This window comes from Levilactobacillus yiduensis, assembly GCF_024718525.1.
Taxonomy (GTDB): Bacteria; Bacillota; Bacilli; order Lactobacillales; family Lactobacillaceae; genus Levilactobacillus; species Levilactobacillus yiduensis.
Map to the genome: position 1 here is coordinate 125,704 of NZ_JAMXAZ010000003.1, position 57,671 is coordinate 183,374.

The window sequence follows — 57,671 nt, forward strand, 5'->3', positions numbered from 1 at the left end:
CAATGCCGCCAACCGTAGTTTCTTCTTCTTGTGGTTGATCCAAAATGACGCGGTCTCCTAATGGTTTTAACACTTGAATCCCTCCAATAAACTTACTTTTTAGCACTGTTAGCACTTGACTAACATAAGTGCTAATAACAATATCTAATATATGGTTTTTCGCGCTAAAAATCAAGGAATTTGGCAAACAATTTGCCGAGTGCTAACGGCCCAGTTCGCCTAGCCCTTGTGGCTCTAAGCGAAATCCTTCATTGTATGATTTTTCTAATAACGTTGGCGAAACCAGAATGCCTCCGTCAGCCAGCAATTCCGCCTGCTCTGGGGAACACCTCCAGCCTGAGAAACGGTCTTCCGGTTCGCTTGAAAGCCTGGCAAAGTTCACCAGTCTCTCAAGTCGTCCCACCCAGTAACCTGGTAAGAAACACCAGCTAACTGGGTCGACACAGCTGGCTCCATTGCTGGCTGACTCCGGCGGGTTAGGGCTTGTCAACGACTCCGATATCAATTAGAGACGACTATGGGCTTTCGTTACTAAGGGTTAACACCATTAGTAGTTAATCATCCGTGTCGCCGAGAGTCCACCAAATATGGGTTCAGCCGTGGGAGTTACCTAAACGGCATGACTTTTCATGCCGCTTAGGTAACTGGCGTCTTTGAGACGCGGTCTTTCGGCTCAAAGGCGAGGTGTCGAGACCGACCTTTGGCTCGACCCGTCCGCCCACCGCGTTCCGACCCATATTTGGTGGACGGTAGGCGGCCAGCCCGGACCGTGTGTCTGCAAATAACTAGTTTTATCTTGTTATTTTTCAGTTCTTCCGTAATCCCCCAATTAATTCAGGCCGTTGTCTATAATTGCACAATCACAAGGCTATTTTGTGAAGGGCTTTTTGCCGATAGATTGGCAATTTTTCCGGCGATGGCTTCACAAAGCGTAAACAAAAAGTCGTAATCCCCCAAAAGATTACGACCCCGTTCTATTCTTTGCTGTTGTAGTGTTCCAAGAAGTAGATCAACGTTTGTAATTCGTTGGTCAAGTCCACGTTTTGGACCCGGACATCCTTAGGAACGGTGACCCGTAATGGTGTGAAGTTCAAAATTCCCTTCACCCCGCCGGCAACGGCATCGTCCGTGACGGATTGGGCCACGTCAGATGGGACCGTTAAGATGGCCACTTGAATCTGTTGTTCTTCCAACTGTGTCCGCAACTCCGTCATTGGATAAATCGGCACGCCGCTTTGAATCGTGTTGGCAATGTCTGCGTTCACGTCAAAGGCCGCACTGATACGGACGTTGCCGTCTTGGTGGAAGTTGAAGTTCAACAGGGCATGGCCCAAATTCCCAACCCCGATCAAGGCCACGTTGGTCAGCCGATCTTGGTTCAGAATTTTCTTAAAGAACTTAATTAAACTTTCAACGTCGTAGCCGTACCCCCGCTTACCCAGGGCACCGAAGTATGAAAAGTCTCGGCGAATGGTGGCAGAGTCAACTTTAACTGCCTCAGATAATTCAGTCGAGGAAACACGCGTCTTATCCGCGTCCAACAGGATGTTTAAGTAGCGGTAGTAAATGGGGAGCCGCTTCGCTGTGGCGCGGGGAATCTTTTGTTCTGTCAAAAACGAGACCTCCTAATCAATCTTGCTGATCACTGCCAAACCGGCAATAACCATTTCTCTAGATGATAACCTGATTGTGAAATTTACTTTCTTACAAATTATAGCATAACCGCCTGCCTTGTGAAAGAAATTGCAAGTATTTTTCACAATTATTTAGGAATTTCGGTCTAATTGCAGAATATGCTAAAATAGACATACTGAGGTTTCGGCCAAACTGCCGCACAAACCCAAGACTTTCAGAACGGACAGTGACTTACCATTGCCCGCTGAAATATACCTTAAAAATAACTTTAACCCCATCAAGGAGGTCATACCGTGATTCTTTTACAAGTCCAACAGGTTACCCGGCGTTTCGGGGCGACCGTCTTATTTGAAAATGTCACCATGGACGTCCCCGAGCATGGCCGCGTGGCACTGGTTGGCCGCAACGGTGCTGGGAAATCCACTTTACTTAAAATGATTGCTGGCGAAACCACCCCGGACGTCGGCCAGATTACCACAAAACGGGGATTGACCATGGGCTACCAAGCCCAAAATGCCGGACTCGCCTCATCGAAGACCGTCTGGAACGAAATGCTTGACGTCTTTGCCGAGGTTCGCGCCACAGAAAAACGGATCCATGAGTTGGAACAGCAGATGAGCGACCCGGCCGTCATTGCCGATGCCGAACAGTTCCAACAGGTCAGCGCGACTTACGACCAGCTCCAACAAGACTTTAGCGACCACAACGGCTACGGCTACCAAGCCGAAATTCGGGGTGTGCTCCACGGATTTGAATTTGGCGAAGAATACTACGACAAGCCCATCAACGAGCTTTCCGGTGGGCAACGGACCCAACTGGCCTTAGCCAAGCTGTTGCTGGAAAAGCCCGACCTCTTGATTTTGGACGAACCGACCAACCACTTGGACGTCGAAACACTCACCTGGTTGGAAGGCTATCTGCAAGGTTACTCCGGCGCCATTTTAGTCGTTTCCCATGACCGGTACTTCCTGGATCACGTGGTCAACGACGTCTATGACATGGCACACGGCGGGCTGGACCATTATCCTGGCAACTATTCACACTACATCGATGCCAAGGCTGAGCGGCTCAAGCGGGAATGGAAGGAATACGACAAGCAGCAGACCGAGATCAGTAAGCTCGAAGACTTCGTGAATAAAAATATCGTGCGGGCCTCGACCACCAAACGGGCCCAGGCTCGGCGGAAACAATTGGAAAAGATGGACCGCATGGCCAAGCCTGAAGGCGATGAAAAGGTCGCCCGTTTCACCTTCAAACCCCACCGACAAAGCGGTAACGTGGTCTTGGACGTGGTCAACGGGGCGGTTGGCTATGACGATCAGATACTCTGCGCACCGGTCAACCTGGACATCAAAAAACACCAGGCTGTGGCCATCGTCGGCCCCAACGGCATTGGTAAGTCCACCCTATTGAAGACGATTCTCGGGCGGATTCCTGCTATTCAAGGCCAGATCATCTTCGGTACCGGCGTTGACACCGGCTACTACGATCAGGACCAAGCCACGCTGCACGAGAAGAAAACGGTGCTCCACGAACTGTGGGACGACCATCCGACAACTCCCGAGGGCGATATTCGCTCGATTCTGGGCAGCTTTCTCTTTACCGGTAGTGATGTCGACAAGACCGTCCACAGCCTCAGCGGGGGTGAACGGGCCCGCCTGTTGCTGACTAAATTAGCGCTACGCCATGACAACTTCTTAATGCTGGACGAACCAACCAACCACTTGGACATCGACAGCCGGGAAGTCTTGGAAAACGCGCTCAACGAGTTCGATGGCACGATTTTGTTCGTTTCCCATGACCGGTACTTCATCAACCAAGTGGCCACACAAGTCGTGGAGCTGGCGCCAACCGGGACGACCCGCTACCTGGGGAACTACGATTATTATGTAGAAAAGAAAGCCGAGCAAGACGCCTACGCCGCCAAGGAAGCCGCCGAAGCTGAAGCCGCTCACCCGACCGTTGACGCACCCAAGCAGACCCAGGTCGACTATCAACAGCAAAAGGAACAGGCCAAGGCCAAACGGAAACTGAGTCGTCAGGTCGATGCCCTAGAAAACAAGCTGGGCGAGTTGGAAACGCAGAAGACGACGGTCGAGACGGCCATGAGTTCTCCCGAGAACTTCAACGATGCCGAAAAGCTGGCCGACCTGCAGGAGCAGCTCACGTCAGTCACCGATGAACTGGCCGCGACCGAGGAGGACTGGACCGAAAAGAGCCTGGCCCTGGAAGATTTCGCGGATTAATCACCACACAAAGCGACGCAAAGACGCCCGCTCTAGCAGCACGATTCAGCTGTTAAAGTGAGCGCCTTTTTCATGCATATTTTTACTCGACTAAAGGGCCGTGTAGCCACCGTCGACGTTGATCGTGGCCCCGGTGACAAAGGATGCCTCATCGCTAGCGATAAAGGCAATGACGTTAGCAATTTCCGCCGGTTGGGCTAAACGACCAATTGGCATCTTGCTGACCATGGGCCCGGTCACTTCTGGTGGTAGCGTTTTCAAAAGCGGGGTTGCCACGTAGCCCGGAGCGACCGCATTGAAGCGGATCCCCTGCGCCGCATAGGTGACGGCTTGCGACTTGGTGTAGTTGGCTACGCCGGCCTTGGCTGCCGAGTAGGCTTGCGATTTAGCCGCGCCCACGACCCCCAGAATCGAGCTCATGTTGATGACGCTACCGCTCCCTTGCTTGACCATCTGGGCAACAGCAACCTTGTTGGTCAACATGACCCCCGTCAAATCAATGGCGATGACCTGATTCCAGTTGGCCACGTCGATGTCCGCGACGCCGGCCTTCTTCTCAGCAACGCCGGCGTTAGCGACCAGGATGTCCAAATGACCGTACTGGCTGACGACCTGCTCCACCATGCCCTGCAGCGACTGTTCGTCCGTCACATCCGTTTTGATGAAGGCCACGCTGGTGTCATCCGGTGCACTAACATCGGCCGAAATCGCCACGGCTCCCTCAGCGACGAATTTTTGCACGGTTGCCAGACCAATGCCTGACGAGCCACCTGTAACAACGGCAACCTTGTTCTCTAGTCTACCCATAAAGCTCACTCCTTTTGGGGTCAGTATACAGCAAAAGACCGGTGGCAAATAAGTCACTGCCGACCGGTCTAAAAATACTGTTTCGTTTGACTGCTTTTACTTCACGGGATCGGCAACCCAGTCGAATTCCAAACTGGGATCAGCGTTCAACGTGGCATCCGCAAAGACGCCGTGTTGGTAGGCCACGTAGGCGAAGGCACCGATCATGGCGGCGTTATCCCCGCACAGGTTCAGCGGTGCCTTGACCAAGTGGGTAACCGGATTACTTGCCAAATCACGTTCCAAACGTTCGCGCAGACCATGGTTAGCGGCCACCCCACCAGCCAAGATCAGTTGATGAACCGGGTAATCTGCCAGGGCCCGTTGCGTCTTTTCAGCTAAGACATCAACGACCGCTTGTTGGAAACTGGCAGCCAGGTCCTGCTTGTTTAGGGTCTCACCGATTTGGTCCGCGTGATGGGTCGTGTTGATGAAGGCACTCTTCAAGCCGCTAAAGCTAAAGTCGAAGTTATCGTCCTTCTCCATTGCCCGCGGGAAGTTAAACGTATCGTGTCCCTGGTGCGCCCATTCGTCGACGGTCTTACCGGCAGGATAGTTGACCCCCATGACCCGCCCGACCTTGTCGTAAGCTTCCCCAGCAGCATCGTCACGGGTCTCACCGATGATTTCAAATTCATTTTCGGCGGGCATGTACACCAGCTCCGTGTGGCCCCCAGATACCAGCAAGGCCATCGCTGGAAATTCAATGGGTTCCACGTAGCGGGCCGCATAGATGTGCCCGGCCATGTGGTTGACCGGAATCAGTGGCAGGTTGTGGGCAAAGGCCACCGTCTTGGCGGCCGTCACGCCGATCAACAAGGCGCCGACCAGACCAGGACCATAGGTAACCGCCACGGCGTCTAGGTCGTCGTAAGTCACCTGTGCCTCATCCAAGGCATCCTTGATGCACAGCGTGACCTCTTCGATGTGATGACGGCTGGCAACTTCGGGTACGACCCCACCAAACCGTTGGTGACTCTTGATCTGCGTGGCCACGATGTTGGACAAGATCTTATGGCCGTCTTCAATAACCGCCACACTCGTTTCGTCACAACTCGACTCAAACGCTAAGATTAAATTTCGCTTTTCCGTTGGACTCACTCCCTCTAAAATTCACGATAACTTGAAATTGTACATACCATTTGCCTCCGCCAGCCAGGGGTTCCGCCTGCTATGGGGAACGCCTCCAGCCTGAGGAACGGGCTTCCGGTTCGCTTCAAAGCCTCGCAAAATCCGCGAGTCTCTGAAGTCGTCCCACCCAGTAACCTGGCAAAAGACGCCAGCTAACTGGGTCGACACAGCTGGCTACACCCCTGGCTGTCTCCGGCGGGACTGATCAGTTCTGATCATTAATCAGCAAACCAGGATGCTGGTATCACTAGGAGACAACCGGTGAACTGACCACCAACTGCTGCTACCAACCACTACCGTAGCCGAGAGTTCGCTAGATATGAGTTCAGCCGTGGGAGTTTTCTAACCAGCAACGTTCCTTGCTGGTTAGAAAACTGGCAGCTTGGAGACGCGATTCACCGGCTCCAAGCTGAGGGTCGAGACCGCACTTTGGCTCGGCCCGTCCGCCCACAGCGTTCCGACTCATATCTAGCGAACGGTAGGCGGCCAGTACGACTCGTGTTGTCTATCTCTACCAGCTGCAGTTGGTGTCATTAAAAAAACGAGCGGCGAAGCGCCTACTCGTCATCCGCAGCTGATTCGTCAGCTAAATACAGCGTCATGTCCGCTGCGTCTTCGTGGTCACCGAAGTAGTAACCCCGCTTGATGCCCGTCTGTTCAAAGTCCAAGTCGCGGTAGAGCTTCTGGGCGTTTTGATTGGATACCCGGACCTCTAGACTAACTGACTTGTAATTCAACTTACGGGCCTTTTTGATCATGGTTTCTAACAGGAACCGGCCCAGACCACGGTTTTGATAGTCCGGCAACACCGCAATATTGGTGATGTGGGCGTCACGGGTCCGTTCGTCGAAGGTGCTGCCGATAAAAGCTAACAACTTGTCTTCCTTACGAATAACCAGGTACAGCCGGTCCTTTTCACGGCGCAGTTCGTTGGCAAAGGCCGTCGAATCCCACGGCGCCTTGCCGGCATAGACCGCCCGTTCGATCTCGATCATTTCCGGGATATCGGTAAAGAGCGCTTTGGCGACGAAGTACGTGACCTCCCGGATATCGACCCGGTGGTTCTTCACGTCCATGGCCTCCTCGCGCACCAGTTCTCGGCGGCTGCCAAAGATATTTTTATACCAGACTTTAAATTTTTTCAACATATGATTCGGTATCCTTCTTATTTGGGTTCTTAGCCTGCCATTCGGCCTCGGCTTGGGTCAGACGTAAATAATTTGGCACGAACCGGTCCACGTCAGCGACAGGGTCTAACTGTTGCCCCAGCAACCCGATTGTTGCGACTTGTGGCAGGTTCAGCCAGGAACTGATGCGTGGCGTGGCGGCCGAAACGGTCGTGTTGATCAGGTCCGTAAAGTGACTGGCATCCCCTAGGAACCAAACTGGTTCGGCGTACTCGGTGACGGCTTTTAGAAAATCCGTAATGTTGGTATGCGCATCCGCAATCACGGGCGTTGGCACGCCACCGGCAATCCGGTACAGTCCCGCAAAAACGTTTTGGTTGCGGGCATCAAACAACGGTGCCACCAGGGCGCCTTCGACAGGGACGTTGGCCGCTAACGTTTCAAGGCTCGATACCGCCACGAGATCAATGTCCAATGTGGCCGCAAGGGTCTTGGCCGTTGTCACGGCGATCCGAATTCCCGTGTATGAGCCGGGGCCGGCTGCCACGACAACGCGGTCTAAATCAGTGGGTTTGAGGTCGGCCATCGCGAGCAACCGTTCAATCTCGGGTAAGAGGTATTCCGCGTGCTTTTGGTGGACGGTGACCGTAATGGCCGCGAGAACCGTGTCGTCATCTAAGACGGCCACGCTCAACGGTCGATTCGATGTATCAATTGCTAAAATCTTCATATTTGCTTGCGTTCCCCTTCACTTTACGTCACCAGATTGGACTCGGCGTCAACTGATGACCGTACTGGCAGCTTCGGTCATCGTGGCCGTTTACTGCCTTTATCAGTTTACTATACTACCACAAAAGACTCGTGGCGACACCTGACCTGCTTAATCTGTTACAAAATCACTTAACGCGCCTGCCACTGAATGGTGGCCTTGGCTGCAATCACGTCGTCACGTTGGACTAAATGTTGTGAGGTCAACGTTTCAGCGGGTAATTGATACCCACTCGTCACTGGTTCGCCATAGGTTACTTCGTTTTCGAACCGAATCCGCACGTCGGCCGGTTGGTGCGTCCGCAAGAAGTCCGCGGGGAGCACGTCCAACATCCAGTCAAAGTAGTGGGCATTGTTCACGTGGCCGTTGCCATCGATATCAAAGTAGCGCACCGTGTACGGCTTAGCAGGTAAGTCCGTCGTCACGCGGTCCGGTCGGGGTAACCGCGGTAACCGCACCGACTGGGTGGACTGATACGGCGCCATGACCTCGGCCGGAATCGTCGCAATCTTGCGCGTCGCATAACTCATCGTGACCCAGATGCCTTCACCATAGGCCAATTGCTGGCCATCGGCGTCAAAGAGCCAGTATTCCCGGTACGCGAAGTATTTGTTATAGGACGTGGCCCGCGTCTTGAGTTGCACCTGGTCGCCCGTCTTGGGTAACGCCGTGAGTTGCAGGTGGTATTGGGTCACGACCCAACCGACCCCGTGAGACTGCACAAATTCAGTGGTCAACCCCAGCGCCGCATTCTGGTCCTCGGAGACCAGTACGAACAGGTTGATCAGCATCGCAAGAGTTAAATGGCCAGTATCATCCGCTTCGTAGTAGACGATCCGGTGTGGTTCAGAAAATTCATTGGCAGCCACCTGGGTCACTCCTTGTCTAAATGATGATACGTGTTGTAAATTGCTTGTTTCTTAACGCCGCGCAGGTTAGCGACTTCCTTGATGGCCGCGTTGGGTTTCTCACCCGCCGCAATCAACCGGTCGACCTGAACTTCAACGGGTTCGCTGAGGTCAACGGCCGTTGTCGCCGTCGTGGTGGGTGCGGGATTGCCGCCAACCAACACCACGAACTCGCCGCGCACGGTATCTGTTGCGGCCCATTCGGCCAACTCCGCCAACGTGCCACGCAAGAATTCCTCGTAGCGTTTTGTCAGTTCCCGGCACAATACTGCGGGTCGGTCATCACCGAACCCCGTGGCCAGGTTCTGTAAGGTCTTCTTCAGCCGGTGTGGCGCCTCGTAGAAGATCAAGGTCTCTGGTCGTTGCGCCAAGCCTTCGATTTCGGCCCGTTGATCTTTGGGCTTCCGGTCTAAGAAGCCATAAAAGTAAAATGGCTGGGGCGCTAACCCAGACGCAATCAACGCCGTCAATCCGGCATTGGCACCGGGTAACGGCACGACCGGAATGTGTGCAGCGATGCAGGCGTTGACCAACTCGTGGCCGGGATCCGAAATGGACGGCATCCCCGCATCACTGACCTGAGCAATGTCTAGTCCCTGTTGTAGCTTGGCCACTAACTGGGGGATTCGTTCCTGCGTGTTGTGCTCGTGAAAGCTAATTTGTTTGGTAGTAATTTCAAAATGGTTTAATAATTTCTGCGTGTTACGGGTGTCCTCGGCGGCAATCAAGTCGGCGTCCTGCAAGGTCTTCACCGCCCGAAAAGTCATGTCATCTAAGTTGCCGATGGGCGTGGGGACCAAATACAAGTGGCCCTGTGCCTCGGTCTTAAAACTGCGTGTTCGTTCCATTAAGTTGTGTCCTCCTACTGATCGCGATAAATAACTTCCAGGCAAAAGGCACACTCTTCATCTTGCTTGCGCCGGGTGCCGTAAAATTCCCGACACACGTGAAAGCCTTCTTCGTAGAGTTTCTCCAGAATCTGCCGGGACTTTGAGAGGCCTTGGGGGGTCTCCGGGTCTTCCGGCAACGTCTTTTGTAATTCCCGAACCAACTCGCGCAAGTGTTGATTCTCGATCTCAAGCTCGGCGTTTTGTTCAAACACCTGCGTCATCTGCGCTTGTAAGTCAGAGAATTGGGCAAGCATCTGCTGTAGCTGGCCCTCAAGACTTTTGAACTGATCATACACTTCTTCTTTATCCAAAGTTGCCACCCCTCCAATGCTGACTAGTCTTAGCGCATCTGCGCCAGAATCTGTAACGTTAAGGCTTCTAAGATTGCTTGAAAATTCAGGTTACCCGCCAATTGGCCGCGGGTCGCCAACGTTTCGGTCATGATGTTGACCAGCCGGTCGATCGACAACTGATGGGCAACGCGCTGACTGACCTGAGCTACCTGCGGATAGGCCAAATCAGCGGGATCCACCGTATTGGCCTGTTGGCGCAAGGCGTCGTGCCAGACCTGAACGACCATGTCTAAGACCACGCCTTGGCGGTCCCGATTGCTGCCCAGGGGCACGAGTTCAGTCTGCACCCGCACAAAGGCCCGCTCATCACGGTCGCAGCAAGCCGCGAACCATTGGCCCACCGCCGTCTGTGCATTTTGTAACCAGTCATCGGCCACCAACTCTTGTGCCGCACTGACACTTTCCGTCAGGGTGGTCAGCAAGTAGCGCTGACTGGGCACGATACCTGCCTGCGCCAGTGCCGTCGTCAACGCCTGGGGCGCGACCCGGATGAAATCAACAATCTGGGTCCGCGACAAAATCGTTGGTAAAATCAAATTTTTATTGGCCGTCAATAACAAAGCGACCGTGTTACCTACGGGTTCTTCAATGAATTTCAGTAAGCTGTTGGCCGCACCGGTCGTCATCCGGTCGACTTGATCAACGATGAAGATCTTTTGATTGCCCTCCACCGCGCTCTTGGTAAATTCCGCCTTGAGATAGCGGACCTGGTCGACCTTAATACGTTGCCCATCGGGAACGACGCTGACCACATCCGGGTGGTCGCCCGCCATGATGCGCCGGCACTCCGCGCACTGGCCACACGGCAAGCCGTCTGCAGTCACGTTTTGGCAAAATAAGCGCATGGCCACGGTCCGGGCAACTTCTTGCCGGCCGGTCCCATCCGCGCCGTTAAACAGGTACGCGTGAGCCAAATGATTCGATTGAATTAACTGCATGAAGTGGCTCACGAGTTGCGGCTGCAGCCGTTGGGCCGTGGCCACCACGGATTCTTCGCTCATCACTGCCTCCTAAAACCGGTGAAACTGCTCTACTGGCATGACAAACACCGTGGCACCGCCGACTTGGACCTCGACGGGATAAGCAGACGTACTGTCCAACTGCGCGTCCAGGTTAACCGGTGGCGTCATAAATTGTTGCCGCGTGTGGCTAGCTTCCTTGATCATGTTCAAGACCTCGTCGACCCGTTCGTCTTCGAGACCAATCATAAATGTCGTGTTCCCGGACTTTAAAAAGCCGCCGGTCGTCGACAACCGGGTCGCCCGAATGTCGTGGTCGATAAATTGATTACTCAAGCGATTGGCGTCTTTATCCTGAACAATGGCGATTAATAATTTCATACTGGGTTCCTCCCTTTATGCCGATGTTAAAAGTAAGCGTGTGCGGTCTGCTTGATCAACGCCAGCGATTGGGCGACCACGGTGGCCGGGTCCTGCGTGGCGTCGATCAACTTGATGCGGTCGGGATGAGCGGCCTGTAGCTTCAGGTAAGCCGCGCGGACCCGGTCGTGGAAGGCCGTTTGCTCGACATCGAGCCGGTCGACCTTTTGGGGATCACGATGCGCCTGAATGCGGCGCAACCCCACTTCAGCGGGGACATCGAAGTAAATCGTCAGCTCCGGCAGTAAGCCGTCCGTCGCAAATTCATTCATCTGGGCGACCGCGGCTTCCCCGATCTCTCGGCCGGCACCTTGATAGGCTACCGAGCTGTCCACGTAACGGTCACACAGCACTAATTTATCCGCTGCTAACGCGGGGAGAATCGTCTGGGCCAAGTGCTGCCGGCGCGCTGCCGCATACAGGAGCGCTTCCGTTCGGTAATCCATAGCCGTATTGGCCCGGTCTAAAATGATCGACCGGATACTTTCAGAAATCGGATTGCCACCGGGCTCTCTCGTGATCGTCAACCGGTCCCCTAAAGCGGGCGCAATTTCCGCGGTAATGGCCTGCAACGCGCTGGTTTTCCCGGCGCCGTCGGGTCCTTCAAAACTAATAAACGTTCCTGACAACATACTCGACCCCATTTTTGTTTGATAGTTATATTGTACTTGAATTCAGAATTGATGTCTATTGCATCGCTGGTTTCCCGCTAGTTTTGTCGCCACGGCTACCAGCCAAGCCACCACAAGCAAAAGGCGCACCAGAAAACACTCCTAGTCCGCCCCATCCTTGGTATTTAGCTAGTCTCGAAACACCGCCGCGGAAATGTGCTTGCCCTTGACCTGACGTCGCCGTGCTTCGCGGTACAAGAAAAGGTACGTTTGGCGCGCCAACGCCGTATTGGCCGTCATTTGATTATCGGCGTCCGCAATGGCTTCCTCCGTTTGCTTGGCGTGGTCCCAACGGTCTTTGGCATTGTCAATGGTCACCAACAATTGCTCGTCGTAAGCCGCTTTCAAGCGCGGGAGTTGTCGTTTCTTTCGTCCAAACATGCAAAGCCCCTCCTTACATTTCTGTCCGGCCTTCAACCGCCTTGAACAGGGTCATCTCATCCGCGTACTCAATGTCACTCCCCACGGACAGGCCGTGCGCCAGACGTGTTACCTTGATGCCCGCCGGCTTGATCAGTCGGGACAGGTACATCGCCGTGGCTTCCCCTTCTGGCGTCGCGTTGGTGGCGATGATGACTTCCTTGATGGCTGGATTACTCTGTAGCCGATTGATCAGACTGGTGATGTTCAGGTCTTCCGGCCCCTTGCCCTCAATGGGTGACATCACCCCATGCAAGACGTGGTACAGGCCGTGATACTCCTTCATCTTTTCCATGACCATAATGTCCTTGGCCTGTTCGACCACTAACACGTGCGTTTGGTCACGCGTCTTGTCGGCACAAATGGTGCACGGGTCGCTCTCCGTGATATTGCCACAGATCGAGCAAAAATGCAGGTCTTTCTTAGCTGAGACCAGCGCTTTAGAAAACGCCTTAACGTCATCTTCTTGCATATCAATCGTGAAGAAAGCCAGCCGCGTCGCTGACTTTTGGCCGATGCCTGGCAGCTTCATGTAGCTGTCGATCAGCTGCGCAATCGGTTCTGGATACTGCATGGTCCCAACGTCCTTTCTAAATTACATCCCCGGAATGTTCATGCCTTGCGTGTACTTTCCTAAGGATTGCTTCGTTGCCGCTTCAACTTGGTCCAGTGCGTCGTTAACGGCGGCCAAGACTAAGTCAGCCAACATGTCGGGGTCGTCAGGGTCAATGGCTTCTGGCTTGATCGTCAAGTCGGTCATCTTCCGTTCCCCAGTAAATGTTGCTTGGACCATGCTATCCGGTGAAACGCCCGTAAAGGTTTGGGCGTTCAAATTGGCTTGGTCCTCCGCCATCTTCTTTTGCATTTGCCGCATTTGTTTCATCATATTTCCCATATTACCCATGTTCCGCATTGTTCGTCATCCTTTCAAGGTTTTAATCGTTTTTAACATCCACAACATCTTTGCCAAATAGTTCTTCGGCCTTGGTAACGACCGGATTGGCTGCCGGTTTCACGGGTTGTTCCGCGCCCCCGGCGTTATTATTCTGCAGCTCATCCTTGTGGGCTGTCAAATAATTCTTCCGGATCACTGGCCAATCATCCTTCGGCACGAACACGACGGGTAACGCCGTGCCAATCATCCGATCTAAGCCGTTTTCCAGAGCATCCGTCAATTCATGGTCGGACGTTGCCCGTTGATACAAGAACGCATAATCAAAGGCCACAATCACCCCAGAATCAGCCGCGGCGACCGGTTGCGACACCTTCATGACCGCGCGTTGCGTGATCGACAGGCTATCCAACACATCTGGCCAGACCTCTTGTAGCTGATTAAGCTTCTCACGCGTGGCCGACCCCAGCACCGGATAAATCTTCGCCAGATTGACTTCCTTGGCAGGCGCCTGCTTCGTCATCCGCGGTTTGGCGGCTGGCTTGGCCGCAACCGGCGTTTGTTCCAGCTGCTTGACCGTGCTCTTCAGCTGATCGACCTCATGTTGTAAGGCCGTCAGTGCCGATGAGCTGGCCGCCGGTGCACTAGGCGTTGCCGCCGCGGCGGTTGGTGCCGCGCTTGCCGTGGCCTGGGGCGCCCCATTTTGCCGCCCAATTTCAGCCAACTTAATGGTCAGAATTTCCAGGTAAACGTCGGGGTGCGTGGTGAACCGCATCTGTTGTTGAATGGCGTTTAACTCGTTGATCATGGCGTACATCGTTTGGGCTGGCGTCTGCTTGGCCAATTGCTGAAAGTCCTCACTGACGCTACCCATTTCCGCTTCTTCAACCAGCTGTGGTGCCTGCTGGTATAACAGAAGGTCGCGGGCATAGCTGATCAGATCTTCGGTAAAGCGCTCGGCGTCCTTGCCGGCTTCGAGCACCGATTGTAGCGTTGCTAGCGCGGCCTTGGTATCGCCAGCCAATACCTGTTGAACGTAGGTGGCCAACAGCTTGTGGGTCACACTCCCGGTCACCAGCAACGCGTTGTCGAGGGTGATCTCGTTATCACCAAAGGATAACGCTTGATCCAGGATACTCAGCGCATCCCGCATGCCCCCTTCGGCCGCCTTGGCAATCACCTTCACGGCTTGGTCATCGTAGGTCACGCCCTTTTGATCCAAAATGTAGATCATCCGGTTGTAGCTGTCGTTGGCCACGATGCGTTTGAAATCAAATCGCTGGGTCCGTGAAATAATCGTGGCCGGAATCTTGTGGGGTTCCGTGGTGGCCAGGATAAAGATCACGTTAGCCGGTGGCTCTTCCAAGGTCTTCAGTAAGGCGTTGAACGCCCCCGTTGACAGCATGTGCACTTCGTCAATGATGTAGACCTTGTAGTCGGCTACCGTGGGCGCGTACTTGACCTTGTCCCGAATGTCCCGAATTTCTTCGACCCCGTTGTTCGACGCGGCATCAATTTCAATGACGTCGTTTAACGTGCCGGCCGTAATGGCTTTGCAGGTGTCACATTCGTTGCAGGGTTCACCGTCTTGTTGGTGATGACAGTTGATGGCCTTGGCAAAAATTTTAGCAGCCGAGGTCTTCCCGGTTCCCCGTGGCCCCGCAAACAGATAGGCGTGGCTGATCTGATTCGTCGTAATGGCGTTCTTCAAGGTCCGGGTAATGACTTCTTGCCCAATCATATCCTCAAATCGTTGGGGCCGCCAAACCCGGTAAAGTGCTTGATAAGCCATGCAATCCGTTCCTTTCATTCACAATTCTTTTCGGCGTAGCTACTGGACTGACAGCTACGCAATCGTCTGTTCTCTAACTAAATTCGCTGATTAACATTATAGCCTTTTTCAGTGGTCGCTGTCACGGATTGACTAGTAGATTTACGCAAAATTAATCCAGTTGACTAGCAACATTGGTTAGCCTGGCCGCCTTACGTTGCGCGAAAGCTAGGCTGGAACGCTGGGGAAGGACGCCCCGAGCCAAAAATCGGTCTCGGCGCTTGCTTTGAGCCAGTAGGTCGCTGTCTCAAAGTCACCAATTTGCCAGCAAAGACCGCTGACAAATTCCCCGGCTGAGCCTAGTTTCGCTCCACTCCGGCTGACACGTGACGGAAATCCATCAGCCAACTCATATCGTCCGTTCACTAGGATTTGTCAAACCCGTTGCCTGCGACTGCCAGGGGTTCCGCCTGCTCTGGGGGACACCTCCAGCCAAAGAGCGGGCTTCCGGTTCGCTTAAAAGCCTGGCAAAAATCGCCAATCTCTCAAGTCGCCCCACGCTGTAGGCTGAGAAAAACCCCCAGCCAACACCGTCGACACAGCTGGCTACACCCCTGGCAGCCTCCGGCAATGATAGTGTGCCCACAGTTGAGATTGCGTTAACCCAGCCGTGTCATGACTGAATTGTTCGTTTGATGCTTTCTTCTATAGTAAATGGTCAAAATCATGAATGACACACAGTGACTGATTAAATGCTGCCATAATCATTGTCGTATACCATCGTTCACCTACATATTAATCAGTTACATAGCACATCTGTAAATATATCATCAGCACGATGGAACCCTCTTTCAGACCAGGGGGCGGTCTACTGGCCGATTCCAATTAACAAGTACCTGTTCAGTGATTGTACGTTTGTCCAAATTCGATGCTAGAACCAGCTGGAACTGAAGGCTAAATCTATTGTCGATTAGAGTCACCCTGTAGCCGAGAGTTCGCCAAATATGGGTTCAGTCGTGGGAGTTCCCTTAGCAGCGGGTTGGGCTGGTTAGGGAACTGGCAACTTGGAGACGTGGGTTACCGGCTTCAAGTTGAGGGGCGAGACCGCTCTTCGGCTCGCCCCGGCGCCCACAACGTTCCGACCCATATTTGGCGAACGGCAGGCGGCCAGCTCGGATTGTGTCGCTGCAAACACCTAGCCTTACCACACGCTTAGTCGCATGCCATAAAAAAAGTTTGGGACAAAACGCCCAAACTCTTTGGTATCTCTGAGCTTATATTGCTGAAACCTGGGTCAAAAGGCAGCTGGTTCCGCTTAAAACTGATAAGCAAACAATCCAAGCCCAGGATTATTCGCTTATCAGTCTTAATGCTCGCCAGCTAATCGCCTTCTGTCCCACTCTCATAAAAAAACTCCCAGTCAATCGACTAGGAGTTGTTGATATCTCATAAACTTGAAGCACAAAGCGAAACAAACTTAGTGCTGCTTCCTTCCGGACCTGACACGATTCGTAAGCCCACCCTTGCTTCAAGGCCTTAACGGCAAGTACTAGTGTATCATGCTTTTTTCTGGTTGTCTAGCGTCTTCTCATTTTCGGCCTGGGCCGCTGCCCGACGCGCTTTTTTACGGGCCTTTTGCCGGACCCGAGCCGCCCGGAAGAACCGGACCATGCGCTCACCCGCGTCCTTGGCCAACAAGCCCTCGTGCACCGTGACCGTGTGATTCAACCGGCTGTCAGTGAGGGTTTCGTACAGGCTATCGACCGCACCGGCCTTGGGGTCGCGCGCGCCGTAGAAAACCTCAGGAATCCGTGAGTTGATGATGGCCCCACTACACATGAGGCACGGTTCGATCGTCACGTACAGCTGGCAATCTTCCAACCGCCAGCTTTTCAGGGTGCCACAGGCCTCTTCAATGGCCCGGACCTCCGCGTGCATCGTGGCGTCGTTGCCGTGTTCCCGCAGGTTGTGGCCCCGGCCCACGATTTGATTGTCGTGGACGATGACCGCACCGATTGGAACCTCGCCAATCAGGGCCGCCTGGTCTGCTTCGAAGAGGGCTTCTTCCATATAGTGGCGTTGCCGCCCCGTATAATGCTGATCTCGCATCCAGACCCCTTCCTTTCTGGTTCGTTAGGCAAGCGTACTCTCCAAAATATAATAGCCCTTATCCTTTTTAATGTTGGTACAGTTCCCAAACGTTGCTTGCATGGTCTTTTCCGCCGACGGTGCCCCTTGCTTCTTCTGCAAGACAACTGTCAACGTGCCGCCAGGAAGCAAATGATCTTTCGCCCCCGTCAACATGGCTGTGACAACTTGCTTACCAGCCCGTACCGGCGGATTCGTTACGATAGCCGCGTAACGCTCCGTGACGTTGGCATAGACGTCCGATGTCTTGATGTCGACATTGTCGATCTGGTTTGCCACCGCATTTTGCCGGGCTAGACTCAGTGCCAACTCGTTAACATCAACCATCGTGACCTGCCGTTCAGGCCATTTCTTAGCCAGTGCCAAGCCGATTGGCCCGTACCCGGTACCCAGGTCCAACCAAGGGCCAGCTGGGGTCTTGTCCGCATTAAATGCATTGAGCAATGCCCGGGAACCATAGTCCACCCTGTTTTTGGAAAAAACACCGTTGTCGGTGGTAAACAACAATTCGTTGCCTAAGAGGGTAAACGGCCAATGATGTTCCTCGTGTAAAACGTCTGGATTTTGTGTATAATAGTGATTAGTCAATTTCTCCGCCACCTTTATCTCTTATTTTACCGTAGATACCCACCGGTGGCCAATAAAAAAAGTTTATTCGCTGAGACACCATATTTGGTAGTTATTGTATGCTTCAACTACCAAATATGGTGTCTTTTTTGATTGTAATTTTCTCTGACTGGTGTAAACTGTACTCATTGATATTGAAATTGATGAGGAAGTGGCAACAATGAAAGTAACTGTTTATTCCAAGAACAATTGTATGCAGTGTAAGATGACAAAGCGTTTTCTGAGCGAACACAACGTGGAATTTGAAGAACGTAATATTAACCAGAATCCTGAATATGTGACATACCTCAAGGAGAAGGGTTTCCAAGCCGTTCCCGTTGTTGAAGCATCCGGTCACCCAGCCTTTTATGGTTTCCGGCCGGACCAATTAACGCAAATCGCGGGTTAGCCTCTTTTTGAGTTGGCCCAGAGTTGTTTTTGGCGATGTCGTGTTTTGCACGGTGGCGCCATTTTTATTTTGATACTTGCGCATTCTAACCTAGAAAGAGTTGACTAGTATGAGTTTGAAAGACCTAACCGATGTCACGTATTATGATTTGAACAATGAAATTAACATCCCCGTGAACGGTCAGATTCCGTTGAACAAGGACCAGGAAGCTTTACAGGCTTTCCTCAAGGAAAATGTGATTCCTAACACCAAAAAATTTGCGTCCTTACAGGAACGCTTTGACTTCTTGATTGCGCACAACTACGTCGAAAAGCATATCATCGACGCCTACCCGATGAGCTTCATCGAAGACCTCTACGACTACCTGCGCGCCCAAAATTTTCATTTTAAATCCTTCATGGCCGCGTACAAATTCTACGCCCAATACGCCTTGAAGACCGACGACAACGACTACTACCTAGAAAACTTCATTGACCGCGTGGCGATGAACGCGCTGGACTTTGCGGATGGCGACCAACAGTTGGCCCACGACCTGGCCGATGAGATCATTCATCAGCGTTACCAACCTGCAACACCTAGCTTCTTGAATGCCGGGCGTTCGCGGCGTGGTGAACTGGTCTCGTGTTTTCTGATCCAATCGACCGATGACATGAACACCATTGGCCGGACCATCAACTCCGCGCTGCAATTATCCCGTATCGGTGGTGGGGTCGGTATCAGCCTGTCTAACCTGCGGGGGGCCGGTGATCCCATCAAGCACATTGAGGGCGCTGCTTCTGGCGTCGTGCCCGTCATGAAATTACTGGAAGACAGCTTTTCGTACTCCAACCAATTAGGCCAACGGCAAGGCGCCGGTGTGGTCTACCTCAGCGTGTTCCATCCCGACATCGTGGCCTTTTTGAGTGCCAAGAAGGAAAACGCCGACGAAAAGATTCGGCTGAAGACGCTGTCGCTCGGGGTCACGGTTCCCGACAAGTTTTACGAGCTGTGTGCAGCCGACGCGGACATGTACTTATTTAGCCCCTACGACGTCGAACGCATCTACGGTAAGCCGTTCTCCTACGTGGACATCACCCAGGAATACGACAACATGGTCGCTAACCCGGATATTCGCAAGAAGAAGCTAAATGCCCGCGACCTGGAAACGGACATCGGCAAGCTCCAACAAGAATCCGGTTATCCGTACATCGTCAACATCGACACGGCCAACCGCGAGAACCCGATCGACGGGCGTATCGTGATGAGTAATTTGTGCTCTGAAATCATGCAGGTTCAAACGCCATCGACCGTCAACAACCAACAAGAATACATTCAAAAAGGCACCGACATCTCTTGTAACCTCGGCTCCACAAACATCGTGAACCTGATGGCAGCACCTGATTTCGGCCACTCCGTCGAAACCATGGTTCGCGCCCTGACCTTTGTCACGGACCACTCCGATATCGATGTGGTCCCTTCGATCCAAAAAGGAAACCGACTGGCTCACACGATTGGATTGGGCGCCATGGGTCTGCACAGTTACTTTGCCAAGAACCACATGATGTACGGCTCCAAGGACAGCATCGCCTTCACCAGTGTCTACTTCATGTTGCTGAACTACTGGACGCTCAAGGCTTCCAATCAAATCGCCAAGGAACGCCACGAAACCTTCCACAACTTTGAGAAGAGCACCTACGCATCCGGCACTTATTTCGACCGGTACACCGAGACCGACTGGCGGCCTAGCAGCGAAAAGGTTCAAGACCTCTTTGCCAACATTTGGCTACCGGCTCCCGAAGACTGGGTTGCCTTGAAAGCCGACGTCATGCGCGATGGCTTGTACCACCAAAACCGGATGGCCGTGGCACCCAACGGTTCGATCTCTTACATCAACGACACGACGGCCAGCTTACACCCGATCATCAACCGGATCGAAGAACGCCAAGAAAAGACGATTGGGAAGATCTACTACCCAGCACCTTACCTGGACAACGACACCATGCCTTACTACAAGTCCGCTTACGACACCGACATGCGCCGGGTCATCGACGTGTATGCCGCTGCGCAAAAGCACGTGGATCAAGGGATGAGCCTGACGCTGTTCATGCGCTCGACGATTCCCGCCGGCCTATACGAATGGAAGAACGGACGGACGGATAAGATGACGACCCGTGACCTCAGCATTTTGCGCAACTACGCTTATCGCAAGGGTATCAAGTCGTTGTATTACGTCCGGACCTTCACCGACGACAACAACGAAGTCGGCGCCAACCAGTGTGAAAGCTGTGTCATTTAGCATGTCCGTGTCAGGAAACGAAAAAGGAGTGGTTGTCATTGGCAAGAACTGAAAATTATAACGCAATTAATTGGAACCAAGTCTCAGATGAAATCGATAAGGCGACGTGGGAAAAGCTCACCGAGCAATTTTGGCTGGACACCCGAATCCCCGTCTCCAACGACTTGGATGACTGGCGGACGCTGGATACCGACCATCAATGGGTCGTGGGTCACGTCTTCGGCGGATTGACTTTGCTGGATACACTCCAGTCACAAGACGGCATGGCAGCGTTGCGGCGTGATGTACGGACGCCCCACGAAACGGCGGTGCTCAACAACATCCAATTCATGGAATCCGTTCACGCCAAGAGTTACTCCACGATTTTCTCCACGCTGAACACACCGGATGAGATCGACGAAATTTTCCAATGGAGCGACTCTGAGGAATTTCTGCAAAACAAGACCAAGCGCATCTACGACCTCTACCATGACGACGAGCATCCCCTGAAGAAGAAGATCTCCAGTGTCTTTCTGGAAACCTTCCTGTTCTACTCCGGCTTCTTCACACCGCTGTACTACCTGGGGCACAACAAGCTCAACAACGTGGCGGAAATCATCAAGCTGATCTTGCGTGACGAGTCTGTCCACGGCACCTACATCGGCTACAAGTTCCAGTTGGGCATGAAGGAACTCACCGACAACGAGCAACAACAGATGAAAGACTGGATGTATGACTTCTTGTATCAACTCTACGACAACGAAGAAAAGTACACCCACACGTTGTACGACCAAATTGGCTGGTCAGATAAGGTATTGACGTTTATCCGCTACAACGCCAACAAGGCTTTAATGAACCTGGGGCAAGATCCCCTCTTCCCCGATACGGCCGAAGACGTCGACCCCGTGGTCATGAACGGTATTTCCACCTCCACGGCGAACCATGACTTCTTCTCGCAGGTCGGTAACGGCTACCTGTTGGGGAACGTGGAAGCCATGAGCAGCGACGACTACAACATCGGTGAGCCCGCTGATCCGGACGACCCTAATAAATAACCGTCGTGGCGATCTTCGCACGATGACGACAAGTCAATGTGCAATCGAAAAGGATTTGGGTGTGTCTGCCCAAATCCTTTTTTGGCTTGATTATTAATTTATTTGTAATTAACTGGATAAGTCACTTATGATAATCCCCCAGTTTAATTTATACCGACCGTTTGCTTGAAATCGGCTGGCATCGGCGCATGATTCAACTTAACGCGAGCCGTCACCTCGCCGTGAGAAACTCGGCTGAAGTAAAAGCGGGCATGGGATAGCTGTAGAACCCCTGTTGGCTTTCCTGGCCAAACTTCTGCTGGTCCAATAGCTCGTGCTTGAGCTTATGGGCCACGTCCACCAGGTAGCCCTTCCCCGGTTCACGACTCGTGGCCAGCAACGTGTGATACACCTGTCGCAGGCCAATCTCATCGAGGATGCCAAATGGGCCCATGGACGCGCCGGTCGCCATCATCCAGGCACGGTCAATGGCCTGAGGGTCCGCAATGTCGTGCGCCCACAGCGTCAGCGCCGTCGTCACGAATGGCCAGAGCATGGCCGATAGGACGTAGCCCGGATGTTTTTTTTTGACCGTGATCGGCACCAGGCCAATCTGGCGAATGAAGTGGCAAACGTGCTGCACGACCGCGGCATCCGTCCCGGCATGCCCCATGACCTCGACCAGCTCATTTTCCCAGATGTGCGTCATGAAGTGGATGGCCAAAAATTGGGTCGGCCGTCCCGTGACCGTGGCGAATTGGCTGGGCACCATCGTCGCGGCGCTCGTCGCAAAAATCGCCCGTGTCGGTGCCACCTTAGCCAGGTCCGCGTAGAAGGCCGCTTTAACAGCAACCACCTCGGGGAGCGCTTCGATGATCAGGTCGGCGTCCTCCACGGCTGTCTCCAGGTCCGTTGCAAAGCTGATCCGTTCGTTGGTATCAAAGATAACCGCCGGCGTCGCATTCTTCTCCTGCGCATAGATCTGGTCGCAAGTGGCTAATCGCTGTTTCACCGCAGCGATGGCTGTCGCATTGACATCCTCTATCACGACTTCCAACCCACTGTAGGCAATCTGATAGGCGATTTGACTCCCAAGCGACCCGCCGCCGGCCACCACAATTTTTTTGAACTTCATGTGTGTCATCCTTTCTCCATGCTCTTCAGCATACTCAGTTAGCAATCACACCACCATGCCTACCACCCGGTTAAGCGAAATACCTAACTAAGGATCAGAACCAAATCGTCACGTTGTTATTTTGCGGTATACTAATTTTAAACAAAAAACTTTGGGGGTCTTGATATGCCAACGATTAAAAATGTCTGTGTCTTCTGTGGGTCCAACCACGGCTATGATCCACAATTTCTCGCGCAAACCAATGCACTAGGAAAATACTTAGCCGAAAACAATCATCCACTGGTCTACGGTGGTGGCAAGGAAGGCTTGATGGGAGCTGTTGCCAGCGCGACCATGGCTGCCGGTGGTAAAGTGATTGGGATCATTCCCACCTTTCTCAGCGAACTCGGCCTGGCCAAGACCGACATCACCACTTTGCTGGAGACCAGTACCATGGATGAACGCAAGGACGAAATGCTCCGCCAGTCCGACGCCTTTATCGTGCTCCCCGGGGGCTTTGGGACCTTCGAAGAGTTCACGACCATGCTCTCTTGGAGCCAAATTAATGTCCACCAGAAACCAATCGCACTCTTTAACATCGACCACTATTACGATCCCCTCGTGACGATGATGCAAAACAGCTGTGACGCGGGCTTTGCACCGCAGGAAAATATGAACCTGTTCATCGACGCCGCCACTATCGACGAGATCTTTAGCGGCTTCGCCAACTTCCACCACCAGCTGCCATTCAAGTACACCAATTAGATATCCGCTAGAATCCTTGTGCGCTAGGACTGGTTATTTGCAATCCTAGCGCACAAACTGACCGCCTGCCGTCCGCCAAATATGGGTCGGATTGCTGTGGGCGGACGGGTCGAGCCAAAGTGCGGTCTCGACGCCTCGCCTTTGAGCCGAAAGTTCACGTCTCAAAGACGCCAGTCACCTAACCAGCCCAGACCGCTGGCAAGGTAACTCCCACGGCTGAGCTCATATTTGGCGAACTCCCGGCTACAGGGATGGTCTACCAGCAATCAGTTGGACCGTAACAACAGCTGAAGACAATCAAGTCTGGCCCAATTGCAGTGTCACTGACAAGCACCAATCCGCCGGAGTCAGCCAGTAGTGTAGCCAGCTGTGTCGACCCAGTTAGCTGGCGTTTTTAGCCAGGTTACTGGGTGGGACGACTTGAGAGACTGGCGGGCTGTGCCAGGCTTTCAAGCGAGCCGGAAGACCGCTCCCCAGGCTGGAGGCGTTCCCCATAGCAGGCGGAACTGCTGGCTGACGGAGGCATTCTGGTTTCGCTAGCGTTCCGACCCATATTTGGCGGACGGTAGGCGGCCAGCTCGGACTAGGTAGCTGTAAATAACTAAGCAAATAGCGCATCGACCAACAATTGCTGTTAGCCGATGCGCTATTTCGCTAATCATGATTTTGCCAGCGTACCTCGTCCGTGACCCAGTGGCCGAACCACTTGGGTGCCACGTGCATCCCTACCGGCGACCATTGATTGATGACTGACATCAGCTGTAACATGCTGAAGATCAGTGATTGTCGGCGTCGGTACGCCAGATACTTGGGTTCCCAGCTGGTGACGTACTTTTCCTTATACGCCCGCAAGCCTTGGAAACTGTAAAAATTCGAGCCATACTGGTAGATCAGATGGGCTGCCCGCTCCTCAATGAAACTGAACTCGGAGACCCCGACGTTTGCCAAGGGTGCCATCCCCAGGTTAAAGCTCAGATAGCCCGTTTCGCGGCAAGTCTCGAACAGGTAAACGAACAGGCCGTCCATGATGCCAGACGGGGCGTCGCGACTGGCCCGCATCAGGTCGATGGACGTCATGCGGTGATCCCCCGTTGGCATCAGATTGGCAAAGGCCACCAGTTCACCAGCCGCATTCTTCATGACCGCCACCGGGGCCTCATTCAGGTAATCCCGGTCGAAGAAGCCCATGGAAAAGCCCTTTTCCGTTTCGTCATGAAGCCACGAATCCGAAATCTCCTTGAGCGCGTGAAATTGCGCGTCACTCAAGGGTGGCTGGAGCAGGTCGAACTGGTACCCCTCGCGTTTAAACTTATTGATCAACGCTCGCTCTCCGCGATGGGCCTTGCCGGCGAGGCTGAAGGTCGCTAGATCGACGTGACCTTCCTCCCCCACCTTGATGAAATCAAAGCCCATTTCGTGGAGCCGCAACGTCAGCGATTCACTGATCTCATAGAAAACGGGCCGCAAGCCAGCCTGGTTAGCGTCGTGCATGAAGGCTTGTAACGCCGGGGTCAGATAGTCTTGATTGCCGATGGGTTCGCCCATGACCAACAGTTTGTCGGCCTTTTGCCGGAACAACAAGAATAGCTGGTCGGCCCCGTCGGCTTGATAGAAGTACGCCCGTTTATCCCGTAAGAAGGCCAAATGACTGACCTCGTTGCCGCCAAACTGTGCGATAATGGCCCGCATTCTGGGGGCGTCATAAGGGGCGTGGAGCCATTTAGGCTGATGTGCGGACAAGTACCGGTAAATGCCGATCAAAATCAACAGCGCGGCCAACAGACTCCCCAGCCCGGTCAACCAGACCTGCGTCGATGGCAGAAGCCAGGCGTGCGGGAGAAATGGCCGGTGATGGCCCCCCTGAAAACTGGAAATTCCCAGAATGGTGTACAACACGAAGGTGCCCACGTAAATCAGACCATCCACCAACAACCCGCCCCACGAATAGTGAAAGCCGGTCCGGTAGAGTTCCGGCCGCGCAAACAGCAGGCAAGCCAAGACCAGGCCTAACAAGATGGCCAGACTGACGGGAAAGTTCTCCCGCCACAGCGTCACGCCAATCGCCACGACCAGAACCACCAGCGTCGGCCAGTACGCGCGTTTCACCCGTGCGCCCACTCCCCGTGCGAGGCCAATCAGAAGAAAGGCCATCACGATATTGGTGATTTGGCTCAGGAAGTAAAACATGTAGGGCACCAACCGCAAGTAGAACCGGTTGGACAAGACCACGTCCGGAATCGTGGCGAATAGCAGCATCATCACGCCGGAGAAGTACATAAAGATGGTCACGAATAAATGCGCCGCCCGCCGTAGCGTGGCCACCGGCAGGCCATTTAAGAAACCGTTCACCCGCCGACCAACGTCGTGAATGAAGAAGCCCACCCCCACGCCAAACGGCAAGAGGTAATAAAACAGCCGGTACAGCAGCAGCCAGCCCGTGGCGTCTGCCCGACTGACCCCCAAAAAGCCCAGCCCAATGATCATGAAGACGTCAAAGGACCCCAAGCCACCGGGAATCATCGAGACGACGCCGGCTACAGACGCCACCACAAACATTGGAAAGACCGCCGCTAACGGAATCGGTAACCGTAACGCCCACCCGATCAGGAGGAAAAACAGGGCACAACTCCCCCACTCCAAGCTAGAACCGAGAATCAGGATGCCTTCTCGCCGCCACGTGAGGTCGCGGAAAAATTCACTGTCGCTAATACGGGTGAAGATAAAGACGACCGGGAAGTATAACCCGCCGCCTAACAACCAAAACCAGTAGCCGCGGAAAGGCGCCCCGATATCGAAGCCAAACAAGAAGACCAGCGCCACCCAACAGGATAGGGATAACCCCGCCAGCAAAAACAGCGCAATCTTCGAAATGGCGTAAACCACCTGCTTTTTAGTAGCCGCTTTCGCGTAAAAATTGGCCCGGAGACTGGCTCCCAACAGGCCGCCCATTCCGGCCAGGTTGGTAAAGGTATTGGTCGTCCACCCACTACGAATGATGTATCCGCGCGAGAATTTACCCGGTAGGAATTGCACGATAGAAAAATCATAGATTAGCATCGGCAAGACGGCCACGAACCCGCAAGCCAGCAGTAAGATAAACGTCCCCGTATCCAGTGAGGCCAGTTCGGCTTGAAGCTGCTCGCCGCTGACCTCGTGGGCGATGCGCCCAATCATTTGAATCACAAAAATTAAAATTGAAAAGATAAAAATGCCTTTGATTAGCGTTAAGTGTTTCTGTATACGCCCCCATACTCTTTTCCCCATAATGATTGACCCCTCCCCGTAGTTCTTCATTATCGCAAGCTGCTTGGTAAAGAACAATCTTAACCCCGTTCAACGACGCGGTTAATTTGTCTACTTTACAGCTCTCTCACCTATCAGCATACCAAAAAGGCGTAAAGCCGCCTACAACTTTAGGTGGCCTTACGCGAATTTTAAAGCTTCGACTAATTTTTAACGGGGTAAATCATTACGACCTAGTCGGCCACACGCCGGTACGGGTGGTCCTTAGTGAGCTGCGCGTAATGCCGTAACTCATTGGCGGCCTCGGCTAAGCGCTGGGCGAAATGGTCGCTGTTGGCCGCATCCGGGACCAGATCGCCGGCCGCCGTAAAGTTGGGTTCAGCATTCCACAACAGGACTGGCGTCGGCAAGACCAGCATTTTAAGCATTTGCAAGATTCCCACAAAGGAGGCCGCCGCCAGCATCCCGCCGTCACTGTACTTGGAGTAGGTCACAATCTGGACGGGCTTGGCCGCCACTTCGGGGCCCACAAAGTCCAGCGCATTTTTTAGACTGCCGGGAATGGCGTGGTCATACTCGGGACTCAAGATGATGTAGCCATCTTGTTCCGCCAGCACGTCCAACCACCGTTTCTCCGGTGCGGCCAACTGCTGAATGGGTTCTGACAACGGTGTCTCCGCGTGGTCATACAACGGCAGCGGATAGTCTTGTAGGGCGATCCACGTGTACGTGACGCCGGTCGTCGGCAGGGCCCGTTGTAGATACTGGAAGAGCCGCTTCCCTAATGAATGTGTCCGCGTCGTGCCTAAAATTACACCAATTTTTACTGTCATGTTCATGGCCTCCTGTTTTGATTGACAAGGCTAACTATATCACGCAGGTTAACTGATTACAATAAAAACTAATTAATCATTTGATAACTAAAAGTAAGTAGATTGGCTTGTTGGTGGTCAATTGTCTGCCGCAATAGATTCGAACCCATCATCCCAAAAAATCTGCCAAGCGCCGAAAAACCACTTGATAGATTTGAAATGATACACAGCAACTAAAAATTATATAGACGTGGGCCCGTTCTTTTCGTTACGAGCGGCGCCACGTCCGCATCCATCCTACGAGGGCCGGTATCAAGGACACCACAATGATTCCCAGCACGACTGCAGAAAAGTGGGCCTTCACAAAAGCAATATTCCCGAAGAAATAGCCGCCCCCACAACAGAGTGTCACCCAAGCAACTGCCGCGCCCACATTGTACTTGAGGAACCGCCGATAGGCAAACTGCGAACCCGCAGCAACAAACGGGACGAAGGTACGGATGATTGGCAGGAACCGCCCCAAGAAGATAGCGATGGGCCCATGCTTCTTGAAGAAGGCCGTCGATTGTGCCAAGCGTTCCTGATTGATCAACCGACTAAACCAGGACCGTTTGCCAAGTAGGACACCTGCCCGTCGTCCCAAGTAAAAATTCAAAGAGTCTCCAGCGATGGCTGCCATCAGAAAAACAGGCACGAATACCCAGATGTGTAAACCGTACGCTGGGTTCGCAGCCAACGCCGCAGCCGCGAAAAGCAACGAGTCACCGGGGAGAAAGGGCAAAATCACTGCCCCGGTCTCCACAAAGATGATGGCAAATAAGATGAGATAGGTGGAACCGCCAAACGTATTGACGATGTTGACTAAATGACTATCAATGTGTAACACGAAATCGACTAGATATCCCATTTACGCGCCTCCTTTTCTGTTTTAAGATTTTTTCGCATGCTTCTTTTGTCGTGAATGTTGTCGCGTCCGCATCCCATCGACGAGACCAAAGCCAATCAGGCTCATCGCACTGACACCGAGGCCTAAGCGTCCACCTGGCACCCGGTAGGTTAGGGTCACTTGGTTATTCCCAGCTTGGATTGGGAGTCCCATTAACCCATTTAGCAATCGGTGAGGTTGGACCCGTTTGCCATTGACCGTGGCTTGCCACCCCGTATCGTAGGGAATGCTCAGGAACAACTCGGATTTTTGTTGCGAACCTTTAACTTGGCCCGTCAACTTCGTTTGAAAATGACTAGGAACCGTGTGGATGGTGAGCTTTTGTTGCCGCAGATCAGCCAATAACTGATTAAAAGCGGCCTGGCGCAGAACCATGACTTGCGTCTTGTACAGGGCCACAGGATAGGTCGCCGCAAAATGACAGGTGATGGTCTGCCCTTTCTTAAAGTCGCCCAAATTAATCAGTGTCGCCCGGCCATTGGCATTCATGCTGGGCTTAATTTTAGTGCCATTCACCACCATCGTCGTATACTTGGTACCGCCGCCGACAGACCACAGATAGGCTGGTCCAGTTGCCGTCGCACGTAACGTCATGATGTGATGATAGGCATAGGTCGTTGGCACCCCATGCACGCTGTTGACCCGTTTGACTGTATCCTTTAACAACTTAGTTTGCGCGAAGTAGGGCTGTGCTTGTGGCCGCAAAGCCTGCATGATACTCTCCTGATTTCGCAGCGCATTTGTTCCCAATTGCACTTGACTCAGCGCTGAAGCGACCGCAAAGCCCATACCGTTATAACTCTTAGCTGGCGTGGTAATCGCCCCGGAACTGGTCAGGTGAACAGAATCTTTTACGCCCAACAGTAGTTCACTCAGTGGTGTCAGTCCCAGTGCCCCAATCCGCCGAACGTTGTCACTGTACAACCCTAGCTTTTGCAAGGTCGTCCGCGTCTGCTCGTTCAACGTCGAATTGTAAGCCGTCACCCCGTGAAAGTTAAAGAGTAGACTATCATTGTAGTTGTTGTAGTGTTCCGCGTAGGCCCGATTGATTAACGTATTATCATTTTGAACGCGATAAAGTTGCCCATCAGGATCGTTAACCTGCGCCATCTGCTGATTCTCTTGCCGGTAGGCCGTCGCGTAAGCCGTTTGGTTGCCAAAGGGGGTGGACCGCATCGCTAAAATAAAATTGCCCCCCACTTCGGTTAGCACTAGCAACCCAACCAGCCATTTTCGCCAGTAACGTTGGGTCCCAAAAATAACGGCTCCGGTCAAAACCATGTAGATTGCCGCGATGCCAATGCTTGGCCAATGCGCTTGGCCGATACTGGCATAGTACTTTTCGAGTTTAACTGACCGTCCCTTCATGAGTCTCACCATGAATGGAATGAATTGCACCCCAACGACCATACTAACAACTTGAATCGTCGGGAGTCCCCATTGCCAATAACGGTTAATCCGCCGCGGCTCAGCTTGCCAAACCGCAAAGGCCAGCACGACCATGACAAAGCTCAAGAAAAATACGTTACGAAACGGAAATCCCGCTGGTGCCTGAAGCATATGCCAAATCGTATTAAACGTGCGAATCCACATCGCCAGGAATAGGAACCCTAAGAATATCCCCGCTGACCATTTCTGCCGCCGAGAAAAATGTGGATGCACAAAGTAGCTCAGTGTTAATAAGACGATTGCACTCGATACAAATACGGTTGGTGCATGGCCCAGGCGCTGCGTGTAGTTCGTCGCTCCCACCCCAAATTGCGCAAAAAATTCCAGCCCAAATTCTGGCAAAAAACGTAAATTCAGCGCGTTACTAGTCGTTTTAGCCGTCTGTAACATGCCCAAGGCCGTTGGCAACAAAACCACTGCCGCACTTAGCCCACTCAGTACGGAGGTGAGTGCAAACTGGCCTAATCGACCGCGCCATTCACTTGCCATCGCGTGATGCTCGTATGTCCAGTTAAACAATACGTAACTAAAATAGCCGACTGCAAACAAGCAGGTCATGTATCCCAAATAATAATTCGTCACAATGCTGGCCAACAACCAGCCGAAGAACATCCCCGGCCGATGGTCAATGACCAACCGATCGATGCCGGCCGCAACCAGTGGCAAAATAATTAAGGAATCTAACCACATGAAGTCAAAGTAGTTCAGTGCCACAAACCCACAGAAACTAAAGGCTAAGGCAAATACCACGGTTAATCGTTGGGTGGTCCGAAAATGCCGTTGGAGGTACCAAGTCATGGTTGCCGCAATCGTGGCAATCTTTGCCATGACAATGATGCTGGCCGCTACCGGTACCTGTGCCGCACTGAAGAAAATGACAATCAGGTTAAATGGACTGAGTAAATAATAGGCAACCGTGGGGACCACGACACTCCCCAGTGACTGCGAGAACGAATAGAGATGAAAGACCTGATATTTCAGCGCATGTTGCAGTGCCGTCAGCAAGGGAATGTACTGCGTTCCCATGTCACTGATCAACAGGTTATGATTGCCAAACGGACTCACCCGCCAATAACCAAAGACTCCTATGACGATGATTAAGGCAATCAGCCAGGCGAGCCCCACATTTTGCCAAAACTTTTTCTTTACCAACATTGCTTCCCCCTACTCTTGGGCCTGAATCTTTCGCCACCGCTGAACGACCCGTTCATAGACGCTTACGACTTGTAACCACCAGCCACTGGCCAGTAGGACGCTCCCCAAGACATCACTTGGAAAATGATTGCGTAACCCCAATCGAGCCAGCATGATGGCAATGACCCCCATGACAATGACGGCCGTCACACTCCAAAACACGGCATTGCCCTTTAAAAACTGATACAGTAACGTAATCACAATGCCAGCCACCAATGCCGTGCTAAAGACATGGCCGCTGGGAAAGCTGAAGCCACTATCGGCCACAACGGGCTGTAATGGTCGTACCCGCCCTACCAAATCCTTCAAAGCGAGTAGTAGGCCGTCCCCACCGATAATGCCTACCAAAGTCGCGACTGACCAGCCAACTTGACGAATTCGCCAGAGAAATAGGGCCAGAACCACGGCAAGGCCACCGGTAACCAAGGGACTGCCCAGCAATGTCAACCATTCCCAGACCCGGATGTGTTGTCCCAAACTACTGCCACTGAAAGCCGTCAGCCACTGATGATCCAGACTGATCAGGGGCTCAAATTGCATCTTAATCAAAATTGCTAAAATACCAAATAGGCCAAAGAATCCCAAAGCCAATTGCTGATTACGTTGTGTTAATGTCATGATAGCCTCCTACCGCTTGTCCTTGATCAAATATTGTGGCCGGTGTTTCGTCTCTAAGTAGATCCGCCCAATATACTTTCCTAAAATACCCAGGCACAGTAGCTGCAGGCCACCTAGCATGAGAACGATGGCGACCAATGACGGCCACCCGGCAGTTGCATTCCCAAATAACAGTGCACGAATCACAATCCAGATCATTCCCAGAATTGCGGTAACAAACGATAAACCGCCCAGCCAGGAGGCAATCGCCAGCGGAACTTCAGAAAAGTCCACGATGCCGTCTAACGAGTAATCTAGTAACTGACGCATCGACCAGTGCGTTTCACCAGCAACCCGATCCTGGTGGGAAAAGGTGAGGTACTTGGTCTTAAAGCCGACCCAACTAAAGAGTCCCTTGGAAAAGCGGTTTGACTCCGGCAAATCAACGATAGCCGTCACCACGGAGCGCCGCATTAACCGGTAATCACGTGCACCCGGAACAATCTTTACCTGTGAGATCCAGTTGATGACGTGGTAAAATGCCGCGGATAATTTGGAACGCAACCAGGGTTCGCCTTGACGGTCTGACCGCTTCGTTGCGACCACGTCATAGTCCGTTTCCATCAGCATCTGAATCATGGTGGGCAACAACTCTGGTGGGTCCTGCAGATCCGCATCCATCACTGCGACAAAATCTCCCTGTGCCGCCTTCAGTCCGGCTAGTAACGCCGCTTCCTTACCGAAATTACGGGAAAAATCAACGTAATGCACGCCGTCTGGATTAGCGGCGTGCAAATACTGCAGTTGCTGTAACGTTTCATCACTTGATCCGTCATTTACGAACCAATATTCCCATTGAAATTGTTCCCGATGGTGGTTAAAATCAGTTAAAATTTGTTCAACGCGTTTATAAAATAATGGCAAACTCTCTTGCTCGTTGTAACACGGGACAACGATGGAAATAACTTGCATGACACACCCTCCTCACCCACAAAAAAAGTACCTAACACACATGGATTTTTGACTATCTCCATGATAGTTAAGTACACGATTTGCTAAAACAGTTAGAAAAAGAGATTAATCTGAGAGTTTATCAGAATTCTCAGCTACTGGGAATTTCAAGATAAACTGGGACCCCCGGGGCAGATTGTCGCTCACACGAATCGTCGCGTGGTTTAATCCCACTAATTGGGCAACGATGGCCAACCCCAGACCCGTGCCGCCGATTTGCCGAGTGCGGGCCGAATCGACCCGATAAAACCGCTCAAAAACATGGGCCTTATCTCCATCAGCAATGCCCAAGCCCAAATCCTGAACTGCGAGTTGCACGTGCTGGGCCGTCTGGATCAGTGACAGGGTAATGGGTTGATCCGCGGCCGAATATTTACCGGCGTTATCGAGTAAAGCGACCAGTATCTGATGCATGCTTTCTGCGTTGCCGTAAATGATGGCCGTTGTCTCCCCAGTGACACGAATGGGTTGACTGAGGACGGTTTGTTCTTCTTCAACCGTTTCATTGATGGTCTCCGCTAAGTCAAAATAAGCCAACGTCAGGGTTCCCCTGTCCGCCCGAGAAAGTGTCAGCAAGCTATTGACCAATTTTTGCATTCGCTGCGATTCATCGTCAATAAATTGAACTGACCGCGGCACAATCTCGGGATGCTCTTGACCGCGTCGTTCAATCAGACGGACGTGACCCCGAATCGCCGCAATCGGTGTTCGCAGTTCATGTGCAGCGTTAGAAATGAATTCACGTTCCTGACTAGCGTGCTGATTGATGGTCGTCAAGAGTTCATTGATGCTGTTCGCCAGCTGGGTGACCTCACTGGGCTGATTAGGCACCGGCAAAGTTGCTTTGGTCGTGCGGACGTGTGATTGCTCTTGCGCCGCCACATTCAGGCTGGACAACGGCTGGGTGATTTGTCTGGCCGTAAACCGAATATAACCCCACCCGACACCTATCGTCACCAACATAATGAGTAGGACCACCAACACGACCGACAACAAGACTGTGGTGATTGGCCGCAGACTCAACCAGATCTGCGAGTGAATGCCTAAGCGAACACCCGCACGATAGTAGGTAAACCCATATCCGGGTGTATAAGCAACGGCCGAAAAGATTGGCATTTGATAATGTTTGGCCTTTAAAAACTTTTGCGTATTCGGTGAGTAAAAGGTCGCCGGGGCTTCACCAATCTTGCTGTTATAGACACGCACCATGGTATTTTTCGTATTGATCGAACTACTCTTCCGCCAGCGATTCCAATCTGGCTTATCATCGATGATTGAACGGTTAAGACTCGCCATCAGTTCTACTGACGATTGCTCACTCTGCTTGACCAATTGATAGCCGACCGTGAGAACCACGGCACCACCCATCACCAGGGTCAGCAGTACCAGCATCCACACGAAGCGGTGCTGAATCTCCTGGGCGGTCGACAAGGCACGTTTATTTTTCGCCATTCCGCTCACCCCTGATAGTCTGCCGACAACACGTACCCGACACCACGGACCGTGTGAATCAGCGGCTGGCTCTGTTCGTCCCTTAACTTATGCCGTAAATAACGGACGTAAACGTCGACCACGTTGGGTTGGCCTTCAAAATCCACGCCCCAAACTGCATCAAGTAGCTCGTCACGGGTCATGGTTTGACCAGCATTCTTCATCAAACATAGCAGGAGTTCATACTCTCGTTGTGTCAGCTGCACCAGCCGGTCATTGCGTCGTACCTGACGGGCACGCATATCCAACGTGACATCCGCCACGTGAAGCTGACTGTTGGCGCTGGCTCGATGATGTTGATGTCGTAGAATAACCCGAATCCGCGCCAACAACTCTTCGATTTCAAACGGTTTGGTAATGTAGTCATCCGCCCCGGTGTCCAAGCCGGCTACCTTGTCACCGACGTAATCGCGGGCAGTCATCATAATCACGGGTAAATCATCATGCTTCCGAATGCGCCGCAGGACCCCCAGCCCATCCAACTCAGGCAGCATCCAATCCAAAATGATCAAATCCAAATTGCCACGATTAGATTCATAGACGGCCAATGCCGTTTTGCCATCCATCGCATTCAAGACGGTATAATCCTCAAACTGTAATTCTGTTGTCAATGAGGCAAGCAACGCTTCGTCGTCTTCCACAATTAAAATTGTTCCGGCCATATTTTCACTCCGTTCATCTTACTTACCTTTCAGCTTAATCATTTTATTGGTGAAAAGCTATTGGGGAGACTTAATCACAAGTTAAAATTAAACAACTAAAGGTTGCAAGATTGAAATCAGCTAGCTTTATGGTGACACCAGGGTTTACAGGGACAAAATTAGTCTTTGAATGTCATGTGATCGGTGCTGGTCGCCTTACCGTTCGCCAAATTTGGACCGTGACGCTGTGGGAAGGACCGGTCGAAGCCAAAAGGCGGTCTTCAACCTCGCTTCGAGCCGAAAATCACGTCTCGAAGACGCCAGTTTCCAAGAAAATCACTTGAAAACTCCCACGGCTGAGTCCAAATTTAGCTCACTCTCGGCTACGTGACAAGTTACCCACTAGTGTGGATGAACGTTGCCAGTTCAGTGATTTTCCTGCAAATTTTGCAGGTAATCACTGATGTAATCGGAGGCAGTCAGAAGTGTAGGTTGCTGTGACAACGGTGTTAGCTGAGCGCTTTTCCTCAGCTTACTGCGTGGGACGCGTTTGGAGATTGACGGTATTTGTCAAGCTTCAAACCGAGTCGGCGGACCGCTCCATAGGCCGCCGGCGTTCCCCATAGCTACCGGAATCTCTGACAGCCGCAGATGGCGGTGTGGACTAATTTCATGTTCACAATCCTGGTCAGCTGAGTATTATCAGGTGTTTTTGTACTTGCAACCTTTAGTTAAACAACCGCTACGTTTAGCCGCCACGATCCAAATCAAGCCACAAAAAAACCGCCACCCGAAGGCAGCGGCTCATTTTTTGTAAGTGAAGGTGACTACTTAAGCGTAACCACACCACCAACGGCTTCAAGCTTTTCCTTGATGTCGTTAGCTTCGTCTTCAGAAACGCCTTCCTTGATGACAGATGGTACGTTGTCAACAAGACCCTTAGCGTCCTTCAAACCTAAACCAGTGATTTCACGGACAGCCTTGATGGCCTTAACCTTGGCGTCACCAGATTCAGTTAATTCAACGTCGAATGAATCCTTGGCAGCAGCGTCGCCACCAGCAGCACCGGCTGCAACAACTGGGGCAGCAGCGGATACGCCGAATTCGTCTTCGATACCCTTAACTAAGTCGTTAAGGTCAGTAATGGATGCTTCTTTAAGAGAAGCGATGATAGCATCTTTATCAAAAGCCATGTTATTTTCCTCCAATAATTGGGTTTTAGTTTTTAGTTCAAATCTGAAACAGTAACTTAGGCTGCGTCGCCTTCGTCACCCTTTTCAGCAATTGCCTTAACGGCGTAAGCCACGTTCCGTACTGGTGCTTGTAAGACATTAGCCAGCATAGAGAGCAGGTCTTCACGACTAGGCAAGGTAGCGTAAGTGTTGATTTCGTCGATAGACATGATCTTGTCTTCGATGTAACCACCCTTGATTTCAAGGGCATCAACATTGTCAGCAAAGTTCTTCAAGACCTTAGCAGGTGCGATTGGGTCCTCGTCAGAGAAAGCAACGGCAGTAGGACCAGCGAAGAGTTCGTTTAAGCCTTCGTAGCCAGCCTTTTCTGCAGCACGTACCAAAACCTTGTTCTTGATGACGTTCAGTTGAACGCCAGCATCACGCAATTGCTTCCGTAAGTCAGTAACTTGTTCAACAGTCAGGCCACGGTAGTCAACGACGATAGCACTGGTGGCGTTGTTGAACTTCTCAACAACCTCATCAACCTTTTTAGCTTTAATTGCAATAGCTTGTTCACTCAAATTGTTCACCTCCCGGAGTAGTTTGGTGGGATAAAAAAATCCCTATGCCACCAAGACATAAGGAGTCAAAAGTTTAAGTAAACTTCTGCCTCGGCAGGAAATTAAGACCATTAGGCCACCTGAGTCTTAGGTAGATCTATTAAATACAACTTCAATAGCATACAATACTTCGACATTGCTGTCAATGCATTGTTAGGGATTTTTTCATTTCGAATTAACTTAGGCTAATAAAGAAGCCAAGTCAACGTCGACACTAGGGCCGAACGTTGAAGAAATTGAAACGTGTTGTACGTAAGTCCCACGCACAGCGGCTGGGCGAATACGTACGATCGTTTCAGCAATGGTCTTCAAGTTGCCGGCAAGCTTGTCAGCATCAAAGGAAACCTTACCAAAAGGAACAGCGACGTTACCGTCACGGTCAGTCCGGTAGGTAACTTGACCATTCTTAGCATCGGAAACGGCCTTTTCGACGTTCATCGTAACCGTACCCGTCTTAGGGTTAGGCATTAAGCCCTTAGGACCTAAGACCCGACCTAAACGACCAACTTGGGCCATCATGTCTGGCGTTGCAATGGCAACGTCAAAGTCTAACCAGCCGTCTTGGATACGTTCAACTAAGTCTTGGTCGCCAACAACGTCAGCACCGGCAGCTTGTGCAGCCTTAGCTTGATCACCCTTAGCGAATACGATTACCGTGGTTTCCTTACCGGTACCATTTGGCAATACTAATGCGCCACGGAGTTGTTGGTCCGCTTGCTTCGTATCAACGTTAAGCTTGAAAGCAACTTCAACAGTTGCATCGAACTTAGCGAAATCCATCTTCTTAACTAAATCAACAGCGTCGCCCATAGTGTAGACCTTGTCAGCCTCGACCATTTTGGCAGCGTCTTGATACTTTTTACCTCGTTTGTGAGCCATTTTTGTGTATTCCTCCTTGCAAATGTGGTTGTAACGGATAAACCTCCCACTTGACACATTTCATTTTCGTGAAGTGTCCGACTATCCGAAAACTGAGCTTAACCTTCGACCGTGAAGCCCATGCTCCGGGCAGTACCTTCAATCATGCGCATAGCTGCTTCAACATCAGCTGCGTTTAGATCTTGCATTTTAGTTTCAGCGATTTGCTTAACTTGATCTTTGGTTACAGTAGCAACCTTCTTCGTGTTAGGTTCGCCGGAACCACTTTCAACACCAGCAGCCTTCTTCAACAGAGTTGCTGCTGGAGGGGTCTTGGTGATGAAATCAAAGGAACGATCTTCATAGACACTGATCACAACAGGAATGATCATACCAGCTTGGTCAGCGGTACGAGCGTTGAATTCCTTAGTGAAGCCCATGATGTTGATACCTGCTTGACCTAAAGCTGGTCCAACTGGGGGAGCTGGGGTTGCTTTACCCGCAGGAATTTGTAATTTAACGACATTAGCTACTTTTTTAGCCACGAGACAATACCTCCTTGAGTCCGTGTGTGGTAAGTGGGGCTGTTAGTTTGCCCCTCCCACTTTGTGCATATGCGTCACGCATACCTGAGAATCATACCACACTTTACTAACCGCAACAAGTTCTTTTCTGAAAACTATGCGAAAACTGTGGGGCCAGTCCTACTTCAGAATCGGGTCGACTTGGTCGAAGTTCAGTTCAGTACTGGTTTCACGACCGAACATATCGATGTTGACCTTCAACTTCATCTTTTCGTTGTCGACTTCGGTAATCTTACCAACCAAACCGCTGAAGGCACCGTCCACAATCGTCACGGAATCGCCAGGAGCGACGTCCAGATCGGCGTGCCGTGCAGAAATACCGACACGACGCAAGATCCGTTCAACTTCGTCAGGTAACAGTGGCGTTGGCTTACTCCCTTGCCCATGAGACCCTAAGAACCCAGTTACACCAGGCGTGTTCCGCACGATGTACCAAGCTTGGTCACTCATGACCATTTCCACTAAAACGTAGCCGGGGAAGGTCTTTTCCATGGTGACCTTGTCCTTACCGTTCTTAACTTCGTGTTCCTCTTCTTCCGGAACAACCACGCGGAAGATGTTGTCTTGCATCCCCATTGATTCGGCCCGGGATTCCAAGTTTGCCATAACCTTGTTCTCGTAACCCGCATAGGTGTGAAGAACGTACCATTGCTTTTCAGCTGACTCAACCATGTTTGGTGCACTCCTTTTAATATCATTGACTTTTCGAGCAAAATAAAAAAACTCCGTGTACACGAAGTTTCCTGTTACCAACTAATATAGCATATTTTACGTGATTTGACTACCGACAATTCCACTAGGAGAGGAACTTTAAGCCATATTGAACGACCCAGTCGACGACCGCAAAGAAGATTGCGAACAGAACCGAGATGCCAATCACAGTGCCGGTATCGTGCCGGGTCTGCTTAACGCCGGGCCAAGAAACTTGTTTCATTTCGGCTCCGACCGATTTGAAGAAACGGATTAAACGCATGGTGTTGCCTCCCTAAAATTAGTGTTTGTCATGAACGTCAAATTAACGGGTTTCACGGTGTAATGTGTGTTTACCACAGTATTTACAAAATTTCATAACCTCTAGTCGCTTCGTGCGGGTCGCACTCGCGGTGATGGTGTAATTCCGCGACCCGCAAACTGAACAAGCCAGGGCAATTTTCCGTTGAGCCATCTTGCCACCACCTTTTATTAAAACCTAGCGTCACTCATACTGTAGTAGCTTACCATCGTTTGCCCTCGCCGTCAATCATTCCGCGAGCAGTTCGTGCAACTTCGCCTGGCTGCGGTGCAGCGCCGCCTGAACTTGGGACACGGTCAAATTATGTTCCTGGCCGATGGTTCGAAGTGATTGCCCCGTTAACAAGCCATGGAAAACGTTGTGCTCAACGGCCGACAATCGGGGCAAGACCTGGTACACGGCTTCCTTGGCCTCTAATTGTTCCCGCAAGATCCACCGCTGGTCCGGTAGCGTGTCTGCAAAATATTCCGCCTCAGCCTCCAAGGACAGCGACTGGCGCAGTAACTGCCGCTTCAACGCCTGACTTTGCCGGATCAAGTCAAAGACCCGGTGGCGTAACCGCAGTCGGTAAAACGCCCCGAAGCTCCGCGACAAGCCGCTCTGATAGCGTTGGACCGTGCTACACAAGATGAGCAAGGCTTCCTGGTCCCAATCGGCCTGTTCAAAGCCGGGGATAAAATACTGCTTCTGGATGCGTTGGAGCACGGGATGGTACCGCTCAAACAAAATGAGGAGCGCGGGCGAATCAAGGTCTTGGCGGAGCAAATCAATCAGGTCATCATCGGACAAATCAAACACGGGTAACGCCTCCCTTAACGTAGTCTTTTCAGTCTACGGGAGGCCCGCGTCATGCCATAGCGAACGCTCGTTTAATGGGCAATTTATTTTTTCATAAGTAGCTCGCTAGATAGCGAAGACCAGTGCCTACGGCTGCCAAGGGTTCCTCACAGCAGGCAGAGCCCTGGCAGCCGCAGGCAACTGGATGACGCATGTTGCCCACGAAAAAAAGCCGCGACTATGCGCGACTTAGTGTTTCGCTTTCTTTTGCTTGGACCGTTTCGGTGTCTTCTCCGGTTGCGCCATCATCTGGTCACGCAACTTTTCCAGCTTGTAAAGCTGCTGATCGTTCCACGGTGACTTGCGTACGATGCCGCGGTCCGCAAACTCACGGGCCGTTTGCTTCACCTCGTTTTGGGCGCGCTCGATGTCCGTCAGGAGTTCTCCCGCCGGAATCCGCAACGCCCCTTCCGAGAAGATGGTCCACTGCTCGGCTTGGTCACTAGTAGCGACCGTCACCTGCGTGAAGCGCGTTTGCCGTTCCTTGGCGAGCTTTTCAATATAGCTATCCGCCGTCTCGTCACGATTGGTCCAGACGACCTCCAAGTCGAATTGCTTATAACTCTTGGAGATACCCGGCACGTACATCGCGTCGAAGACCACCGTGATCTTGGCATCCCGTAATTTTTTATAATTGGCCAACATGTTTAGCAACTCGTCACGGGCCTCGGGTAACCGGTCCGTTAGCTTGAGCCGGTTAAGTTTGGGCCAGTTGCCAATCATGTTATAGGCATCAACAATTAAAATGTCTTCTTTCATTGACTTGCTCCCTCGCTCATGCCGTGTGCTCAGTGCTGGACTGGGTGCCGGGAACTAAAGCCTTGATACATCAACAAGCCAGCGGCAACACTGGCATTGAGGCTTTGGACCTCACCGACCATTGGAATCGTCAGCATCTCGTCGACCGTTTCCTTTAGTAACCGGGAAATGCCCTTGCCTTCATTGCCGATGATCAGTGCGCTGGCGCCCTTGGCGTTCCAGTCACGGTAATCCGTTCCGGCCATGTCGGTCCCAAAGACCCACAGCCCCCGGTCCTTTAGTTCCTTGACGGTGTTCACCAAATTGGTGACCCGGGCCACTGGGACCCGTTCAATGGCCCCAGTGGAGGTCTTTGCCACCACGGAGGTCAAGCCGACTGCTCGCCGCTTGGGGATAATGATCCCGTGAACGCCACTGGCGTCGGCCGTCCGCAAGATGGACCCCAGGTTGTGGGGATCTTCGACGCCGTCTAGGATCAAGAAGAATGGCGCTTCGCCGGCCTTGTCGGCGTTAGCGAAGAGGTCATCGATGGTGGCGTAGGCAAAGGCCGCCACCCCCAGCGCCACGCCTTGGTGGTTTTGATGATCCGTCAACAGGTCTAATTTTTGCTTGGGGACCTCTGAGATGACCAAATGCCGTTTCTTCGCCAATTGCCGAATCTCGTCAATGGCTTCGGCCTTCAGCCCACTCTGCAAGAAGACCTTGTTGATGGTCTGTTGGCTGCGCAGTGCGGCGACGGCTGGGTGCCGGCCGATCACAAAGTCGCTGCTGGTTTCCGTGTTTGCTTGATTTTCTGTCATTATTCAGTCCGCCCCGCTTCTACTTGTTCAATGCACCACTGGCCGAGTTCATCCACCCGGTCCTGTTGTCCGCTCAATGCCAGGTAGCCCATCAAGGCTTCAAACCCGGTGGAAATGCGGTAGGTCACGACGTCCGTGTTCTTGGCGTGGGTGTAGCTCTTGGCGTTGCGCCCGCGTTTGAACATGGTCCATTCGTCTTCACTCAAGATCTTGTCCTGTTCCATCAGGTCGATTAGCGCCGCTTGGGCCTTGGCCGACACGTAATGGGTGGCTTTCTTCTGTAAATGGTTGGGCTTGGCCAGGCCAGCCGCAATCAGGTGCCGACGGATGATGACCTCATAGGCCGCATCCCCCATGTAGGCCAGCGCCACACCATTGAGTTGTTGATAATCTACTTCAGTTGTCATTAATTTCCCTTTCGCCAACGCGTCCCTTGGGGCGTGTCTTCCAAAATAATCCCTTGGTTCTTTAATTGTTCACGGATTTCATCACTGCGTTCAAAGTTCCGGGCCTTGCGCGCGGCTAACCGTTCGTCGATGAGGCCTTGAATCCGGTCATCATCTAACTTGGCGGCCGCCGTTAGCTTCACGCCAAAGACGCTCAGCAGCTCAGCCAGTGTCTGCCGCATGAACTTCAGCGTGCCAGCAAAGACCACTGGCCGTTCCGCGTAAACGTTGCCCAGCCGCGAGAGTTCAAAGACCTCGGCGACCCCATTTTGCACGTTAAAATCATCGTCCATGGCGTCAATGTAGTCCGCCACGATTTGCCGCGTTTCCTGTTCGATCTTAGGATCATTGCCGTCTTCGGCATCCTTGAGCCGGTAGCCCATGTTGTCGTAGGCCGTCTGTAGGCGTTCTAGGTTGCGTTCCGCCGTAGCCAAGTTCTGTTGCGTGTACTGAATCGGCCGCCGGTATTGCGTCGTGGCCATGAAGAAGCGCAGCGTCTGGGGGTCGACGGTCTTCAAGATATCGTGGACCGTGACAAAGTTCCCCAGCGACTTGCTCATCTTCTCATCATCTTCACCTACCGTGACGAAGCCATTGTGCAACCAGTAGTGGACAAACGTCTTGCCGGTCTTGGCTTCACTCTGTGCGATTTCGTTTTGGTGGTGCGGGAAGATCAGGTCTTCGCCACCGCCGTGGATATCAAAGGTATCGCCCAGGTAGTGCGTGGACATGACCGAGCACTCGATGTGCCAGCCCGGCCGGCCAGCGCCCCAAGGAGATGGCCAGGAGATTTCGCCCGGCTTGGCGCCCTTCCACAACGCGAAGTCAACGGGATCTTCCTTACGCGCCGTTTCCTCGTCATTGGTGTGTTGTGAGGCCCCCTCTTCCAGGTCGTCGAGGTTCAAGTGGGCCAGCTCACCGTAATGGGCAAACTTGTGGGCCCGGTAGTACACATCCCCATCGACTGGGTAGGCGTACCCCTTGTCGATCAGGTCCTGGACAAAGGTCACGATTTCAGGAATATGGTCCGTGGCCCGCGGGTTGACCGTAGCGGGCTCAATGTTTAAGGCCGCCGTGTCTTCCTTGAAAGCAGCAATGAACTTGTCGCCTAATTCTGGCACCGTGATGCCTTCCTTACGCGCTTCATTAATCATTTTATCATCAACGTCTGTGAAATTTGAAACGTACTTCACCTGGTAGCCGCGGTATTCAAAGTACCGGCGAATGGTGTCAAAAGCAATGGCACTCCGCGCGTTCCCAATATGAATGTAGTTGTAAACGGTCGGGCCACACACGTACATGTTGACCACTCCCGGAGTAATGGGTTCGAATGTTTCTTTTTGGCGAGTCATGGTATTAAAAACTCTGAGCATGCCGAAGCTCCTTTCGCATCATTAGTTAAATTCAGCCTAGGCCTATCACCCGGCCGCCGACTAAATGAGTTAGGTCCATTGTAGCATATTCCGGCGATAACAAAGAAGCCGAATGAAGCGCCAATTGGCCCTCATCCGGCTTCTTTACCAAATCGTTAGCCTTCTAACTGTGCTAAGGTCTGGTGAATGTGTTGTAAGGCGGTCTCCCGTCCCACTAATTCAATGGATTCTGGTAATTCTGGCCCGTGCATTTCGTGGGTCACCGCGATTCGAATCGGCATCCATAATTGCCGACCCTTGATGCCCGTCTTAGCTTGAACGGCCTTGATGACGTGGAAGATCTCCACAGAATCAAAGAGGTCGAGCTTTTCGATTTGCGCAGCGAATTCCTTCAAAACGACGGGTGCCGTTTCGTTATTGATTTCATCAAAGGCTTCACCACTGACTTGGTCGGGTTCTTCAAAGAAGACCGAGGCCATGTCATTGATCTGCGCCATGTAGCTCATTTGGCGCTTGTACAGGTTGATCAATTGCCGTGCCCATTCAATCTTTTGGTTGTCTGGGTTAGCAGGAATGTTGCCAGCCTTGATCAATTGCTTCAAGGCCAGGTCCATGATCGTACTGTCGTCAGCGTCCTTGACGTAACGGTTGTTCAACCATTCCAGCTTGTCACTGTCAAACGTGGCTGGTGAGGAACTCAACCGCGTTTCGTCGTACATCTTGATAAATTGCTTACGGTTGAAGATTTCGTCTTCGCCCACTGGTGACCAGCCCAACAACAGAATGAAGTTGAACATGGCTTCTGGCAGGTAACCCAATTCACGGTATTGTTCGATGAATTGTAAGACGGATTCGTCACGCTTGGATAACTTCTTCCCGGTATCCTTGCTGATGATCAAGCTCATGTGCCCAAACTTAGGGGCTTCCCAGCCGAATGCTTGGTAGATCATCAATTGCTTAGGCGTGTTGGCAACGTGGTCGTCACCCCGGAAGACGTGGCTAATGGCCATCTTGTGGTCATCCACGACAACGGCGAAGTTGTAGGTTGGCATGCCATCGCGCTTGGCAATGACAAAGTCCCCACCGATAGTATCGGAGTTGAAGGACACGTGGCCCTTGACCATGTCATCCCAGGCAAAGATTTCATCCTTAGGGACGCGGAAACGAATGACTGGCTTCAAGCCCTTGGCCTTGGCGTCAGCGATGGCCGCAGCCTTTTCGTCTTCCGTCATCCCAGCATATTCGTATTCATAGTGTGGCATTTCCTTACGCGCCTTTTGGGCTTCCCGGTCGGCTTGTAATTCTTCTTCCGTCCGGTAAGATTCGTAAGCTTTGCCTTCGTCCAACAGTTGTTGGATCAATGGGGTGTAAATGTCACGGCGTTCAGACTGACGGTAAGGACCGTAGTCGCCACCGACGTCAGGACCTTCGTCCCAATCCAAACCAAGCCACTTTAAGTTTTCTAATTGGCTCCGTTCACCGTCAGCAATGTTCCGTTTCGTATCTGTATCCTCGATCCGAATGATGAACTTACCCTTGTTGTGACGGGCAAATAAATAGTTAAAAATGGCTGTCCGGGCATTACCAATGTGTAAATGACCGGTTGGGCTCGGAGCGTACCGAACCCGAATTGAATTTTTCGCCAAAACGTTTGCGCCTCTTTCTAAAAGTTTTATTCATAATCAATAGTCAATTATGACAGAATGTCTTAATTTTACAATGCTCAGCCGGAAAAAGAAAGGACTGGCACCCAATCCTTCTCAAAAATCTGAAATTGGTGGATTACTGGCGGCGACAAAGCCGTGGCTGGCCGTCTGTCGTTATCGGAGTTCGAGAGGCTCAGAGACCCAGTTGGCGATGGACTGCCTGGAACCTAAAACCTTTAACCAAAAGGGCGGTTGAAAGTGGACCCAACGCGTTAAGCCCGGGAGCAACAATGTTCCGCCCGTTAAAATTAGTGAAACCGGGAACCTGAGTCGGCCTGGGTCCCGCCTGCTCTGGGGAACATGGCCAGTCTGAAGAATGGTCTTCAGGTTTACTTGAAAGCCTGGCAAAGTTCGCCAGGCTCTCAAGTCGCCCCACATTGTAGGTTGAGAAAGAATCTCAGCCAACACCGCTGATCCAGATAGGGCCACCCCTGGCTACCTCCGATAAGTTGGCATCTATCAATAACACTGTGTTGACTGGAACTTAGTTGACAAGTCACCTGCTACCAAGGGCTAAGTCGATTGTGTTTGATAGGCACTCCAGTAGCCGGGAGTCCGCCAAATATGGGTTCAGCCGCTGAAAAAGAGTGTGACAACAGGCGGCTAACTGGCGAGCATTAACGGTGCTAGGCGGATAATCCTGCTTCTGGATTATTTGCCTAGCAGTGTTAAGCGGAACCAGTTGCCTGTTGGCGCACGTTTCGGCTGTGAGGCAATTTGAGACTCGACCCGTCCGCCCACAGCGACACGACCCATATTTGGCGGACGGTAGGCGGCCAGCCCCCTGAATCTAGGCCGACCAAACAAAAAGAGCCTAGGCACTCAGTCCCGGACTCTCCTGTGGTCTAGCGGGTCGACTTCGAATGCTTGCCAGTTGAGACGCTACCTTTAGAACTATTCTTTTCTTGATCTTCAATGTTCTTGGTCGAATGCAATGGCTTGGCGAAGATCATCCGCCCTGCATCCGTTTGAATGGCACTGGTGACGACCACATCCAATTGCTTGTTGATGAAGTAGCGACCGTCTTCGACCACGACCATGGTGCCGTCGTCGAGGTAAGCCACCCCTTGTTGCCGTTCCGTCCCGTTTTTCACGACCATCACGTGGAGATTTTCTCCCGGAATGACTCGCGGTTTCAAGGCGTTGGCCAAGGAATTGATGTTTAAGACCTGAACATTTTGGAACTGAATGACTTTGTTCAAGTTGTAATCATTGGTCACGATGACTCCGCCATTTTGCTTGGCCAAGGCAATCAACTTGCTATCAACCTCGGGGATGTCTTCGAAGTCGCCTTCGTACATCTCGATCGGCATGATGTGTTCATTTTGCAACTTGTTCAAAATATCCAATCCACGCCGGCCCCGGACCCGTTTGATGGAGTCACTGGAATCCGCGATGTACTGCAATTCATACAGGACAAAGTTGGGGACCAACAGCGTTCCTTCTAAGAACCCGGTCTTGGCCAAATCGTAAATCCGCCCATCGATTAAGATGTTCGTATCCAAAATCTTATAGTGGTGGAAATTTGGTTCGGTCTCCTTGTCCAAGACCTTTTTGTCAGCCTCTTCTTCGGCCTTCTTGCCCCGCGGCTGGAACAGCTTACGCCACTCCTCTAGCCGAATCTTACTCAGCCGAGCCCCGATTCGGAACCCAAAGTAACCGAAGAGCAACATCAAGATCCACGGAATCACGGTGCCGATGAAGAAGGATGGCACGTGAAAGAGGAATTGCGAAATCAATAAGGCTAATGCCAATCCCACAATCGTTAACAGACTCCCGAAGATGATGGTCATCGGGTTTTGCTTATTCAAGTAGGCTTCGACACGATTGATCAGCCGCAAGATCACGCCCGCGAAGAGTAATCCGAGAATGAGGAAAATAATGGCTCCAAGCAAAATATTCACGAAGACGTTGTTGATCAAGCGGTTGGTCACGCCAAGTAACAGCCAGGCCCGGGAGAAGTACGCGGCTCCCATGACCCCACCTAAGATGGCGAAGATAATTAAAACAACCGTTTTTTTACGCATATTTGTTCACCTCCCTTCAAGGTCCCTGACGCCTAAACGCCGAGGGCTAATTTTAATGTCTGCCGTAACGTGGAAACACCGACGACTTCAATGCCCTTCGGTGCGGTCCACCCTTGCAGATTATTTTTAGGAACAAAGATCCGTTTGAAACCCAGCTTCTTGGCTTCGGCGACCCGAGATTCGACCCGGTTGACCCGCCGAATTTCACCAGTCAGGCCAACTTCGCCCACGAAACAATCGGTCGGTGCCGTCGCCGTATCCCGGTAACTGGAGGCAATCGCCAGTGCAATCGCCAAGTCGATGGCAGGTTCGTCCAGCTTGACGCCACCGGCCGCCTTGAGAAAGGCATCTTGGTTTTGCAACATTAAATTGGCACGCTTTTCCAACACCGCCATCAGTAACGAGACCCGGTTGCGGTCCAACCCACTGGAGGTTCGTTGGGCGTTACCGAAGACCGACGGCGTAATCAAGGCCTGAACTTCGACCAAGATTGGCCGGGTTCCTTCCATTGACACCACGATGGCCGAACCAGTCGCGTCCTTGAGCCGTTCCTCCAGGAAAATCTCCGACGGATTGGCCACCTCATACAGGCCACCCTCGCGCATTTCAAAGATCCCTAACTCGTTGGTCGAGCCAAACCGGTTCTTGACCGCGCGTAAGATTCGGTAGGTGTGGTGCAAGTCGCCTTCAAAGTACAGCACGGTATCCACCATGTGTTCCAAGATTTTTGGCCCAGCGATGGCACCGCCCTTGGTCACGTGGCCGACGACAAAGATGGTGATGCCGTTGGTCTTGGCAATCTGCATCAATTCACCGGTCACGGCCCGAATCTGGGAGACGGACCCGATGGCCGACTCGATACCAGGCGCCTGCATGGTCTGAACGGAGTCAATGACCACGTAGTCCGGCTGCATTTGTTCGATATTGGCACGAATACTAGCCATGTCCGTTTCGGGATACAGGTACAGGTTGTCGCTGTTCACGACCAACCGGTCCGCACGCATCTTAATCTGCGAGGCACTTTCTTCCCCGGAAACGTAGAGCACCTTGCCGCCGGTCTCACTTAATTGCCCGGAGACCTGCAGAAGCAACGTGGATTTCCCAATCCCGGGATCCCCACCAATCAGAATCAAGGAACCGGCAACGATACCGCCACCCAAGACCCGGTTGAGTTCCTCCATTTTCGTCTTGGTCCGCGTTTCCGTGGAATGCTTAATGTCTTTCATTAATTGGGGGTGGGACTGTGCACTGCCAACTGCGGTCCGCGTGGATTGCGGCTTGGCCTTGGCAGCGGTGGGCGTCACGACCTCTTCGACCATGGTGTTCCACTCGCCGCAATTTGGACAACGTCCCAGATAACGCGGTGAACTGTAATCACAATTTTGACAAACATAAGTTGTTCTTGGTTTAGCCACGAAGATCCCCCTTTTTCTTAGTCTGAATACCTTTATTTTAGCATATCTAGCGGTCAATCCCCCACTAGTCTATCAAGCACAATTGTAAAGATTTAGTTACGGTCCGACGAGCCAAATCCACCGGTCCGCTGCTGTTGGGGTGCCTGCTCATCATCGGCCAGTAAATAAGGCATGAACAGCCCTTGCGCGATACGCTGACCTTTTTTAATAACCTGATCTTTTAGTCCCACGTTAATTAATTGGACAAAAATTTCACCCTCATTTTTTTCATTGTTGTAGTAATCCGCGTCGATCACCCCAATGCCGTTGGGCAAAATCAGACTGTGTTTGAGCGGACTGCTGGACCGGTTGGCCAAGACCAGCACTTCTCCTGGCTGCATGTAGGCCTTGATGCCCGTTGGTACCAGCCAAGGCTTCAGGTCGCTTTGCCCCGCCAGCAGTTCTTCTGCGGTCAGTTCATCCTGGTGTCGTAACCGCTTGAAGGCGTGCAACAGATCATGGTGCCAAATGGACGGCAACGTGAAGTCCGCTGCGCACTCAAAGTCATAGCCAGCGGCCTGTTTCGTGGTTCGATAAGGGAGTTTGATCCCCTGGTTGGCATACTTACTAACAATTTCAAATCCGCGTTGCATTACAAGCACTCCCTCGCTAATCTTTTATCCTGTTATTTATTCATCCGAACATCAATGGTACGGCCAAATCACTAGTCGGGTCAACGACTGGTCTAGGCACTAACCGTGAGTGTTTCATTTTACCATGAATCTGGCCTGACGCAATCCTTTTATTATCCCGACAGACGGGCATTTCCCGTGACGACCACTGCTGGCCCATTTTCGCCAAATATTTTCGACGAAAACCACCGCCATTTCCCGATTGGCCTAGGTCGCCCGCACCCTCGCTGTCACTAACTCCTCTAAGCATAAGCAACCTGCCCCCAGATTACCAGCAAAAGTATGTTCGACCACCACATTTTTTCTTCGCTAAAAGGAGTTGACAATGACCGACGGATAGACCAGAATTAGAAACGAGACTGGTCATGAAAGGAGTCTACCCATGACGATTACGGAACAGCCTGGCCAATTACAAGTGGTGCAAGACGAACAGCTGTTGGCAAGCCTGCATTATTTGTGCCTAAGTGACACCAGCTGGGTGCTGGAGCAAATCTTCGTCCGGCCCTCACAGTCTGCCACCACGTTAGCTAACCAGCTGATAAAACGTTTTACTGAACTGGCAACCGCTGCACAGGTCACGGTCACCTTGCTGGATCCGTACGCCAAACGGTACTTCAGCCAGCATCCCGCCGATCAGGCAATCCTGGCCGCAAACCAGTTGCACGTTACCGGTGACGCGGCGGTCAAACCAGTCGCCTTACACCTAGAACACACAGAAGAGGAGTAGTTAAGATGGATCAAAACGCATTGAAAGCTTTAGTGGGTCAAGAAGCCGTTAAGTACGTCCAAGATGGCATGATTTTAGGAATCGGGACCGGGTCGACCGTTCGCTACATGATCGACGCTCTCGGTGAACGCGTCAAGAATGAGGGCTTGAACATCGTTGGGGTCGCCACTTCCGACCGTTCCGCTAAGCAAGCCGCCGACCTGGGCATCACCATCAAACAATTGGACGAAGTCGACCACCTCGACTTGACCATTGATGGCGCTGATGAAATCGACGACAACTTCCAAGGCATCAAGGGTGGCGGGGCCGCTCACCTCTGGGAAAAGATCGTCGCCATCAACTCCACGAAAAATATGTGGATCGTGGACGAAAGCAAGATGGTCCACCACCTTGGCAAGTTCCCATTGCCACTGGAGGTCATCCCCTTCGGTTCCAGCCACGTCCTAGAAAAATTAGACAAAATGGGCTTCAACCCTAGCTTCCGGATGCAAGAAGACGGTAGCCACGTGCTGACCGACTCCAAGAACTACATCATCGACCTGCACCTGGGCCGCATCGACCATCCGCACGAACTCGCCAACACCTTGAATGGCATCGTCGGCGTCGTGGAACACGGTTTGTTCTTAGACACGGTCAACACGGTCATCGTTGGCCGTCAAGACGGTCCAGAAGTCTTGAACGCCCGCGACTAACCTAACCTTTAACCTGGCACCGCTGCTTTCTACTTAGAAAGTTGGCGGTGCTTTTTTGTGGCCGATTATATTTTCGGGTTCAATTATATTATTGGTATGAGCTGGCCGCCTTACCGTTCACTAGATATGAGTCGGAACGCTGAGGGCGCCGGTCCAAGCCAAAGAGCGGTCTTGGACCTCACCTTGGAGCCGATGACCCGCGTCTCCAAGGTGCCAGTTCCCTAAGCGCCGTAAACCGTGCCGCTAAGGGAACTCCCACAGCTGAACTCATATCTAGCGAACTCTCGGCTACGGTAGTGGTTGTCAAAATAACTGGCTGAGACCGGCTAACGACTGGTGAATGCCACCCTTTGATAAGGTTAGCCACTCATGATGCATCCAGTGAATTGGGGACGGCTACCATTAGCTCAGTTTGAACTGATAGATGATAGGTTCTGGTTATCTTGAGCTATCGGCAGAAGGAAAACTCGACTAGCTAGGCTACTTGTTACAGTCAGGACCGGTTCAACACGATGTCGCTGACAAGCTACAATCTTGCCGGAGGAGGTCAGGGGTGGAGCCAGCTGTGTCGACGGTGTTGGCTGAGGTTGTTTCTCAGCCTACAGCGTGGGGCGACTTGAGAGACTCGCGTTTTTTGCGAGGCTTTCAAGCGAACTGGAAGCCCGCTTTTTGGCTGGAAGTGTCTCCCATAGCAGGCGGAACCCTTGGCAGCCGCAGGCATCTGGTTTGTCCAGTCTTCAAAAGAACGCACGTCAACACCTATCTAGTGAACGGTAAGGCGGTCAGCATAGCTTAACCAGCAACTAACAAGCGGCAACCGTGAAACCATTCGCACAGTAGTGTATCATGCTTATATAAGTGGTTTTAAAATCTTAAACGAGCGAGGTAATTTCATGGAAACGACACAGTTAAGTAACGGCGTCACCATCCCCATGTTAGGATTCGGCACCTACTTAATCGACAGCAAGGATGTCCCAGCCGCCATCAAGACGGCGCTGGACGCGGGTTATCGGCATTTAGATTGCGCCCACATTTACGGCAATGAACCAGCTGTGGGTGCGGCTATCAAGGCTTCTGGCGTTGACCGGTCCGACCTGTTTATCACATCTAAGGTCTGGAACGCCGACCAAGGCTACGACAAGACGTTGGCTGCCTTTGACAAGACGCTGAGCGACTTACAACTGGACTACCTGGACCTTTACTTGATCCACTGGCCAAATGAAAAGAACTTCGACCTGACGTTAGACACCTGGCGCGCACTGGAAAACTTATACGAACAAAAGAAGGTCCGGGCCATCGGGGTCTCCAACTTCTCTGAAGACCAACTGGAAAAGGTCTTCGCCATGGCTACCGTTAAGCCAATGGTCAACCAGATTGAACGCCACCCTTATAAGGTACAGGCTGAACTGGGCAAATTTGACACGGACAACGGCATCGTCAATGAAGGCTACTCCCCAATTGGCCACGGCCATTTGATCCTCGAAGACCCAGTTATCACCAAGCTGGCCGACAAATACGGCAAGTCCCCCGCCCAAATCGTCTTGCGTTGGCAAGTTGACACCGGCTTTGTGGTCTTCCCGAAGTCATCCAAGCCAGCCCGGGTACGGGAAAACTTTGAAATTTCTGGTTTCAACCTGACCGCAGCAGAAATCGCTGAGATCAATGCGTTGGATCAAGATAAGCATTTGAACTACGACTAACCTAAAGAAAGAGATTGCAACCGGATCTAAACTGGCTAGCAATCTCTTTTGCTTAGGAAGAGGTGATGGCAATGAATCCGAAGTCAACACTAGCTGAGCAGCTGAACTTCCCAGAGATTTGGAATGACGCCCCACAAGACATCGCCCGCTTTAATCAGTGCATCGGACGCGCCGATGACGGGCGTAATTGTGGCAAGGAATCCTCAGCATAACCCCAATCGGTTTCCCGTAAAACTTCCCAACTTTTCGTTTCCTATACAAAAAATGAGAAAATTGGAGTACAATGAGAGAATAAGATAGGAGAGTGACGTCATTGAGTAAAGAAATCACGGCGGATCAAACCGCCCGTTATCAACAAACTTTAGCTGCTGACCCCACCGCAAAGGTTTTGGAGCGCGCCGTCAGCCACCAAGGTATCTTAGCAACCTCTGCCGATTACGCTTCCGAGACCGACATGACTCCCGTGTTCTCCATTGATTTGGACACTGGGAAAGTTGCTAACCAAAAGCAAAGTGGCCGTTGCTGGATGTTTGCCGCATTGAACACGATGCGTCATCACTTAGCCGACCTGTTTCACCTGAGCGATTTTGAATTATCTCAGAACTACACGAACTTCTGGGATAAATTTGAAAAAGCCAACTACTTCTATGAAAATGTCTTGGCAACCGCTGACCAACCCACGTCTAGCCGTAAGGTGGCCTTCTTAATGGCAACCCCCCAACAAGACGGTGGCCAATGGGACATGCTGTGTGCCATCATTCAAAAATACGGGATCGTGCCGAAGTCGGTCATGCCCGAAACCTACAACAGCTCCAAGTCCAACGAGTTAAACAGCACGCTGAACTTAAAGCTGCGCAAGGACGCCGTTACGTTGCGGAAATTAGTCGCTGACAAGGCTAGCGATGCTGATATCGCCGCTGCCAAGGACAAGATGCTCGGCGAAGTTTACCGCTTACTGAGCTTCTCCTTAGGCCAACCTGTCGATAAGTTTGACTTCGAATACCGCGACGATGACAAGAACTACCACATCGACAAGGGCTTGACGCCAAAGTCATTCTTCGACAAGTACGTTGACTGGGACTTGAACGATTACGTTTCCATCATCAACGCCCCAACCGATGACAAGCCATACAACCACACCTACACGGTTGAAATGCTGGGTAACGTGGTCAACGGCCGCCAAGTCAAGCACTTGAACGTTTCCATGAAGGACTTCAAGCAACTGGCTATCAAGCAGCTGCAAGCCGGTCAATCCGTTTGGTTCGGCTGTGATGTCGGCCAATCTTCCGAACGGCAAAAGGGGATCATGGACACCAAGTTCTACGACAAGGATGCCCTCTTCAACATTGATTTCTCCACGACTAAGGCAGAACGCCTGGACTACGGGGAAAGCATGATGACCCACGCCATGGTCTTGACTGGTGTCGACCTGGTCGACGGCCAACCAACCAAGTGGAAGGTTGAAAACTCATGGGGCGAAAAGGTCGGTACCAAGGGCTACTTCGTCATGAGCGACGCCTGGATGGACGAATACTGCTACCAAGTCGTTGTCAACAAGCAATTCTTGCCTGACGACTTGAAGCACGTCCAAGAAACTGAAGAACCAACGGTCTTGGCCCCTTGGGATCCAATGGGTGCTTTGGCTTAATTGATTTAAACGTAAACGAAAAGGTATCGGAATCCTTGTGAGGTTCCGGTACCTTTTTACTTACCCATTTTTATGGTGATGCCGGTGCAACCGTGCCTGTTGACGCTGATACCCATCCAAGATCAGCATCAAATCGATCAATAGAAACAGGCCACCCAGAAACAAATTGAAGGTCACATAGGCCATCTGCACAGCTGAAAACGCCAGAATGGGCGTCAGTTGCCACCACATGCTTTCCAGCACCGGATAGCGGTCGTGCCAGCGCTTTTGCACCAGCGGGACGACGATGACCGACAAGACCACCATCAGGGCCAGGCTAATCTGGTAGAGGTCCGTCAGACTGTGATTAATGCGAATGTCCAGCATAGATTCATCTCCCTACGAAATCGTCGACGCGGTGACCACCTGTTTAAACGTTGCCTTGGCAATATCTTCGGTCGACCAAGTGGGCCACATGGTCTTCTTGTAGAAATTATTCGACATGAAGATCACACCGGTCCGGCCATCGGTACTGACCAGGAAAGTGTCTTCATAGAAGTTGCCGACCCCATGACCGTAGTAGCCCTGGTCCGCGAAATGATACATGCCACCGGTATACTTCGGCGTCGCAACACCCGGTTCCAGTAGCGTCTTGGCGCTGGTTGCGTGGTTAAACCGCTTGCCTTGGACAATAGCCTGAACCGTCTTGAACACGTTGCTGGGACTCATGGCAACGTTCCCGGTCCCTAGCCGCGAGCTAACATCCTTGGCTGCTGGGACTTCGGGGTCCGAATATGTGCCCGGTGTCTGGCCTTTATAGCCCACGGATAGCGCTGAATTTTGCTGGCGCAACTGAACAAAGCTGGTCTCGTTTAAGTTCAGCGGTGTGACGATTTGCTGGTAAAATTGGTGATAGTACGACTGGTCAGTCACCTGATTTAAAATAGCCGCCAACATCACGTAGCAAATTGGTTGGTAGTTAAATTGATTCAGCTGTGTCGTATCAACTCGGACGTGTTGGGCGGCGTAGCGGTAAATCTGGCGCTCACCCAGGTCTTTGTCCGGCTTCATGTCACCCAGCAAGCCGCCTTCCATGTTCAACATTTGGCGAATCGTGACCCGGCGACTATTTTTGACCTGGGGATAGAACTGATGGAGCGTGTCCGTCATCTTGAGCTTGCCCTGCTCGATAGCCCGCATGACCAGTAACCCCGTCATCGATTTCTGCAGTGAATTGATCAGGTATTGCGTCTTGGGCGTGTTGCGCCGCTTCTTAGCCGCGTTGGCCCAGCCAAAGGATTTCTGGTAAATGACCTGGTCGTTTTTCACTACCAGTGCGGTGCCGGAAAATTTTTTCGCCGTCAATTGTTTCGTCAAATTGGCCGTAAAATCGGGATTGGCGCTCCCAGCGGTCCGGTCTAACGCCGTGGTTTGGCTGTGGCGTTGTTGCTGGCTGACCTGTGCATTGCGCTGAATCAGGCGGTTGGTCTGCTTGACCGTTGTCGGCGTCGCGGTCAGCTTGCGTTGCTGATCGACGTGGTACCACTGGACGGCGCCGTAACCAGCCAAGCCCAGTAGAACCACCAGTAACAGCCATCTGCCCCAATGGGGATGGGCGTGCGCGGCGTGCCGTTGTTTTCGTGTTTCCTGTCTCATTTTGTCAAAGCCCCTGTCTTTTCAAACTTACTCTTCTGATTATACGAGAGTCACGGCGAAATACCAACCGTCAGTCAACGTTCTTCGGTGCCATGGCCGCCGTTCCGCCTGCTATGGGGTAGCCGACTGCACATGACTATTCGTAATTCAATCTTGTCTTTCACTGTCATTGCCCCACGCAAAAAGCCACCAACCACTCGCCGTGACGAGTCGTTAGTGACTTTTATTATTGACAATCATCTCATACTATCAGTTGACGACAGGCTGAACAAATTGCTGTCGCAGCCTAGCGATTCACATAACGGCGACCGGTACAACAGCTTACCGCAACACCTTCGTCCGGTTGATTTGCTTAAACGTTTGAATGGCCAAGTCTTCCGTGGACCAATCCGGGTACATCGTCTTCTTCACGAAGTTGTTGGACAACAGGACGACACCGTTGCGGCCGTTCTTACTGATGACAAAGGTACTCTCGTAGTCGTCGCCCATGCCGTGGCCGTAGTAACCCAATTTATCGAGGTGATACATCCCCCCGGCATAGTGGATCTGGTCATTTTGCGTCTCGTGTAAGACTTGGGCGCCCGCCGGTGTAGACAGAAGCGAACCCTGGACGATGGCCCGCTCGGCCTGGTAGACGTCGCCCGTGCTCATCGTCGCGTTACCAGTCGCAATTTGGACCGCCATGCTGGCCGCCGATGGCTTGTGGGGCTCGCTGTAGTCGCCCGGCATGTTGCCCGCGTAGCCCGTGGTCATGCCTTTAGTGGTCGACCGTAACTGAGCAAAGCTGGTGTGGTTCAGATTCAACGGCGTGACGAATTGTTGATAGAACAGATCGTAATACGAATCATGCGTGACTTGATGCAAAATGCCCGCCAGCAACGTGAAGCAGATCTGCTGGTAATCGAATTCGCCAATTTTACTGGTGTCGATCTGTGCATTTTGACTGACGTACTGATAAACCTCATTTTCCGTCAAGGTGCGGCCGGGCTTCAGTTCACCAGTGATGCCGGCCTCCATGTTCAGCATCTGGCGAATCGTGACCCGCCCGCTATGCCGAATGTTGGGATAATACTGGCTTAGTCGGTCCGTCAGCTGTAGTTGGCCGGCTTGGACCGCCTTCATGACCAGCAGTCCCGTCATGGACTTTTGAACCGAGTTGATCAAATACTGCGATGTGACCTTGTTCTTACGCTGTTTCTTAGCGTTAGCCTTCCCGAATGCCCGCTGGTAAACGACCTGATCATTCTTCACGACCAGCGCCGTGCCGACAAATTTCTTGTCCTTCAGCTCACGGGTGAAGCGCTTGCTAAACTTCGGTGTGGCCTGCCCCCGGTTGGTCCGATCAAATGCCGTCTTCCCTGGGTCACGTTGCCGCTTACTAGCAGCGGCGTCCTTGGCAATCGTCGCGTGTGTTTGTTGGGCATGCTGATGATTGCTGGTCGCGACTTCTTGTTGGTCTCGTTGGTCGATCTCATGCATGCCCCAGATGACGCCACCAATCCCCAGAATGATGACGAACAGTACCGCCCAATGGCGTAGGTTTCGTGTATTCACTTTTCTCTCCCCCAATTAGCTAACTGGTTAACCCCTTACACTTTAAAACTGACTAGCCAGCTTCCCCAGCTGTGACCAGTCCTTCATTTCTGATTATACGAAAAAGCCGGCCAAAGACAATAAAAGTCTTCGTCGGCTGGGTGAACTTATTATTTACTTTAAAAACTCACAGGGTTTGCTTGCGCAAGACGTTTAGCCGGTCATCAAAGTCGTAGCGAATTGGTTCGCCATTCGCAACTTCCACCTGGCTAATATCCGCGTCCGCCACATGGTCCAGGTACTTGATTAACGCCCGTAACGTACTGCCGTGAGCCACGACCAGCTGATTGTGGCCATCCAACAAACGCGGGGCAATCTGGTCGGTCCAGTAGGGCATCAACCGGTGATAAGCCATTTCCAAACTCTCGCCTAATGGCTCAACGTGCGGGCCAAATTTATCGTAACGACGATCCTGACTGACGTGGTCCAACAGTGGTGGCACGGTCTTAAAGCTCCGCCGCCAAATCTTGATCTGCTTTTCCCCCACGCGGGCTTTGACCGCCGCTTTATTTTGCCCCCGCAGTGCACCGTAATGCCGCTCATTCAGGCGCCAGGACTTGTATTCTGGAATGTACAGTTGGTCGATGGCCTCTAAGACAATGTTCGACGTCACGATGGCGCGCTGGAGCATGGATGTGTGC

57 protein-coding genes, 1 other RNA gene and 1 other annotated feature (2 of these 59 only partly in view) are annotated in these 57,671 nt (G+C 52.1%); of the genes, 10 read left to right on the plus strand and 48 right to left on the minus strand.

The annotated features are described in order from the left end of the window. Together groES and NGM66_RS02970 are read right to left on the minus strand one after the other, a co-directional pair. On the minus strand, positions 1–73 hold the beginning of the coding sequence (gene groES, locus NGM66_RS02965) for a co-chaperone GroES (protein ID WP_208910532.1). Its footprint begins 212 nt before the window's first position; only the first 73 of its 285 coding nucleotides appear in the window; its start codon is at positions 71–73; its stop codon lies beyond the left edge, outside the window. A gap of 901 nt (positions 74–974) precedes the next feature. After that, positions 975–1,613 (minus strand): redox-sensing transcriptional repressor Rex, encoded by a 639-nt coding sequence (locus tag NGM66_RS02970; protein ID WP_125575649.1) that lies wholly within the window; start codon positions 1,611–1,613, stop codon positions 975–977. Positions 1,614–1,928: 315 nt separating this feature from the next. Here NGM66_RS02970 and NGM66_RS02975 point away from each other — a divergent pair, with 315 nt between their 5' ends. Next, complete coding sequence (locus tag NGM66_RS02975; RefSeq protein WP_258115372.1) at positions 1,929–3,881, plus strand: ABC-F family ATP-binding cassette domain-containing protein; 1,953 nt, start codon at positions 1,929–1,931, stop codon at positions 3,879–3,881. Positions 3,882–3,971: 90 nt separating this feature from the next. Here the strand turns inward: NGM66_RS02975 and NGM66_RS02980 are convergent, their stop codons facing one another. From NGM66_RS02980 to NGM66_RS03060, 17 genes are all read right to left on the minus strand, one after another. Next, positions 3,972–4,688: an SDR family NAD(P)-dependent oxidoreductase gene (locus tag NGM66_RS02980; protein ID WP_208910542.1), complete on the minus strand. Its 717-nt coding sequence runs from the start codon at positions 4,686–4,688 to the stop codon at positions 3,972–3,974. A gap of 96 nt (positions 4,689–4,784) precedes the next feature. Then, the gene (gene tsaD, locus NGM66_RS02985) at positions 4,785–5,828 is read right to left on the minus strand and encodes a tRNA (adenosine(37)-N6)-threonylcarbamoyltransferase complex transferase subunit TsaD (protein WP_208910546.1); all 1,044 of its coding nucleotides are present in this window, start codon (positions 5,826–5,828) and stop codon (positions 4,785–4,787) included. Between the two features lie 587 nt (positions 5,829–6,415). After that, a complete protein-coding gene (gene rimI / locus NGM66_RS02990) occupies positions 6,416–7,006 on the minus strand; it encodes a ribosomal protein S18-alanine N-acetyltransferase (protein ID WP_208910549.1) in 591 nt (196 codons plus the stop codon). Beyond that, positions 6,990–7,715, minus strand: a complete 726-nt coding sequence (gene tsaB, locus NGM66_RS02995; protein ID WP_258115373.1) for a tRNA (adenosine(37)-N6)-threonylcarbamoyltransferase complex dimerization subunit type 1 TsaB — start codon at positions 7,713–7,715, stop codon at positions 6,990–6,992. The genes rimI and tsaB overlap by 17 nt, the downstream gene beginning before the upstream one ends. A 170-nt stretch (positions 7,716–7,885) precedes the next feature. Next, positions 7,886–8,623 carry an acyl-[acyl-carrier-protein] thioesterase gene (locus tag NGM66_RS03000; RefSeq protein ID WP_208910554.1) on the minus strand — a complete coding sequence of 246 codons (738 nt, stop codon included), beginning with the start codon at positions 8,621–8,623 and terminating at the stop codon, positions 7,886–7,888. Between the two features lie 5 nt (positions 8,624–8,628). Beyond that, a complete protein-coding gene (rsmI, locus tag NGM66_RS03005; RefSeq protein ID WP_208910556.1) occupies positions 8,629–9,510 on the minus strand; it encodes a 16S rRNA (cytidine(1402)-2'-O)-methyltransferase in 882 nt (293 codons plus the stop codon). Between the two features lie 14 nt (positions 9,511–9,524). Next, positions 9,525–9,863: a DNA replication initiation control protein YabA gene (locus NGM66_RS03010; protein WP_208910557.1), complete on the minus strand. Its 339-nt coding sequence runs from the start codon at positions 9,861–9,863 to the stop codon at positions 9,525–9,527. A gap of 29 nt (positions 9,864–9,892) precedes the next feature. Beyond that, a complete protein-coding gene (gene holB, locus NGM66_RS03015; protein WP_208910558.1) occupies positions 9,893–10,906 on the minus strand; it encodes a DNA polymerase III subunit delta' in 1,014 nt (337 codons plus the stop codon). A gap of 9 nt (positions 10,907–10,915) precedes the next feature. After that, complete coding sequence (gene darA, locus NGM66_RS03020; RefSeq protein ID WP_208910559.1) at positions 10,916–11,245, minus strand: cyclic di-AMP receptor DarA; 330 nt, start codon at positions 11,243–11,245, stop codon at positions 10,916–10,918. Positions 11,246–11,271: 26 nt separating this feature from the next. Continuing rightward, positions 11,272–11,916, minus strand: a complete 645-nt coding sequence (tmk, locus tag NGM66_RS03025) for a dTMP kinase (RefSeq protein WP_125575632.1) — start codon at positions 11,914–11,916, stop codon at positions 11,272–11,274. A 168-nt stretch (positions 11,917–12,084) separates the two neighbouring features. After that, the gene (locus tag NGM66_RS03030; RefSeq protein ID WP_208910560.1) at positions 12,085–12,336 is read right to left on the minus strand and encodes a YaaL family protein; all 252 of its coding nucleotides are present in this window, start codon (positions 12,334–12,336) and stop codon (positions 12,085–12,087) included. A 13-nt stretch (positions 12,337–12,349) separates the two neighbouring features. After that, entirely contained in the window at positions 12,350–12,949 is a 600-nt protein-coding gene (gene recR, locus NGM66_RS03035) for a recombination mediator RecR (RefSeq protein WP_125575630.1), read from the minus strand. A 21-nt stretch (positions 12,950–12,970) separates the two neighbouring features. Further along, positions 12,971–13,288 carry a YbaB/EbfC family nucleoid-associated protein gene (locus NGM66_RS03040; protein ID WP_208910561.1) on the minus strand — a complete coding sequence of 106 codons (318 nt, stop codon included), beginning with the start codon at positions 13,286–13,288 and terminating at the stop codon, positions 12,971–12,973. Positions 13,289–13,310: 22 nt separating this feature from the next. Then, positions 13,311–15,059, minus strand: coding sequence for a DNA polymerase III subunit gamma/tau (gene dnaX / locus NGM66_RS03045; RefSeq protein ID WP_208910563.1), 1,749 nt, complete (start codon positions 15,057–15,059; stop codon positions 13,311–13,313). Positions 15,060–16,486: 1,427 nt separating this feature from the next. Next, positions 16,487–16,573: signal recognition particle sRNA small type (ffs, locus tag NGM66_RS03050), an RNA gene on the minus strand. A 22-nt stretch (positions 16,574–16,595) separates the two neighbouring features. Next, positions 16,596–17,147: a tRNA adenosine(34) deaminase TadA gene (gene tadA / locus NGM66_RS03055; protein WP_208910564.1), complete on the minus strand. Its 552-nt coding sequence runs from the start codon at positions 17,145–17,147 to the stop codon at positions 16,596–16,598. A 24-nt stretch (positions 17,148–17,171) separates the two neighbouring features. Continuing rightward, the gene (locus NGM66_RS03060; protein ID WP_208910565.1) at positions 17,172–17,774 is read right to left on the minus strand and encodes a class I SAM-dependent methyltransferase; all 603 of its coding nucleotides are present in this window, start codon (positions 17,772–17,774) and stop codon (positions 17,172–17,174) included. A 199-nt stretch (positions 17,775–17,973) separates the two neighbouring features. Between NGM66_RS03060 and nrdH the strand changes: the two genes are divergently transcribed. The 3 genes from nrdH to nrdF all read left to right on the plus strand — a co-directional run bounded on the left by nrdH (position 17,974) and on the right by nrdF (position 21,510). Then, positions 17,974–18,201, plus strand: coding sequence for a glutaredoxin-like protein NrdH (nrdH, locus tag NGM66_RS03065; protein WP_208910566.1), 228 nt, complete (start codon positions 17,974–17,976; stop codon positions 18,199–18,201). A 109-nt stretch (positions 18,202–18,310) separates the two neighbouring features. After that, the gene (gene nrdE / locus NGM66_RS03070) at positions 18,311–20,476 is read left to right on the plus strand and encodes a class 1b ribonucleoside-diphosphate reductase subunit alpha (RefSeq protein ID WP_208910567.1); all 2,166 of its coding nucleotides are present in this window, start codon (positions 18,311–18,313) and stop codon (positions 20,474–20,476) included. Between the two features lie 38 nt (positions 20,477–20,514). Further along, a complete protein-coding gene (gene nrdF / locus NGM66_RS03075; protein ID WP_208910570.1) occupies positions 20,515–21,510 on the plus strand; it encodes a class 1b ribonucleoside-diphosphate reductase subunit beta in 996 nt (331 codons plus the stop codon). Between the two features lie 211 nt (positions 21,511–21,721). Here the strand turns inward: nrdF and NGM66_RS03080 are convergent, their stop codons facing one another. After that, the gene (locus tag NGM66_RS03080; protein WP_208910572.1) at positions 21,722–22,624 is read right to left on the minus strand and encodes a 3-hydroxyacyl-CoA dehydrogenase; all 903 of its coding nucleotides are present in this window, start codon (positions 22,622–22,624) and stop codon (positions 21,722–21,724) included. 165 nt (positions 22,625–22,789) lie between these two features. On the opposite strand from NGM66_RS03080, the gene NGM66_RS03085 reads away from it, so the two are divergent. Beyond that, complete coding sequence (locus NGM66_RS03085; RefSeq protein ID WP_208910574.1) at positions 22,790–23,368, plus strand: LOG family protein; 579 nt, start codon at positions 22,790–22,792, stop codon at positions 23,366–23,368. Between the two features lie 654 nt (positions 23,369–24,022). Here the strand turns inward: NGM66_RS03085 and mprF are convergent. From mprF to NGM66_RS03205, 24 genes are all read right to left on the minus strand, one after another. Beyond that, a complete protein-coding gene (gene mprF, locus NGM66_RS03090) occupies positions 24,023–26,632 on the minus strand; it encodes a bifunctional lysylphosphatidylglycerol flippase/synthetase MprF (RefSeq protein WP_208910576.1) in 2,610 nt (869 codons plus the stop codon). 212 nt (positions 26,633–26,844) lie between these two features. After that, complete coding sequence (locus NGM66_RS03095) at positions 26,845–27,444, minus strand: NADPH-dependent FMN reductase (RefSeq protein ID WP_208910578.1); 600 nt, start codon at positions 27,442–27,444, stop codon at positions 26,845–26,847. A gap of 247 nt (positions 27,445–27,691) precedes the next feature. Further along, positions 27,692–28,330, minus strand: coding sequence for a VTT domain-containing protein (locus NGM66_RS03100; RefSeq protein ID WP_208910585.1), 639 nt, complete (start codon positions 28,328–28,330; stop codon positions 27,692–27,694). Between the two features lie 21 nt (positions 28,331–28,351). Continuing rightward, the gene (locus NGM66_RS03105; RefSeq protein WP_258115374.1) at positions 28,352–30,973 is read right to left on the minus strand and encodes a YfhO family protein; all 2,622 of its coding nucleotides are present in this window, start codon (positions 30,971–30,973) and stop codon (positions 28,352–28,354) included. Between the two features lie 9 nt (positions 30,974–30,982). After that, positions 30,983–31,630, minus strand: a complete 648-nt coding sequence (locus NGM66_RS03110) for a phosphatase PAP2 family protein (RefSeq protein WP_208910587.1) — start codon at positions 31,628–31,630, stop codon at positions 30,983–30,985. A 9-nt stretch (positions 31,631–31,639) separates the two neighbouring features. Next, a complete protein-coding gene (locus NGM66_RS03115; protein WP_208910590.1) occupies positions 31,640–32,581 on the minus strand; it encodes a glycosyltransferase family 2 protein in 942 nt (313 codons plus the stop codon). Positions 32,582–32,686: 105 nt separating this feature from the next. Beyond that, positions 32,687–34,072 carry a sensor histidine kinase gene (locus NGM66_RS03120; RefSeq protein WP_208910592.1) on the minus strand — a complete coding sequence of 462 codons (1,386 nt, stop codon included), beginning with the start codon at positions 34,070–34,072 and terminating at the stop codon, positions 32,687–32,689. Between the two features lie 5 nt (positions 34,073–34,077). Beyond that, a complete protein-coding gene (locus tag NGM66_RS03125; protein WP_208910594.1) occupies positions 34,078–34,773 on the minus strand; it encodes a response regulator transcription factor in 696 nt (231 codons plus the stop codon). Positions 34,774–35,579: 806 nt separating this feature from the next. Beyond that, entirely contained in the window at positions 35,580–35,945 is a 366-nt protein-coding gene (gene rplL / locus NGM66_RS03130) for a 50S ribosomal protein L7/L12 (RefSeq protein WP_258115375.1), read from the minus strand. 56 nt (positions 35,946–36,001) lie between these two features. Beyond that, the gene (gene rplJ / locus NGM66_RS03135) at positions 36,002–36,508 is read right to left on the minus strand and encodes a 50S ribosomal protein L10 (RefSeq protein ID WP_258115376.1); all 507 of its coding nucleotides are present in this window, start codon (positions 36,506–36,508) and stop codon (positions 36,002–36,004) included. A gap of 24 nt (positions 36,509–36,532) precedes the next feature. Continuing rightward, positions 36,533–36,657: a sequence feature (ribosomal protein L10 leader region), on the minus strand. Between the two features lie 70 nt (positions 36,658–36,727). Beyond that, positions 36,728–37,426 carry a 50S ribosomal protein L1 gene (rplA, locus tag NGM66_RS03140; protein ID WP_208910596.1) on the minus strand — a complete coding sequence of 233 codons (699 nt, stop codon included), beginning with the start codon at positions 37,424–37,426 and terminating at the stop codon, positions 36,728–36,730. A 98-nt stretch (positions 37,427–37,524) separates the two neighbouring features. Next, positions 37,525–37,950: a 50S ribosomal protein L11 gene (rplK, locus tag NGM66_RS03145; protein ID WP_020088139.1), complete on the minus strand. Its 426-nt coding sequence runs from the start codon at positions 37,948–37,950 to the stop codon at positions 37,525–37,527. A 159-nt stretch (positions 37,951–38,109) separates the two neighbouring features. Continuing rightward, complete coding sequence (gene nusG, locus NGM66_RS03150) at positions 38,110–38,661, minus strand: transcription termination/antitermination protein NusG (protein WP_125575615.1); 552 nt, start codon at positions 38,659–38,661, stop codon at positions 38,110–38,112. A gap of 124 nt (positions 38,662–38,785) precedes the next feature. Next, positions 38,786–38,962, minus strand: coding sequence for a preprotein translocase subunit SecE (secE, locus tag NGM66_RS03155; RefSeq protein ID WP_125575614.1), 177 nt, complete (start codon positions 38,960–38,962; stop codon positions 38,786–38,788). 42 nt (positions 38,963–39,004) lie between these two features. After that, complete coding sequence (gene rpmG / locus NGM66_RS03160; protein WP_082153174.1) at positions 39,005–39,154, minus strand: 50S ribosomal protein L33; 150 nt, start codon at positions 39,152–39,154, stop codon at positions 39,005–39,007. Positions 39,155–39,229: 75 nt separating this feature from the next. Further along, on the minus strand, positions 39,230–39,799 hold the full coding sequence (locus NGM66_RS03165; RefSeq protein ID WP_208910597.1) for a sigma-70 family RNA polymerase sigma factor: 570 nt from the start codon (positions 39,797–39,799) through the stop codon (positions 39,230–39,232). A gap of 228 nt (positions 39,800–40,027) precedes the next feature. Continuing rightward, a complete protein-coding gene (locus NGM66_RS03170) occupies positions 40,028–40,597 on the minus strand; it encodes an NYN domain-containing protein (protein WP_208910598.1) in 570 nt (189 codons plus the stop codon). A 29-nt stretch (positions 40,598–40,626) separates the two neighbouring features. Continuing rightward, positions 40,627–41,397, minus strand: a complete 771-nt coding sequence (gene rlmB / locus NGM66_RS03175) for a 23S rRNA (guanosine(2251)-2'-O)-methyltransferase RlmB (protein WP_208910599.1) — start codon at positions 41,395–41,397, stop codon at positions 40,627–40,629. Then, positions 41,397–41,804, minus strand: coding sequence for a Mini-ribonuclease 3 (locus tag NGM66_RS03180; protein WP_208910601.1), 408 nt, complete (start codon positions 41,802–41,804; stop codon positions 41,397–41,399). Before NGM66_RS03180 ends, rlmB begins: the two co-directional genes overlap by 1 nt. Next, the gene (cysS, locus tag NGM66_RS03185) at positions 41,804–43,216 is read right to left on the minus strand and encodes a cysteine--tRNA ligase (protein ID WP_208910603.1); all 1,413 of its coding nucleotides are present in this window, start codon (positions 43,214–43,216) and stop codon (positions 41,804–41,806) included. Before cysS ends, NGM66_RS03180 begins: the two co-directional genes overlap by 1 nt. A gap of 155 nt (positions 43,217–43,371) precedes the next feature. After that, positions 43,372–44,862 carry a glutamate--tRNA ligase gene (gltX, locus tag NGM66_RS03190; RefSeq protein WP_208910605.1) on the minus strand — a complete coding sequence of 497 codons (1,491 nt, stop codon included), beginning with the start codon at positions 44,860–44,862 and terminating at the stop codon, positions 43,372–43,374. A gap of 905 nt (positions 44,863–45,767) precedes the next feature. Further along, complete coding sequence (locus NGM66_RS03195) at positions 45,768–46,949, minus strand: PIN/TRAM domain-containing protein (RefSeq protein ID WP_208910606.1); 1,182 nt, start codon at positions 46,947–46,949, stop codon at positions 45,768–45,770. A 32-nt stretch (positions 46,950–46,981) separates the two neighbouring features. Next, positions 46,982–48,364, minus strand: coding sequence for a DNA repair protein RadA (gene radA / locus NGM66_RS03200; RefSeq protein ID WP_208910608.1), 1,383 nt, complete (start codon positions 48,362–48,364; stop codon positions 46,982–46,984). A 92-nt stretch (positions 48,365–48,456) separates the two neighbouring features. Continuing rightward, positions 48,457–48,996 (minus strand): dCTP deaminase/dUTPase family protein, encoded by a 540-nt coding sequence (locus NGM66_RS03205; protein WP_208910610.1) that lies wholly within the window; start codon positions 48,994–48,996, stop codon positions 48,457–48,459. Positions 48,997–49,417: 421 nt separating this feature from the next. On the opposite strand from NGM66_RS03205, the gene NGM66_RS03210 reads away from it, so the two are divergent. From NGM66_RS03210 to NGM66_RS03230, 5 genes are all read left to right on the plus strand, one after another. Then, entirely contained in the window at positions 49,418–49,762 is a 345-nt protein-coding gene (locus NGM66_RS03210; RefSeq protein WP_208910616.1) for an N-acetyltransferase, read from the plus strand. A gap of 5 nt (positions 49,763–49,767) precedes the next feature. Next, complete coding sequence (rpiA, locus tag NGM66_RS03215) at positions 49,768–50,454, plus strand: ribose-5-phosphate isomerase RpiA (protein WP_208910617.1); 687 nt, start codon at positions 49,768–49,770, stop codon at positions 50,452–50,454. 893 nt (positions 50,455–51,347) lie between these two features. Next, positions 51,348–52,154 carry an aldo/keto reductase gene (locus NGM66_RS03220; RefSeq protein ID WP_208910618.1) on the plus strand — a complete coding sequence of 269 codons (807 nt, stop codon included), beginning with the start codon at positions 51,348–51,350 and terminating at the stop codon, positions 52,152–52,154. A 71-nt stretch (positions 52,155–52,225) separates the two neighbouring features. Continuing rightward, positions 52,226–52,366: a hypothetical protein gene (locus NGM66_RS03225; protein WP_208910620.1), complete on the plus strand. Its 141-nt coding sequence runs from the start codon at positions 52,226–52,228 to the stop codon at positions 52,364–52,366. A gap of 101 nt (positions 52,367–52,467) precedes the next feature. Continuing rightward, positions 52,468–53,802 (plus strand): C1 family peptidase, encoded by a 1,335-nt coding sequence (locus NGM66_RS03230; RefSeq protein WP_208910623.1) that lies wholly within the window; start codon positions 52,468–52,470, stop codon positions 53,800–53,802. Between the two features lie 60 nt (positions 53,803–53,862). Here NGM66_RS03230 and NGM66_RS03235 read toward each other — a convergent pair whose 3' ends face one another. The 4 genes from NGM66_RS03235 to NGM66_RS03250 all read right to left on the minus strand — a co-directional run. Next, on the minus strand, positions 53,863–54,168 hold the full coding sequence (locus tag NGM66_RS03235; protein ID WP_208910625.1) for a hypothetical protein: 306 nt from the start codon (positions 54,166–54,168) through the stop codon (positions 53,863–53,865). Positions 54,169–54,180: 12 nt separating this feature from the next. After that, entirely contained in the window at positions 54,181–55,437 is a 1,257-nt protein-coding gene (locus NGM66_RS03240; RefSeq protein ID WP_208910627.1) for a serine hydrolase domain-containing protein, read from the minus strand. 321 nt (positions 55,438–55,758) lie between these two features. Then, the gene (locus tag NGM66_RS03245) at positions 55,759–56,991 is read right to left on the minus strand and encodes a serine hydrolase domain-containing protein (RefSeq protein ID WP_208910630.1); all 1,233 of its coding nucleotides are present in this window, start codon (positions 56,989–56,991) and stop codon (positions 55,759–55,761) included. 166 nt (positions 56,992–57,157) lie between these two features. Next, positions 57,158–57,671, minus strand: the 3' portion of a protein-coding gene (locus NGM66_RS03250; protein WP_258115377.1) for a 2,3-bisphosphoglycerate-dependent phosphoglycerate mutase. Its footprint extends 158 nt past the window's final position; 514 of the gene's 672 nt are visible here — the last part of the coding sequence; the start codon falls outside the window, past its right edge; the stop codon is at positions 57,158–57,160.

Excerpts from the sequence above, each read along its gene's own strand:
- NGM66_RS02980 (WP_208910542.1), bottom strand. The coding sequence starts at position 4,688 with ATGGGTAGACTAGAGAACAAGGTTGCCGTTGTTACAGGTGGCTCGTCA.
- rimI (WP_208910549.1), bottom strand. The coding sequence starts at position 7,006 with ATGTTGAAAAAATTTAAAGTCTGGTATAAAAATATCTTTGGCAGCCGC.
- tsaB (WP_258115373.1), bottom strand. The coding sequence starts at position 7,715 with ATGAAGATTTTAGCAATTGATACATCGAATCGACCGTTGAGCGTGGCC.
- rsmI (WP_208910556.1), bottom strand. The coding sequence starts at position 9,510 with ATGGAACGAACACGCAGTTTTAAGACCGAGGCACAGGGCCACTTGTAT.
- holB (WP_208910558.1), bottom strand. The coding sequence starts at position 10,906 with ATGAGCGAAGAATCCGTGGTGGCCACGGCCCAACGGCTGCAGCCGCAA.
- darA (WP_208910559.1), bottom strand. The coding sequence starts at position 11,245 with ATGAAATTATTAATCGCCATTGTTCAGGATAAAGACGCCAATCGCTTG.
- tmk (WP_125575632.1), bottom strand. The coding sequence starts at position 11,916 with ATGTTGTCAGGAACGTTTATTAGTTTTGAAGGACCCGACGGCGCCGGG.
- NGM66_RS03030 (WP_208910560.1), bottom strand. The coding sequence starts at position 12,336 with ATGTTTGGACGAAAGAAACGACAACTCCCGCGCTTGAAAGCGGCTTAC.
- recR (WP_125575630.1), bottom strand. The coding sequence starts at position 12,949 with ATGCAGTATCCAGAACCGATTGCGCAGCTGATCGACAGCTACATGAAG.
- NGM66_RS03040 (WP_208910561.1), bottom strand. The coding sequence starts at position 13,288 with ATGCGGAACATGGGTAATATGGGAAATATGATGAAACAAATGCGGCAA.
- dnaX (WP_208910563.1), bottom strand. The coding sequence starts at position 15,059 with ATGGCTTATCAAGCACTTTACCGGGTTTGGCGGCCCCAACGATTTGAG.
- tadA (WP_208910564.1), bottom strand. The coding sequence starts at position 17,147 with ATGCGAGATCAGCATTATACGGGGCGGCAACGCCACTATATGGAAGAA.
- nrdH (WP_208910566.1), top strand. The coding sequence starts at position 17,974 with ATGAAAGTAACTGTTTATTCCAAGAACAATTGTATGCAGTGTAAGATG.
- nrdE (WP_208910567.1), top strand. The coding sequence starts at position 18,311 with ATGAGTTTGAAAGACCTAACCGATGTCACGTATTATGATTTGAACAAT.
- NGM66_RS03080 (WP_208910572.1), bottom strand. The coding sequence starts at position 22,624 with ATGAAGTTCAAAAAAATTGTGGTGGCCGGCGGCGGGTCGCTTGGGAGT.
- NGM66_RS03085 (WP_208910574.1), top strand. The coding sequence starts at position 22,790 with ATGCCAACGATTAAAAATGTCTGTGTCTTCTGTGGGTCCAACCACGGC.
- mprF (WP_208910576.1), bottom strand. The coding sequence starts at position 26,632 with ATGGGGAAAAGAGTATGGGGGCGTATACAGAAACACTTAACGCTAATC.
- NGM66_RS03095 (WP_208910578.1), bottom strand. The coding sequence starts at position 27,444 with ATGACAGTAAAAATTGGTGTAATTTTAGGCACGACGCGGACACATTCA.
- NGM66_RS03100 (WP_208910585.1), bottom strand. The coding sequence starts at position 28,330 with ATGGGATATCTAGTCGATTTCGTGTTACACATTGATAGTCATTTAGTC.
- NGM66_RS03105 (WP_258115374.1), bottom strand. The coding sequence starts at position 30,973 with ATGTTGGTAAAGAAAAAGTTTTGGCAAAATGTGGGGCTCGCCTGGCTG.
- NGM66_RS03110 (WP_208910587.1), bottom strand. The coding sequence starts at position 31,630 with ATGACATTAACACAACGTAATCAGCAATTGGCTTTGGGATTCTTTGGC.
- NGM66_RS03115 (WP_208910590.1), bottom strand. The coding sequence starts at position 32,581 with ATGCAAGTTATTTCCATCGTTGTCCCGTGTTACAACGAGCAAGAGAGT.
- NGM66_RS03120 (WP_208910592.1), bottom strand. The coding sequence starts at position 34,072 with ATGGCGAAAAATAAACGTGCCTTGTCGACCGCCCAGGAGATTCAGCAC.
- NGM66_RS03125 (WP_208910594.1), bottom strand. The coding sequence starts at position 34,773 with ATGGCCGGAACAATTTTAATTGTGGAAGACGACGAAGCGTTGCTTGCC.
- rplL (WP_258115375.1), bottom strand. The coding sequence starts at position 35,945 with ATGGCTTTTGATAAAGATGCTATCATCGCTTCTCTTAAAGAAGCATCC.
- rplA (WP_208910596.1), bottom strand. The coding sequence starts at position 37,426 with ATGGCTCACAAACGAGGTAAAAAGTATCAAGACGCTGCCAAAATGGTC.
- nusG (WP_125575615.1), bottom strand. The coding sequence starts at position 38,661 with ATGGTTGAGTCAGCTGAAAAGCAATGGTACGTTCTTCACACCTATGCG.
- secE (WP_125575614.1), bottom strand. The coding sequence starts at position 38,962 with ATGCGTTTAATCCGTTTCTTCAAATCGGTCGGAGCCGAAATGAAACAA.
- rpmG (WP_082153174.1), bottom strand. The coding sequence starts at position 39,154 with ATGGCTCAACGGAAAATTGCCCTGGCTTGTTCAGTTTGCGGGTCGCGG.
- NGM66_RS03170 (WP_208910598.1), bottom strand. The coding sequence starts at position 40,597 with ATGAAAGAAGACATTTTAATTGTTGATGCCTATAACATGATTGGCAAC.
- rlmB (WP_208910599.1), bottom strand. The coding sequence starts at position 41,397 with ATGACAGAAAATCAAGCAAACACGGAAACCAGCAGCGACTTTGTGATC.
- NGM66_RS03180 (WP_208910601.1), bottom strand. The coding sequence starts at position 41,804 with ATGACAACTGAAGTAGATTATCAACAACTCAATGGTGTGGCGCTGGCC.
- cysS (WP_208910603.1), bottom strand. The coding sequence starts at position 43,216 with ATGCTCAGAGTTTTTAATACCATGACTCGCCAAAAAGAAACATTCGAA.
- NGM66_RS03195 (WP_208910606.1), bottom strand. The coding sequence starts at position 46,949 with ATGCGTAAAAAAACGGTTGTTTTAATTATCTTCGCCATCTTAGGTGGG.
- NGM66_RS03205 (WP_208910610.1), bottom strand. The coding sequence starts at position 48,996 with ATGCAACGCGGATTTGAAATTGTTAGTAAGTATGCCAACCAGGGGATC.
- NGM66_RS03210 (WP_208910616.1), top strand. The coding sequence starts at position 49,418 with ATGACGATTACGGAACAGCCTGGCCAATTACAAGTGGTGCAAGACGAA.
- rpiA (WP_208910617.1), top strand. The coding sequence starts at position 49,768 with ATGGATCAAAACGCATTGAAAGCTTTAGTGGGTCAAGAAGCCGTTAAG.
- NGM66_RS03220 (WP_208910618.1), top strand. The coding sequence starts at position 51,348 with ATGGAAACGACACAGTTAAGTAACGGCGTCACCATCCCCATGTTAGGA.
- NGM66_RS03225 (WP_208910620.1), top strand. The coding sequence starts at position 52,226 with ATGAATCCGAAGTCAACACTAGCTGAGCAGCTGAACTTCCCAGAGATT.
- NGM66_RS03235 (WP_208910625.1), bottom strand. The coding sequence starts at position 54,168 with ATGCTGGACATTCGCATTAATCACAGTCTGACGGACCTCTACCAGATT.
- NGM66_RS03240 (WP_208910627.1), bottom strand. The coding sequence starts at position 55,437 with ATGAGACAGGAAACACGAAAACAACGGCACGCCGCGCACGCCCATCCC.